This is a genomic window from Citrobacter sp. Cb028 (assembly GCF_030336705.1).
Lineage (GTDB): Bacteria > Pseudomonadota > Gammaproteobacteria > Enterobacterales > Enterobacteriaceae > Citrobacter > Citrobacter braakii.
Window position 1 is genome coordinate 115,026 of sequence record NZ_JAOWCZ010000025.1, and the last position, 57,193, is coordinate 172,218.

Here is a 57,193-nt window from a genome sequence, read left to right on the forward strand (position 1 = left end):
GGCAACACTAACCACCACCCAAACGTCACCTTCGCTGCTTGGCGGCGTGGTGATCATCGGCGGCACCATTATTGGCGCAGGGATGTTTTCTCTGCCAGTGGTCATGTCCGGGGCGTGGTTCTTCTGGTCAATGGCAGCGCTGATCTTCACCTGGTTTTGCATGCTGCACTCTGGGCTGATGATCCTGGAAGCTAACCTCAATTACCGCATTGGTTCCAGCTTTGACACCATCACGAAAGATCTGCTGGGCAAAGGCTGGAACGTTGTGAACGGCATCTCGATTGCTTTCGTTCTCTATATCCTTACCTATGCGTATATCTCGGCGAGTGGTTCGATCCTGCATCACACCTTCTCGGAGATGTCGCTGAACGTTCCGGCGCGTGCGGCGGGTCTTGGTTTTGCGCTGCTGGTGGCGTTCGTGGTGTGGTTAAGCACCAAAGCGGTTAGCCGCATGACGGCGATTGTGCTGGGCGCGAAGGTGATTACTTTTTTCCTGACCTTCGGCAGTCTGCTGGGGCATGTTACGCCTACGACGCTGTTTAACGTGGCGCAGAGCAACGCTTCGTATACGCCGTACCTGCTGATGACGTTACCGTTCTGCCTGGCCTCATTCGGCTATCACGGCAACGTCCCGAGCCTGATGAAGTATTACGGCAAAGATCCGAAGACCATCGTTAAGTGCCTGGTGTACGGCACGCTGCTGGCGCTGGTGCTGTATACCGTATGGTTGCTGGGGACGATGGGTAACATCCCGCGTCCGGAATTTATCGGTATTGCGCAGCAGGGCGGTAACATTGATGTGCTGGTACAGGCGCTGAGCGGCGTGCTGAACAGCCGCAGTCTGGATCTGCTGCTGGTGGTGTTCTCCAACTTTGCGGTGGCGAGTTCATTCCTCGGCGTCACGCTCGGTCTGTTTGACTATTTGGCGGATCTGTTTGGTTTTGATGACTCGGCAATGGGACGTTTTAAAACGGCATTGCTGACGTTTGTCCCGCCGATTGTCGGTGGCCTGCTGTGGCCGAACGGTTTCCTGTACGCCATTGGCTATGCAGGGCTTGCCGCGACCATCTGGGCCGCCATTGTTCCGGCGCTGCTGGCCCGTAAATCTCGCGAACGTTTCGGCAGCCCGAAATTCCGTGTCTGGGGCGGCAAGCCGATGATTGCGCTGATCCTGGTATTCGGTATCGGCAACGCGGTTATCCATATTCTGTCGAGCGTGAATTTGTTGCCTGTGTACCAGTAACCTTTTAGTGCCGGATGGCGGTTGCGCCTTATCCGGCCTATACGGTCTCGTAAGCCCGGTAAGCGAAGCGCCACCGGGCAAAACAACGATTACCCCACCAACTCTTCTTTCACCTGCATCGCCAGGTCAAACGAATGTAGACGTGCCTGATGATCAAAAATCTGGCCGTTAACCATAATTTCATCGGCCTGGGTTTCACGCAAAATGGCGTCGAGACCGTGTCGCACTTTCGCCTTATCACCAACCAGCGACATGCTCAGAGCCTGTTGTACGCCGTACTGCTCGGAAGCGGACCACAGCTGATGCATATTCTCTACCGGTGGCGGTAGCTGGCCGGTTTCGCCACGACGCAGTTTCACAAACGCCTGCTGCATTGAGGTGAAAAGAAATTCGGCATCGCGGTTGCTGTCGGCGGCAATGATGTTGATGCACACCATCGCATACGGCTTTGCCAGCCGTGCTGAGGGCTTGAACTGGGTGCGATACAGATGCAGCGCCTGATGCAACATATCCGGAGCAAAGTGCGAGGCGAAGGCAAATGGCAGGCCGAGCTGGGCTGCCAGCTGTGCGCTGTACAGGCTGGAGCCTAATAACCAGACCGGGATCTGCTCGCCGTAGCCGGGAACCGGGCGTACATGAGGATTTGGATCGCGGGCGTCGAACCAGTCCACCAGTTCAGCTACGTCGCGCGGGAAGTTATCGATATCACCACTCATATGGCGGCGCAACGCGCGCATGGTCGGTTGGTCGCTACCCGGCGCGCGGCCAAGCCCGAGATCGATTCGTCCCGGATACAGCGTATTCAGGGTACCGAACTGCTCGGCGATCACCAGCGGCGAATGGTTGGGCAGCATAACGCCGCCAGAACCAAGATGCAGCGTGGTGGTATTGGCCGCCAGATAGCCAATCAGCACAGAGGTCGCCGCGCTGGCGATGCCGGTCATATTGTGATGTTCTGCCAGCCAGTAGCGGTGGTAGCCGCGCTTTTCGGCCAGTCGAGCGAGATCAAGCGAGTGTGTGAAGGCCTCTTTTGCCGAAGATCCTTCAGGGATCGGCGCCAGATCCAGCACCGAGAACGGAATAGTTTTGTCAGTCATAACGGCTCACTTTGTTACCGGTTAATCTTTTAATACTGCATTAAAGATTAGCGAATGTTGTTAACAAAGTGAGCTATTAATCACGGCTGTAGTTCAAGACCTGCCAGCCGTTTCCAGTAGCCGTTGCAGTCGCTGTGGGCAGCAAGCGGCAATGGGGCAGTGCCATTTTCATTGGCGCGGAAGGCATCGAGCATGGCGAACGTGTCGCTGCCTGAAGGGGACAGACGCACAATATCAACCAGACCCTGCATCGATGTCAGCTCGTTGCCGAGGTTGTAAACATAGCCGCTCATGGTCTGGATGCCGTTGAGGACAAAGACCTGCTGATTCTCCTGCGACAGCACATCGCGCCCATTCGGGTATTTGATGCAGCAGGTTTCACACTCGTCTTTTGGACGGTCTTCAGAGCGTGCGGTAAAGCAGCGGGCAGAGTACGCCAGCGGCAGATGCCCGTAGCTCAGTACCTCAACTTCAAACTGATTGCGAATACCCAGCTCTTCACACTGGTTAAGCAGATTGACCAGCCAGTCACGGGACAGTTCTACCGGCATACACCAGCGCACCATGCCCTGCCTGAGCAGCAAACGCAGGGTTACCGCGTTGTAGCAGTTGAGCGCATGCCCGGCGACAAACGGCAGCTTACGCTCGGCACACATGTTTACCACGCCGAGATCGCTGGCTTCCAGCAGGAAGTCGCCGTTTTCGACATAGCGCTTCAGTTCTCCCAGCTCAGAGGAGGCCTGCACCAGCGCCAGCGTTGACAGCACCACCTGTTTACCGCTGCCAGCGAGCGATTTCGCCATATCGATCCAGTCGCCTACTTTGGTGGCGCGGCGTTTACTGCACACCGCTTCGCCAAGATAGATAACGTCGGCCTGGCTGGTGGCGGCCTGCTGATAAAAATCTTCCAGCGTTTCTTTCGGCCAGTACCACAGCACCGGCCCTAAGGAATATTTCATTGCTTCTCTCACTGCCATTTACGGTGATACGCGCCAAGCGTGGTCTGCGTGCCTTCGGACATTGAACCGAGCGTTTCCATCCACGCGGCCTGTGGGGCGTAGTTTTGCGGGTCGGCCATACAGCGGTCGATCGCCTGGCGCCACACTTTCGCCACCTGGCTGACGTAGGCCGGGCTACGCTGACGCCCTTCGATTTTCACCGAGGCAATATTGGCCGCCAGCAGTTCTGGCAGCAGCTCCAGCGTATTCAGGCTGGTGGGTTCTTCCAGCGCATGATAGCGCTCGCCATCAACCAGATAGCGGCCTTTACACAGCGTCGGATAACCGGCGTTTTCTCCGTCCTGATAACGGTCGATCAGCACTTCATTAAGACGGGATTCCAGCCCTTGTTGGGTCTGCTGCCAGCGAACAAAACGGGCAGGGGAGCAGGCGCCAACCGTATTAGGAGACTCGCCCGTCAGATAGGATGAAAGATAGCAGCGGCCTTCCGCCATAATGCACAGACTGCCAAAGGCGAACACTTCCAGAGGAACTGGCGTGACGCGAGCGAGCTGCTTCACCTGGTGAATAGACAGTACGCGCGGCAGTACCACGCGGGCGACATCAAAGTTGCGATGATAGAAATTAATCGCCTCTTCATTGGTTGCAGATGCCTGAACAGAGACATGACGCTCAATATGCGGGTAGCGCTCTGCGGCATACTCAAGCATGGCGAGGTCGGCGAGGATCAGCGCATCCGCACCCAGTTGCGCCGCCATATCTACGGCACGTTGCCAGCGCGCGTAACCATCCGGATGCGCAAAGGTGTTAATCGCGATGTGCAGCTTACGGCGGTGCTGATGGACAAAACTCACCGCTTCCTGCAATTTTTTCTCGGTAAAATTAAGGCCGGCGAAATGACGGGCGTTGGTATCATCTTTCAGCCCGATGTAGACCGCATCAGCGCCGTTCTCGATGGCCGCCTTAAGCGCCGGGAGGTTTCCGGCAGGGCAGAGCAGCTCCATAATTTATCCTGAACGTTGCGCCGTAAAGGGCGCAGAAATGTTAACGAAGAGGGATTTTAGTTAACCTTGCTGAGACAATTTTTGATTTGAGGCAGTTAAAGTCGTATTGGTGATACCAATAAGAGGTAACAATTTCGTAGCGAATTGTTGATTTATGCCGCTATGTCGTTTATTTGATATGGCAAAATAGCAGGATAATTGAAACAGGGAGTAAAGCTCGTGTTGGATAAACTGCGTTCACGCTTAGTACATTTTGGTCCTTCTCTGATGAGTGTACCGGTTAAACTGACGCCCTTTGCGCTGAAGCGCCAGGTTCTGGAGCAGGTCCTGAGCTGGCAGTTTAGTCAGGCGCTGGCCGATGGGGAGCTGGAGTTTCTCGACGGTCGCTGGCTGAGCATTCATGTGCGTGACATTGGCCTTAAATGGTATACCTCTGTTGAGAACGATAAACTTATCGTCAGCCAGAATGCAGAGGCGGATGTGAGTTTTAGCGCGGATGCCAGCGATCTCCTGATGATCGCGGCGCGTAAGCAGGATCCGGATACGCTGTTCTTCCAGCGTCGCCTGGTGATTGAAGGTGATACAGAATTAGGGCTGTATGTAAAAAATCTGATGGACGCCATCGAACTGGATCAGATGCCTAAAGCGTTGCGCGTCATGCTGATGCAGTTGGCGGATTTTGTTGAGGCGGGGATGAAAACGTCGCCAGAAACCAAACAGACTTCGGTAGGTGAGCCATGCTGATTCGAGTTGAAATTCCCATTGATGCCCCAGGTATTGATGCATTGCTGCGTCGTTCATTTGAGAGCGATGCGGAAGCGAAATTAGTGCACGACCTGCGTGAAGACGGTTTCATAACGCTGGGTCTGGTTGCTACCGATGACGAAGGTCAGGTAGTGGGTTACGTCGCGTTCAGCCCTGTCGATGTCCAGGGCGAAGACCTGCAATGGGTCGGCATGGCGCCACTCGCGGTGGATGAAAACTACCGTGGGCAGGGCCTGGCGCGTCAGTTGGTCTATGAAGGACTCGATTCCCTGAACGAGTTTGGTTACGCCGCGGTGGTTACGCTGGGCGATCCGGCGCTGTACAGCCGCTTTGGTTTTGAGCTGGCTGCCCATCATGACCTGCGTTGCCGCTGGCCGGGTACCGAAAGCGCGTTCCAGGTTCATCGCCTGGCGGAAGATGCGCTGGAGGGTGTGACGGGCCTTGTGGAATACCACGACTACTTCAATCGTTTTTAAGCGCCGGGGGTTTGCAGGCTGCTCAGTAGTGCCTCAAGCCCTTCGCCTTCAACAAGGCGCTCTTTCTGCCGCTTTGTAAGCTGTTTGACGCGATATTCTAAGCGCAGGGCCAGCGAACGGTCGCCGACCTGAGCCGCAAATGCCAACGTGAGTTCCCCCTTTCCGCGCAGCGCCTTCGCGCCTTTCCCTCTTTGATGCTGCTTATAGCGGCGCTGCACATCGGTGGTTATTCCGGTGTATAAGGCGTTGTCCGCAGTACGGATCAGGTACAGATACCAGGGTGTCATTGTCACCATCGACGTGATAATTTTCAGGCCTACAGTATAAAAGAGAACAGAAATGGAAACACTGACTGCGGTGACCCGCTGGCTGGCAAAGCAGCACGTCGTGACCTGGTGTGTACATCATGACGGTGAATTATGGTGCGCCAATGCGTTTTACCTGTTTGATGCGCAGAAGATGGTGTTCTATGTGCTGACCGAAGAAAAAACGCGCCATGCGCAGATGTCCGGGCCGCGCGCGCCGATTGCCGGCACGGTAAATGGTCAGCCCAAAACGGTCGCCCTGATTCGTGGCGTACAGTTTAAAGGGGAAATCCGGCGTCTTGAAGGGCAGGAGGGTGAAGCCGCGCGTAACGCCTACAACCGCCGTTTCCCGGTCGCGAGAAGGCTGCCAGCGCCCGTGTGGGAGATTCGACTGGATGAAGTCAAATTCACGGACAACACGCTGGGCTTTGGCAAAAAAATGCACTGGCAACGTGATCTATAGTTAATAGAGTGATTAAAGAGTCAGGGGAAGATTAGCGATGAGTCAGGTATTAATAACAGGCGCAACGGGGCTGGTAGGCGGAAATTTGCTGCGTATGCTGCTCAATGAACCCCGGGTCAATGCCATCACGGCGCCGACGCGTCGACCGCTGGCTGATACGGCTGGCGTCTATAATCCCTATGATCCGCAGCTAACCGATGCGCTGGCGCAGGTCACCGATCCGGTAGATATTGTCTTTTGTTGTCTGGGAACCACCCGGCGTGAAGCGGGTAGCAAAGAAGCGTTTATCCATGCTGACTATACGCTGGTGGTGGACACGGCCCTGACGGGGCGTCGATTGGGCGCTCAGCATATGCTGGTGGTCAGTTCGATGGGTGCCAATGCCAATTCACCGTTTTTTTATAACCGGGTGAAAGGGGAAATGGAGCAGGCGCTGATCGCGCAAAATTGGCCGCGGCTGACGATTGTTCGGCCTTCAATGTTACTCGGAGAACGGGATAAACAGCGGGCGAATGAGAGGTTTTTAGCGCCGTTATTTCGGCTGCTGCCGGGGAACTGGAAGTCGATTGAGGCGCGTGATGTAGCCCGGGCTATGCTGGCGGAGGCACTGGCGCCTGGACATGAGGGCGTTTCGATCCTGACCTCTTCCGAACTGCGCGAAAGAGCCAAATAAAATGCCGGAGAGGACGCTCTGGCGTCGCCATCCGGCATTTGTAGCTTGTCTTACTTAATAAACGTAAAAGCCGTAGTGACGCGTTTCACGCCGCTTACCCGGCTGGCGATGTCTGCCGCAGCCTTCGCTTCACGTTCAGTTACCAGACCCAACAGGAACACTTCCCCGTTTTCGGTGGTGACTTTCACGTTAGAGGATTTCACCTGATCGCTGGTCAGCAACTGGGAACGTACTTTAGTGGTTATCCAGGTATCGTTAGACGCATCGCCCAGGCCGATTGGCTGACCCTGACGGATCTCGTTAAAGACCTCAGTGGTACCTTCTACGCCCATCGCAATCTGTTTTGCCCGCGCAGACAGTTCGCTATTTGGCGACTGACCGACCAGCAGCACTTTACCCTGATACGCGCTCACGTTGATACGCGCCTCTTTCTTGATCTGGGCATCTTTCGACAACGCGGTATTGACGCGTAATTCCAGGGTTCCGTCATCTACCTGGGTGCCTACACTGCGAGGATCCGTCGCGGCTTTGGTGCCGACAGCAGCAGTTCCGACAACGGCGGCAGCGACACAGCCTTGCAGTAGCAGGGCAGCGATAATCACAGCAAGCGGCGAAAATGCCTTCATGTGTACTCCTTAATCATCCTGGTGAGGGAAAAGCGTGTTATCGATGAGATCGCAAAGGCAGTTGACCGTCAGCATATGCATTTCCTGAACGCGGGCGCTGTGGTGTGAAGGGATACGGATTTCAACATCCTGCGGCCCCAGTAACCCGGCCAGCTCCCCTCCGTCATACCCGGTCAGTGCGACAATTGTCATGTCGCGTGTCACGGCGGCTTCAACGGCTTTTACGATATCGCGGCTATTACCACGCGTAGAGATTGCCAGTAGAACATCACCTGCATGTCCCAGCGCACGGACTTGTTTTGCATAAACTTCGTCGTGCAGGCGATCGTTGGCAATCGCAGTTAAGACCACATTATCAGTATTTAGTGCAATCGCAGGTAAACTTGGGCGCTCTGTTTCAAAACGATTGATCATGCTGGCAGCAAAATGCTGTGCGTTGGCAGCGGACGTCCCATTACCACAACAGAGAATTTTGTTGCCATTGAGCAGGGACTGAACCAGCGTCATGGCTGCACGGGAGATCGCATCCGGAAGTGCTTCAGCCGCAGCTATCTGAGTTTGAATGCTTTCTGTAAAGCAGACTTTAATTCTATCTAACACGCTAATCCTTAAGAACCAGGCTCTGAATCTTCAACTATGAGCGGTCGTTGAACGCGTCCTTAAACCACTCAACATCATTTCCGGTGAAGGCTAACACATCGAACCGGCAATCCACAGTATCAAAACTTCCATTGTGGCGCGCAAGCCACAAGCGGGCAGTCTGTAATAATTTGTGTTGTTTGCTCCGGGTCACACTCGCCGCTGCACCGCCAAACTGGGCTGAGCGCCGATAGCGAACCTCAACAAATACGGTGGTGTTGCCTTCACGCATTATCAGGTCGATTTCGCCGCCACGCTCATGCACGTTGGCGGCGATAAAATGCAGTCCCTTGCTCTGCAGCCAGTCACGCGCGGTGGATTCCCACGCGTCACCGGTCTGTTTACTCGTTAACTGGCGGGGACGACTTGTCCTTGCTGGTATTTGAGCCATGATAACTTCCTGTTAATCACACAATCCTGCGTTGCGGTTAAGGCTCCGGTGTTGCCGTTAATTTCGAAACCCTGCACCTGACGCATCTGCGAGAAGTGGTTGGCAAGCGACCAGGCATCGACGCCCATCGCGTACATACGTGCCAGCGAGTAGTCGTTACGAACCGCGCCCAGCGCCTGCTGCATGAGAGGGGCGTTAGCGCCTGCTAGCATCGGAATTTCGCTGTACTGCAAGCCTTCCATCTCCAGACGGAAATCCGGGCCGGCAGTTCCCTGCGCGCTACGGGAGCTGGCGTACAGCGTGGCACCGCTCTGGCTACCGTTGCGCATGGCGATCATCGGCTTTATAAATGCAATTTCTTCCGGCGTTGCCAGAATATATACGGCATCAACACGACCGCTGCCGCCGGTGATTTGCGCATCGGTAGGTGCTGCCGGAATGGTCAGACCGCCAATCGTCACGCCAGGCTGCGCGGGTACAGAAGAGGCGACCGGGCTGCCCGTCAGGGAGATCCCCGAGCCGCCGTTGACGCCCATTTTCAGCTCAGTGGTGGAGCCGAACTTCTGCTGCAGCACCACGCCGCCACCCAGTTTTTGCCACTCCTGTGCAAAGGCGTTGGCAACGCGATCGCCTAACGAACTCCGCGGGATCAACAACAGCGGCGTCTGTTTTCCTTGATCGCGAATGTGGCGTGCTGCGTCGCGCGCTTCATCTTCTGGCGACAGAGCGAAGTAGCAGACGTTCGGCAGGTTTTTCACCGACTCCGGCTGATTAAGCGCCAGGACGTTTAATGGCGTGTTGCTTTTCATCAGCTCTTCAACATTGTTCTTCAACAGTGGGCCAACCACGATGCTGGCGCCATCCTGCTGAACCTGAGTCAGGATCTGATTCAGCGGTTGTGATGACGTGTCGTAGATTTTCAGCTCCGCGGACGGATTCGCTGGTGCGCTGGCGGTTGTTGGCTGCGCAGGCGCTGTTGGTTGTGGAGCTGTAGCTTCTGGCTGTGCTGGCGTCTCGTTGGTCAGATCGCTTACTGACGCCTGAGCCGGACTGGCAACACCGTCAGTCGTTTGCGGCTGTTCCGTGGTCGTCGCAGCCGCTGTATCCGCAGCAGGCGCGGTAACAGCAGGGGCCGCTACGGGTTGAGTACCCATATTTTTCGCAGCTTCAAAGCCTTGCTGAATAGTACGGCCAAATACAGCGGCCTGACCGTTCAGCGGCAGCAGCAGAGCAATTTTGCTGGTGGAAGCGGGTTTAAAGCTCTGCACGTTAACCAACTGCGTTGGCAACAGTTTTGCACCCGGGTTTTGTGGATAACGTTTCTGCCAGTCAGCAATACCGGCTTTCATCATGTCTGGATCGTTACGGTTATCGAACCAGACGCGCTGGAGATCTAACCAGCCTTGCAGCACGTTTTCATCCGCATTGATGACCAGCGTCTGCGCTTGCTCCTGGGTCATGGATGACAGCGCCTGCCAGGTGGCATCCATGTTTTTCTGCTTAGCGTTCGCGGCCAGCAGCGGTTCCTGGGCGATCAGGGCGCGCAGTAAAGTCAGCGATGGACGACCCTGGTTGACGTCGATTTGCGCCTGCCAGTATCTCGCCTGCTGGTTTTGATCAAAATCGGCGGGGGTTAGCTTATCCAGCAGGGCCTGTGCGCCAGCGACATCTTTCTGCGCGAGCTTAATTTCGACAGCCAGCAGTGACTGCTCACGACGCTGGGTATCGCTTAGCTTCTGTGGTAGCTGGTTGAACAGCTCGAAAGCCTGCTGGCTCTTGCCTTCTTTCAGCAGTGCACGAATGGCGAGTAATTGCCAGTTGGTCTTGCTATCATCTGAGCTTTGCTGCATTTGTTGCAGATAAAAGCCGGAATCAGCCTGCGCAGTGCCCTGCATATGGGCTGCACTCTGGTCTGGCGCCTGGGTGCCACAGCCTGCGAAAATCAGTGCAGCCAGAATGACTGGTAGCGCGCGTGCGGCTTTCAAACGAGAAAATGTTGAGGGTACCATACTGTATCCAGTGATATTTTTTTACTCAATGCTCAATATTAAATCGGCAATACGGACGACACAATGAAACAACACGAATCGGCGGATAATTCTCAAGGCCAACTCTTTATTGTACCTACTCCTATAGGAAATTTGGCTGATATTACCCAACGAGCGCTCGAAGTTTTACAAGCCGTTGATTTGATTGCCGCTGAAGACACTCGTCATACAGGACTCTTGTTACAACACTTCGCGATTAACGCGCGTTTGTTCGCTTTACATGATCACAACGAGCAGCAAAAGGCCGAAACGCTGGTGGCGAAGCTTAAAGAAGGGCAAAACATTGCGCTGGTTTCCGATGCTGGAACGCCGCTGATTAACGATCCTGGCTACCATCTGGTACGGACCTGTCGCGAAGCAGGGATCCGCGTTGTTCCCCTGCCAGGCCCTTGCGCGGCGATTGCTGCCCTGAGCGCTGCAGGTCTGCCTTCAGACCGCTTTTGCTATGAAGGTTTTCTGCCTGCCAAATCGAAAGGGCGTCGTGATGCGATGAAAGCCATTGAGGCTGAACCGCGTACGCTTATTTTTTATGAATCCACCCACCGTTTGCTGGATAGCCTGGAAGATATGGTTGCCGTCTGGGGCGAATCCCGCTACGTGGTGTTGGCGCGTGAGTTGACCAAAACCTGGGAAACCATTCACGGTGCGCCGGTCGGCGAACTGCTGGCGTGGGTCAAGGAAGATGAAAACCGTCGTAAAGGCGAAATGGTGCTGATTGTCGAAGGACACAAAGCGCAAGAAGACGACCTTCCGGCTGATGCGCTGCGTACGTTGGCCTTATTGCAGGCAGAACTGCCGCTGAAAAAGGCCGCCGCACTGGCCGCTGAGATCCACGGCGTGAAGAAGAATGCGCTGTATAAGTACGCGCTGGAACAGCAGGGGGAGTAACAGTGAGCACCTACCAACCACCTTTCGTCATCACTCCATTGATCCTCAATCAAGTCATTGAAATTGGGGAGTTGATGGGGAATTGGGCGGCGATGGCTGGTAGGGCATCTCCTCTTTTGCGCAAAGAGAATCGTATTCGCACTATTCAGGCCTCTTTAGCGATTGAGCATAATTCGTTGACTACGGAACAAGTCACCGCTCTGATGGAGGGGAAACGTATTCTGGCTCCGGCTAAAGATATACAGGAAGTCAGAAATGCGATTCTGGCCTATGAAAAAATGTCAGAGTGGAAAAGTGAAAGACTCTCCGATCTTTTACAGGCACATCAAATCCTGATGATGGGGCTTGTCGATAACCCGGGTCAATTGCGATCCGGCAATGTCGGTGTTTACAGGGAGAAACAGCTTATCCATATGGCCCCACCGGCGTCACAAGTTCTTCGATTGATGAATGACCTACTGGGCTGGTTAAAAACGACAGAACTCCACCCACTGATTGCTGGTGCTATTTTCCATTATGAATTTGAATTCATTCATCCTTTTGCCGACGGCAATGGACGGATGGGCCGGTTGTGGCAGACATTAATCCTCCGTGAGTGGCGATCGGAATTGGCGTGGTTACCAGTAGAGACACTGATCCACTACCAACAGGATCGCTACTACCAGGTGTTAGGGCAGTGCGATCGGCAAAGTAGCTGCACGCCATTTATAGAATTTATCCTTGAAAACATCATCTCTGCTTTGCAAGAGGGATTGGGGAAATCATCAGCCCTGTCGGAAGAAATGTCGGAAGAAATGTCGGAAGAAATGTCGCCTGATTTACTGGATATTGAAAAACGCATACTACAAATCTTGTCGAATCAGCCAGGCAGATCCGCCAAAAGTATCGCTGATGAGTGTGAAATCTCAGCCCGAACTGTAGAACGCTATCTGAAAGCGTTGCAGCTAAAAGGCAAACTGCAACGCGTTGGCGCGACGAAAGGGGGGCTATGGAGGGTAATTTAAACGACCAGCAGTTCAACCCCTGTTTTGGCCAGCGCTGATTTATCCTGTTTGCTGATACTGTCGTCGGTTATTACGCAGTTAATCTTCTCCATTGGAAGTACCTGATTAAAACCTCGTCGGTTAAATTTTGTTGCATCCAGTACGGCAATAACCTTATGTGCCGCAGCAGCCATCACGCTACTAATCGAATAGCCTTCGTTGAATGTCGTTATACCATTAGTGGCATCAATCCCGTCGGCGCCAACGAACATCAGGTCTGCGCTTATCCCTTGAAGGGAACGTTCAGCGATAGTGCCATGCATTGAATGAGTTTTGTGACGCACCGTGCCGCCGCAGACGACCAGCGTAATGTCTTTGTTTTCCGATAACGTAAACGCAGCGGGCAGGCTATTGGTAATAACTGTGATATTACTTTTTCGGTTTAGCGCCTCAGCGATCAGTAAGGTCGTGCTTCCGCTATCCAGAATCACGGTCATTCCTTCCTCGACCATTGCCGTTGCAGCCTGAGCGATCCGCTTTTTGGGATCGCTGGCAAGCTGATACCGGTCTTCTAATAATACTTCCTGATTGTCACCTTCAGCCAGATGGCTTCCTGGTTTTGCCGCACCGCCATGAAAACGGGTGACCAGACCCTTCTCTTCTAATAACCGCAGGTCGGCGCGAATGGTTACTTCAGAAATACCAAAGGTATTCGAAAGATCCATTACCAGTACGCTACCTTGCGTATTAATCAGGTCGACAATTTTATTCCTTCTCTCAAATGAGTTCATATTGATTTGCCTGATAATTTGACTGCCACTAGTTTAATCGAAGGATTGCGAAAGGTGAACGCTAAATTTCGAAAGTAAATGTGAGCCAGCGCAGGTTGCTGGCTCGTTGGGTCAGGAGAGTTTGAGCAGAATTTTCCCCTGCATCGGCGCGCCATTGAGTGACTTGACTGCGCTGGCAAAGCTGTCGGCATCACCACTGTGGGCAATTAACGGCTCAAGCTGTAAGCGTTTCTCCGTGAGTAAACGGGCAGCGGTTTCCCACTCTTCTCCAGGCCATGGGCTGGAATAGTTCATCCAACTGCCAAGGATGGTTAACTCTTTACGCAATATTTGCCCAAAAACACCTGAAGCTAGCGCCAGATCGTGATGCAGCGTACCGACTAATGCCAGTTGAGCGCGAGGTCCGGCAATTTCGATCGACAGAGTAACAGTTTGTGGGGTTCCCGCAGTCTCCAGGATGAGTTGGTCAAATTGAATGTTCTCCAGACCGGAGTGGATCTCGGTCGCACTCATCTCCCGACTGTTAAACACATAGGTTGCACCCAGTTCTTTTGCTAACGCCAGCTTCTGCGGGTTGATATCAATCGCCGTGATGCTTTTTGCGCCGAGTTCGCGAGCACATTGCATTGCCAGTAAACCGATAGTACCTGCACCAACGATGATCACGTTTTTGCCTTCGCATCCCTGAGCGAGGTGAAAAGCATGCAGGCCAACGGTAATGGGCTCAATGAATGCGCCATCATCAATCGGCATTTCTGAAGGTAGGCGGAACAGGTTGGCGCGTTTTACCACCACATATTCTGCATTGCCGCCTTCGCTGCGCGATCCGACAAACTGATATTGCTTACACAATGAGAAATATCCACGCTCGCACTGAGGACAGTGGAAGCAGGGGAGCAGCGGTACGCAGGCAACGGCATCTCCGGGTTGTAGATCGGTTACGCCCGCGCCGTAAGACTCAACATAGCCACTGAACTCATGCCCAAGTGTGATTGGATAATAGTGAGCGCCATGATTGAAGACTCGGGGAATATCTGAGCCGCAAAGCCCTGAACTGACCACCTTGACCAGTACATCTTCATCAGTTTGCAGTTGTGGTATGGGACGTTCTTCAACGCGTACGTCGCCCTCAGCGTGAATAACCACTGATTTCATAAGTGTCTCCAGAAAAGTGAAGGGGAGCAAATGCTCCCCAGAAATTAAGATGCGGTCTGGCTTTCTGTTATGGCTGCCGCTTTTTCAGCCGCCACGAAATTACGCGCCCGACGCCAGGTCAGCAGTACACCCAACAGGTAAATAGCACCGATAATGATGAAACCCACCACGTTCTGCCAGGTGAAGAGCTGGATTAGCAGCCAGGTGATTGGGGAACCGCCCTGGTCCATTGAAGCCACCATGCCACCAGCTTTCAATGCGCCCGCATTGGCGGCTAGCTGGGTATGTAAACCAATGGTTTGCGTGGCTATCCACAGGGTGATACCCATGATGATGACGCCGGAGATCAGCGTGCGGAAAAGGTTTCCCTGATGAACGGCTACCGCCATGGCGACAAAGAAACCAATGGTCGCGAGATCGCCGAATGGCAGAACCTGGTTTCCTGGTACCAGAACGGCAATCAGAATGGTCAGCGGGATAAAGATAAGACTGGCGGAAACCACCGACGTATGGCCGAGCAGTAGCGCAGGATCCAGGCCAATCAAGAACTCCTGGCCACCAAATTTTGCCTGCAGGCGCTTGCGAGCATGCTTTGCAATGGGAGTGAGTCCATCCATAATCGGTTTAATGACGCGCGGCATGAGCAACATAACGGCAGCTGTTTTCACCGCCAGTTGGAGCACTGCTTTAACGTCATACCCTGCCAGCATGCCGATCACTAACCCCATCACAAAACCGACGGTCACGGGCTCGCCGAAGGGGCCGAAGCGTTTTTGTACATCATCCGCACTGAAATGAATGCGGTTCAGACCTGGGATTTTTTCAATGATCGTATCAACCAGGACCGCTATCGGGCCCAGATATGCCGAGGAACCATGTGGAATGGCGATGCCTTCCAGGCCAAAAAAGTCGCGCGTGTCTTTGGCAAACCAGTCGCCCAGTTTGTAGACGAAGGCGGCATGAACAACCACACCGAGGATGCCCAACCAGTATGAACCGGTCGCCAGATGCAACATGGCGCCGGTAAACGTCATATGCCAGATATTCCAGATGTCGACATTCACCACGCGGGTCATGCGGGTAACCAGCATCAGGATATTCACCCCAATGGCGACAGGAATCGCAATTAACGCAATTTGCGAAGCCCAGGTCATCGGTGATGAACCAGGCCAGCCGACATCGATGACGTGCAGGTTGATTTGAAACTGTTCTGCCATTGCTTTTGCGGCAGGTCCAATAGAGTCCAGCATCAGGCCGATTACCAGACCGATGCCGACAAACCCAATCCCGATATGCAGACCAGATTTAAAACAATCCCCGAGCTTCATTCCCAGCAATTTTGAGAAGATGATGATCACTAACGGCAGCATAACCGTTGGACCTAAATCGAGGATATAACGCATTATTTCGCTAAACATGGCGTTACCCCACGAGGATGGTCAGGATTTTTTGCTGCAATGCTTCGATACCCACGCCTGAGACAAAAGGCATGCCGTGAACCACCGGGATATCGCCAAATGTACGGTCAACGCGAGCCGTGGTACAAATGAGGTCTGCGCCGTCCATATAGGTTTCGATTTCTGTTACACGACACTGAACCAGGTCGAGTTGTATATTGTTGGTTTCACAGAGTTCTTTAATTTCTTCCGCAGCCATTGTTGAAGTTGCTACAGCACCGCCACAGGCCACAATTACTTTACGTTTCATAGGGTATTCCTTTTATTATCAGTTTGTTATCAAATCTGAGCGCAGAGCTCAGACTCAAGGATTTTTTCCCGAAAGAGCATTGCCAGTTCTGCATCGGGCGCATTCAGTAATGCTTCAATGGTGTTCGGGTTTTGTAGCTCACTAAACAGACGACGCAGGAGCTTCAGTTGTGCCGTCGGGTTCTCAACGATTAAGGCGATAATTAAAGAGACGGCGATCTCTTCATCATCATCCGCTTGTTGAAAGTTGACCGGTGTATCCGGGCGAATCAGATAGATAGCAGGAGATTTAGCATGAACAGCTTCACAATGTGGAATCGCAACGGCATGACGTTCCAGCGCTATTCCAGTTGGAAAGGTTGCTTCACGCTCAATCAGGGCCTGCGGGTAACTTTCGTGCACGACCCCTTTGGCCAGCATCTCCTCCCCAATATGTGTCAGCGCATGCTGACACGAGCTAAAGTTGATTCCTGTTCGGACAAAAAGTTGGCTCATATATTCTCCTGATTTCAGGCAAGTGCTGGTGCGCAACCAAAGCGATAGGCGCGCAGAACGTCCTGAATTTTGTCGATAATCAGATTGTGTGGCGTCGCGGTTAACGTTCCTTCAGACAGACGCTCAAATTGCACGGGCATAAATTGGCTAATTAGCCCCAGTGGTAAAGCGACGTCATTAAGATTGGTTATTAATTTCTCTACGCTTTGACGAATGCGGGGATGCGGCCAGTAGTAACGAATACGGTCGGAGAGACTGAAGTGAATATCAACCATCGCCTGACTCCAGGTTGGGCGATAGTATTTTTTCCAGTAGTCCGGTTCATTCAACATAACTTCGTCAATCACTTCCAATACCCGGCTTCTTTGCTCCGGAGATACCAGTTCATTTTCCATTTGCGCAAGGGCAAAAATAGCTTCACGCAGAGCGAAGGTGAGTGCTGGACCTACTTTCAAAATCGCATAGTGATCGCGTACCAGCGCACGGTATGCCTGGCGGGTTTGATAATCGGTAGAATGCGCTTCGTAGACCATTGGGGTCTCTTTGATCCAGGCGGAAAGCGCTTTTGCAGCCTGTGGCTGATAGTGAATAATTTGAGTGTGATCGAATTCGACGCCGGGCTGGACCACAATGGCGATTACGCGCGTTAACGCTTCTTCAAGCCCTAATGCACTGAAGGCAACCTGATGGGTTTCCAGTGTCCGGGCGGCATCTTCTTCACGTGTGACATGAACGCTACCGATGGTGGTGGCTTCTCCTCCTGGTACGGGAACTTCTGTGCCAATCACGTAAGTCAGTTGGCGTTTCTGTTCTTCGGTTGCTGTTGATTCTGCTGCCTGGCAAAGTATGGCTGCTCGCTGAGCAACAACCATCGGGTCTAGCGGTGTCGGATCGTCAGCGCAGGACATTGAAGCATCAAGATGGATTTTGCTGAATCCTGCGGCGACGTAAGCTTTAATCAAGGCTACGGATTTCTCCATCGCTTCTGCCGCTACTTCATTTTGCCAGCAGTTAGGGCCGAGGTGATCGCCCCCCAGGATCAGTCTTTCTCGAGGGAAGCCAATTTCTTGTGCGATGCCATAGACAAAATCACGGAAATCGGCGGGTTTCATCCCGGTATAGCCACCAAACTGATTAACCTGATTAGACGTTGCTTCGATCAGAACTTTACTGTCCGTATTGAGATCAAAGCGTAATGCGGATTCAATGACCAACGGATGTGCTGAACAAACAGAACAAATACCTAAATGTTCACCTGCTTTATGACGAGAGATTATTTCTTTCACTTCTATCTCCGATATCTTTTGTTTATCTTCATAATATTTTTGGATTGAAGGCAAAGGGTAAAAGCAGCTTTCGTGATCCAGCTTTAAAACAGACCTTTGCCAGAATTCATACAATTCATATTAATCAATTGCTTATAGCTTTCCTTCACAACCGCAGTCGGCAATGACTTTACGTACCACTTCTTTCATGGCGGCTTTTGCTGGCATCATGTAATGCCGTGGGTCATTCGCATTGGTATGTGTACTCAGATAGGTTTTGAGTGCGCCAGAAAAGGCGATTTTGAGTTCGGTAGCGACGTTGACTTTGCAGATCCCTAAAGAGATGGCGCGCTTAATATCATGTGCTGGCAGGCCGGATGCGCCATGTAGAACCAGTGGAATATCAACGGACTGACGAATTTCTGTTAGCCGTTCAAAATCCAGTTTAGGTTCAGTGCTATACAGACCATGAGCCGTGCCAATCGCGACCGCCAGTGAGTCGATACCGGTTTTTTCCACGAACTCCCGAGCCTGTTCTGGGTGGGTATAAAGCGCATCTTTTCCGTCCACGATTAGGTCATCTTCTTGTCCACCCAACCGTCCCAGCTCAGCTTCAACGCTAACGTCATAGCGATGGCAGTAATCTGTTACGTGTTTAACTAACGCAATGTTGTCGACAAACGGCAGATGGGAACCATCGATCATGACGGAGCGAATACCTGTAGCGACTTTCTCTTCAATATCGGTGGCGCTTTCATGGTGATCGAGATGGATGGCGAGAGGATGGTTCCAGCATCTTGCCAGTTCACTGGCGATTGCAACGATATTACCGACACCGGCATAGCTAAAAGTGCCAGGCGTGCCGGCGACGATCAACGGAGAGCGTAGTTCGGCTGCTGTTTCCACGACAACCTGTAAGGTCTCCAGGTTGTGAATGTTAAACGCCGGTACGGCATAGCCTTCTCGCTGTGCCTTCTTCAGCATCATTTTGCTTGAGATGATAAACATACTTCCTCCGAAGTCTTTCGATTGCTTTCTTCGAAATAAAGTATAGGGTTTCGTAACGTTTTTTTGTGATTTCGATCTGATAAATGAAAGTTTCGAAAGAAAAGGGAGGATTGCGAAAGTATATGGCGAAAAAAAAAGCATGCCCGAAGACATGCTCATGAAGAAAAAACGTGGATAATCAGGTCACTGGCGCCGGGTTAAACACCGCCAGCTGGTTATGCAGTCCCCATTGATCCGAGAAGGTTTTCTTACGCCCGCTGGCGACGTCGAGAATAAACTCGAACAGTTTCAGACCCACGTCTTCAATGGTTTCTTCCCCGGTGGCGATGGTGCCTGCGTTGATGTCCATCAGGTCAAACCAACGGTTGGCCAGCTCGGTACGGGTCGCCATTTTTATCACCGGCACGGCCATCAGGCCGTACGGCGTACCGCGACCGGTGGTGAACACCTGCACGGTGATCCCGGAAGCGACCTGCTGCGTACCGCAGACAAAATCACTGGCGGGTGTAGCCGCGTAAATCAGGCCGCGTTTGGTTGGGCGTTGACCCGGCGACAAGACTTCGACAATCGCGCTCTTGCCAGACTTGGCAATAGAACCCAGCGCTTTTTCCACCACGTTTGCCAGACCGCCTTTCTTGTTGCCTGGAGAAGGGTTGGCGCTGCGATCCGTTTTGCCCATATCAAGGTAGTTATCGTACCAGGCCATCTCTTCAAGCAGGCGTTTACCTACTTCTTCGTTAATCGCACGTGGGGTCAGAAGATGGATGGCATCGCGCACTTCGGTAACCTCAGAGAACATTACGGTGGCGCCGCAGCGTACTAACAGGTCGGAGGCATAACCGACCGCCGGGTTGGCCGTCACGCCTGAAAACGCATCGCTGCCGCCGCACTGCATGCCGACCACCAGTTCTGACGCCGGGCAGGTTTCACGCTGGCGTTGATTGAGTTTTGCCAGATGGCGTTCGGCCACCTGCAAAATATCGGCAACCATCGATTGAAAGCCAACGTGTTTTTCATCCTGCAGGCTGACGATGCTGGCGCTGTCGACCGGAATACTTTTCACATCGTGCGTGCCTTCCAGCAGGCGCTCTGGCTGCAGTTTTTCGCAGCCGAGGCCAATGACCATCACTTCACCGCCAAAGTTCGGGTTTAGCGCAATATTGTGAATGGTACGAATCGGCACGATGGCGGCTGGGGCATTAATCGCCACGCCGCAGCCGTACAGATGATTGAGTCCGACCACGCCGTCAACGTTCGGGTATTTGGGCAGCAGATTGCGCTCAATGATTTTCACCACATAATCCACCACGCCCGCCACGCAGTGCACACTGGTGGAAATACCGAGCAGATTCTTGGTGCCGACACTACCGTCCGCATTGCGATAACCTTCGAAGGTGTAACCCTCAAGAGGCGGCAGCGGCTCTGGCACTTTGGTTGCCAGCGGCAGCGTCTCCAGCGGCGGGGCCTTGGGTAGCTCAACCATTGATTCATCAATCCAACTGCCGCGTGGGATATCGCGAACGGCATAGCCTATCACTTCGCCATAACGCACGATTTCGCCGCGAACAGGAATATCCAGGAGCGCCACTTTATGTCCCTGGGGAATATGTTCAATGAGTTCCAGTCCGTCTGGAAAACGCGTCCCAGCTTTCAGACCATTGTCATTGACAATTATCGCCACATTATCTGTTTCGTGAACTTTAATATAAAACGCCGTTGGCGATTCTTGTCTGATTTCGATGTCGGCCATTGTCCAGTATTCTCCAACAAGGTGGTGATAATAGTGTGGATATTTATATTTTGAATCTAATTATAAGTAATAAAGATTCGGTATCGTGAAATAAGAATGTCAGGAGTTTATCGCCAAGAATGTGATGATGATCACTTAAACTCAGCAAGGCCGCCCCACCAGGGGTAGCAATACGTAAATGTGTGCATTAGCGCCCATGTATGTGTGCATATGCCCAAAACATTATTTTAATAACGCATGTTTAATGAGCGCTTGCACAATGATTAACGTTGCGCTGCTGATTATACTAAATCACGGTTTCATAGCGTCTGATAAATTATTATGCGTTCTTATTATCAGTAATTTATCACCAGGAATATCTACCCAATAATAATAAAAATTTAATGTACCCGAGGTAATTAGAATGATTCTGGATACAGTTGTCGAGAAAAAGAAAGGTACGCACACCCGTTACTTAATATTGCTGATAATATTTATCGTTACAGCCGTTAACTATGCGGACCGTGCAACGCTGTCAATTGCCGGCACGGAAGTGGCGAAAGAGTTACAGCTCAGTGCCATCTCAATGGGGTACATTTTCTCCGCTTTCGGCTGGGCTTACCTGTTAATGCAAATCCCCGGCGGCTGGCTGCTGGATAAGTTCGGTTCAAAGAAAGTCTATACCTACAGCCTGTTCTTCTGGTCGCTGTTTACCTTCCTGCAGGGCTTTGTCGACATGTTCCCGCTGGCCTGGGCGGGTATTTCAATGTTCATCATGCGCTTTATGCTGGGCTTCTCGGAAGCGCCGTCCTTCCCGGCGAATGCCCGTATCGTGGCGGCCTGGTTCCCGACGAAAGAGCGCGGTACGGCGTCCGCAATTTTTAACTCCGCACAGTATTTCTCTCTGGCGCTGTTTTCGCCGCTGCTGGGCTGGCTGACCTTCGCCTGGGGCTGGGAACACGTCTTTACCGTGATGGGCGTGATTGGTTTTGTGCTCACCGGACTGTGGGTAAAGTTTATTCATAACCCAACCGATCACCCGCGTATGTCGCAAGAAGAGCTGAAGTTTATCTCTGAAAACGGCGCGGTCGTGGATATGGACCATAAAAAGCCGGGTGATGTGAAGTCAGGCGGTCCTAAATTGCATTATATCAAGCAGTTGCTCACTAACCGTATGATGCTCGGCGTGTTCTTCGGACAGTATTTTATCAACACAATTACCTGGTTTTTCCTCACCTGGTTCCCGATTTACCTGGTACAGGAAAAAGGCATGTCGATCCTGAAAGTGGGCCTGGTGGCTTCGATCCCTGCGCTGTGCGGATTTGCCGGTGGCGTACTCGGCGGCGTGTTCTCTGATTATCTGATTAAACGTGGCTTCAGCATCACTCTGGCACGTAAGCTGCCGATTGTGCTCGGAATGCTGCTCGCCTCGACCATTATTCTGTGTAACTACACCGATAACACCACCCTGGTGGTGGCGCTGATGGCGCTGGCGTTCTTCGGTAAAGGCTTCGGGGCGCTGGGGTGGCCGGTGATTTCCGATACTGCGCCGAAAGAGATTGTCGGTCTGTGCGGTGGGGTATTTAACGTATTTGGCAATGTGGCTTCCATCGTCACCCCGCTGGTGATTGGGTATCTGGTGAGCGAGCTGCACTCATTTAATGCTGCGCTGATGTTTGTAGGGTGCTCGGCGCTGATGGCAATGGTTTGCTACCTGTTTATTGTCGGTGACATTAAACGTATGGAATTGCAGAAATAAACAAAGGTGTAAGCGATGAATAACACGATTTTTCCGAATAAGTTTAAAGCGGCTCTCGCGGCGCAACAGATTCAGATTGGCTGCTGGTCTGCATTAGCCAGCCCAATCAGTACCGAAGTTTTAGGCCTGGCGGGTTTTGACTGGCTGGTGCTGGACGGGGAACACGCGCCGAACGACATATCGACGTTTATCCCGCAATTGATGGCGCTGAAAGGCAGCGCCAGCGCGCCGGTAGTGCGCGTACCGACCAACGAGCCGGTAATTATCAAACGCCTGCTGGATATCGGATTTTACAATTTCCTGATCCCGTTCGTGGAGACGGAAGAAGAGGCGGTGAACGCCGTGGCGTCGACCCGCTATCCGCCGGAAGGTATTCGCGGCGTGTCCGTATCCCATCGCGCCAATATGTTTGGCACCGTACCGGACTACTTTGCGCAGTCGAATAAGAACATCACCATCATCGTGCAGATCGAAAGTCAGCAGGGCGTCGATAACGTTGACGCAATCGCGGCGACAGAAGGCGTCGACGGGGTCTTCGTCGGCCCAAGCGATCTGGCTGCGGCGTTAGGCCACCTCGGCAATGCGTCACACCCTGATGTGCAGAAAGCTATCCAGCACATTTTTGCCCGCGCGAAAGCACACGGCAAACCAAGCGGCATTCTGGCCCCGGTAGAGGCGGATGCGCGTCGTTATCTGGAGTGGGGCGCGACGTTCGTTGCCGTTGGCAGCGATCTTGGCGTGTTCCGTTCAGCCACGCAAAAATTGGCTGATTCTTTTAAGAAATAACCCCCCTCGACAGTAGAGAGAGATAAAGACATGACAATGAAAGTTGGTTTTATTGGCCTCGGTATTATGGGTAAACCAATGAGTAAAAACCTCCTCAAGGCAGGTTACTCGCTGGTGGTTGCTGACCGTAACCCGGAATCCATTGCGGAAGTGATTGCCGCAGGCGCAGAAACCGCCGCCACGGCGAAAGATATTGCCGAGCAGTGCGATGTGATCATCACCATGCTGCCGAATTCTCCGCATGTGAAAGAAGTGGCGCTGGGAGAGGGCGGCATTATTGAAGGGGCGAAACCGGGGACAGTGCTGATCGACATGAGCTCCATCGCGCCGTTAGCCAGCCGTGAAATCAGCGACGCGCTGAAAGCGAAAGGCGTGGATATGCTGGACGCGCCGGTAAGCGGCGGTGAACCGAAAGCTATCGACGGTACTCTGTCGGTGATGGTTGGCGGTGATAAAGCGATTTTTGACAAATATTATGATCTGATGAAAGCGATGGCAGGTTCCGTGGTACATACCGGTGATATCGGTGCAGGTAACGTCACCAAGCTGGCGAATCAGGTGATTGTGGCGCTGAACATTGCGGCGATGTCGGAAGCGCTGACGCTGGCGACCAAAGCGGGCGTAAACCCGGATCTGGTGTATCAGGCGATCCGTGGTGGGCTGGCGGGAAGCACCGTACTGGATGCGAAAGCGCCGATGGTTATGGACAGAAACTTTAAGCCGGGTTTCCGTATCGACCTGCATATTAAAGATCTGGCGAACGCGCTGGATACCTCTCATGGCGTTGGCGCTCAGTTACCGCTGACTGCTGCAGTCATGGAGATGATGCAGGCGCTACGTGCTGATGGGCTGGGCACCGCCGATCATAGCGCACTCGCATGCTACTACGAAAAACTGGCGAAAGTGGAAGTCACTCGCTAACAAGAAGGGCGCGGATGCGCGCCCTGTATTTCTTGCCTTGCGCGGCACTGTCAGGCTACATAACTATGAAAATCGTAATTGCCCCAGACTCTTATAAAGAAAGCCTTTCTGCCACCGAGGTAGCTCAGGCAATAGAAAAAGGATTTCGGGAAATTTTCCCCGATGCGCAATATGTTTCTGTCCCGGTTGCCGATGGCGGTGAAGGAACGGTCGAAGCCATGATTGCCGCTACGCAGGGGAGTGAACATTCAGCGTGGGTGACAGGGCCGCTGGGCGAAAAAGTGAATGCCTGCTGGGGCATGTCTGGAGATGGTAAAACCGCGTTTATCGAAATGGCGGCAGCCAGCGGTCTGGCGTTAGTTCCTCCTGAAAAGCGTAACCCGTTAGTCACCACGTCGCGCGGCACCGGGGAGTTGATTTTGCAGGCGCTGGATAGCGGTGCGCAGAGCATCATTATTGGTATTGGTGGCAGTGCGACCAACGACGGCGGCGCGGGTATGGTGCAGGCGCTGGGGGCGAAACTCTGCGACGCCAACGGGACAGAGATTGGCAACGGTGGTGGAAGCCTGGAGAGTCTGAACACCATCGATATATCGGGCCTGGATCCGCGCTTAAAAACCTGCTCAATTCGCGTGGCCTGCGATGTGACTAATCCACTCACCGGTGATACTGGCGCTTCGCGCATTTTTGGCCCGCAGAAAGGGGCGACGGAAGAACGCATTATCGAACTGGACCGCAATCTGTCTCACTATGCCGACATCATTAAAAAATCGCTGCGGGTTGATGTGAAAGACGTTCCTGGCTCTGGTGCGGCTGGCGGAATGGGCGCCGCATTAATGGCTTTTTTAGGTGCGGAGCTGCGCAGTGGTATTGAGATTGTGACCCAGGCGCTCAATCTGGAAGAGCATATTCATGACTGTACGCTGGTGGTGACCGGAGAAGGGCGGATTGACAGCCAGAGCATTCACGGCAAAGTGCCGGTGGGTGTGGCGAATGTCGCGAAGAAGTACCACAAGCCGGTAATTGGTATTGGCGGCAGCCTGACGCGCGATGTGGAGGTGGTGCATCAATATGGTATCGATGCGGTGTTTAGCGTATTAACCACCATCAGCACGCTGGAAGAGGCCTTTCGTGGGGCATTTGATAATATTTATCGCGCTTCAAGAAACATCGCCGCCACGTTGGCGATAGGAATGCGCAGTGCGGGGTGACAATGCCCCGCAAACCCTCTATACTGCGCGCCGAAGCTGACCAGACAGTCGCCGCTTCGTCGTCGTCCTCTTCGGGGGAGACGGGCGGAGGGGAGGAAAGTCCGGGCTCCATAGGGCAGGGTGCCAGGTAACGCCTGGGGGGGAAACCCACGACCAGTGCAACAGAGAGCAAACCGCCGATGGCCCACGCAAGTGGGATCAGGTAAGGGTGAAAGGGTGCGGTAAGAGCGCACCGCGCGGCTGGTAACAGTCCGTGGCACGGTAAACTCCACCCGGAGCAAGGCCAAATAGGGGTTCACAAGGTACGGCCCGTACTGAACCCGGGTAGGCTGCTTGAGCCAGTGAGCGATTGCTGGCCTAGATGAATGACTGTCCACGACAGAACCCGGCTTATCGGTCAGCTTCACCTCCTTATAAAACCCCGCTTCGGCGGGGTTTTTGCTTTGTAGGCAGACTGTCCACGACGCTATACTCAAAAGAACGCGGCTTATCGGTCAGCTTCACCTCTTTATAAAAAACCCGCTTCGGCGAGGTTTTTTGCTTTATAGGCAGACTGTCCACGACGCTATGCTCAAAAGAACTCGGCTTATCGGTCAACTTCACTCTTTATAAAAACCCCGCTTCGGCGAGGTTTTTTGCTTTATAGACTGGATAAGACGTTTACACTGCCATCCGGCAGACGTTTTTCCTGTCGTGTTGTAGTTGGTTCACCACGAATCAGGCCTTTATTTCCCATTCATCTCATCGTTATTTGACCTTTATTTGCGCGCTGAACTTCTTTTATCTAAGGGAATGTCTTGCGGGATATTTCCTTTTTTGTGATGACTAGCACAAAACGCTGCGCGATACGTTTTTATCGAGAATAATCGAACGCAATCGATCACCATCACAAAATTACTGGCTGATAAATCGTACAAAACTACTGTTAATGCAATGTTGCATTTGATGGTTCTTTGTATGTTTTGGTTTAAATATTAATAAATGCAATGTTTCTTTACAAACAAATAAGGCTAAAAAACGTGATGCATAACGTTATTTGACCACTATAAACGATAAAATATAATTATATTTGATAAGTTGCTTATTAAATTTAAGCACTGTTTTGCCTGGTAATTACTCTGTAATTGATTGAAATATAGCCTTTCGTGGTTTTAAGAAATAGCAGGAGAAATGGTGTTGTTATAGCCATAAAAAATCGTTATCCCCCCATCTTTTTTTGATTAAAGTCAGGATAAAGTGAGATCGATATTTCATATCTATATGATTATTAAGTGATTTAAATTTAAATAATAGTCTTACAAAATGTAAGTCAAGGGGATTTGTGAGTGGTAGCACATATCCTCGTTCGCTTAATTTGGTACACTTCCTGCCGTCAACAAAGTAATTAGCGCAGGTCGATATGAATACTATTACACTCCCTAAAACACAGCACTTAGTGGTCTTTCAGGAAGTCATTAGAAGCGGTTCTATCGGCTCAGCTGCAAAAGAATTAGGTTTAACTCAACCGGCTGTCAGCAAAATCATTAATGATGTAGAAGCTTATTTCGGTATTGAGTTAGTCGTACGCAAAAATACTGGTGTGACATTAACTCAGGCAGGTCAGGTTATGCTCTCATGGTCTGAATCTATTACCCGTGAAATGAAGAACATGGTTGATGAGATGAACAGCATGACGAGCAATGCGGTCGTTGATGTGTCGTTTGGCTTTCCTTCACTGATTGCCTTCACCATCATGTCCGGCATGATTAAAAAATTCAAAGAAGTGTTCCCGAAAGCGCAGGTTTCCATGTATGAAGCTCAGCTCTCCTCGTTCTTACCTGCGATTCGTGACGGGCGTCTGGACTTCGCGATTGGTACGCTGAGTGATGAGATGAAACTGCACGATCTGCATGTTGAGCCGCTCTTTGAGTCAGACTTCATCCTGGTTGCCAGCAAGTCCCGAACATGCACCGGCATCACCTCGCTGAGCGCGTTGAAAAACGAACAGTGGGTGTTGCCACAAACGAATATGGGGTACTACAGTGAACTTCTAACCACGTTACAAAATAATGGCATCAGCAGTGAAAACATCGTTAAAACAGACTCCGTCGTTACGATTTATAATCTTGTTCTCAATGCTGATTTCTTAACAGTAATTCCCTGCGATATGACCACACCGTTTGGCTCAAACCAGTTTATTACTATCCCGGTAGAAGAAACCTTACCCGTCGCGCGTTATGCCGCCGTATGGTCGAAAAATTATCGAATTAAAAAAGCAGCATCTATTTTGGTGGAATTAGCCAAAGAGTATTCATCATATAATTGTCGGAGACGAAGGCAATTAATTGAAATTGATTAAAGATTGAATTTTTTTTAACACGAAATCAACGCCATCTGTCTATATCTGACAATGGTCATGGCTATCTATTTACTTTAATACCCTAGTAAGAGGTTCTAATGCACATTACATACGATCTCCCAGTTGCAATTGAAGATATCCTCGAAGCGAAAAAAAGACTGGCGGGGAAAATTTATAAAACGGGAATGCCTCGCTCTAACTATTTTAGTGAACGTTGCAAAGGGGAAATTTTCCTCAAGTTTGAAAATATGCAGCGTACCGGTTCATTTAAAATCCGTGGCGCGTTTAACAAGCTCAGTTCATTAACCGAAGCTGAAAGATGTAAGGGCGTGGTGGCTTGCTCTGCAGGTAACCATGCGCAAGGGGTTTCTCTCTCCTGCGCCATGCTCGGAATCGACGGCAAAGTGGTCATGCCGAAAGGCGCGCCGAAGTCTAAAGTTGCTGCAACCTGCGATTATTCCGCAGAGGTTGTGCTGCACGGCGACAACTTCAACGACACCATCGCTAAGGTTAGCGAGATTGTGGAAACTGAAGGCCGTATCTTTATTCCGCCATATGATGACCCGAAAGTGATTGCTGGTCAGGGCACTATTGGTCTGGAAATTCTGGAAGATCTGTACGATGTCGATAACGTGATTGTGCCAATTGGCGGTGGCGGACTGATTGCTGGTATTGCGGTGGCAATTAAATCTATTAACCCGACTATTAAAATTATTGGCGTACAGTCTGAAAATGTTCATGGCATGGCGGCTTCTTTCCACGCTGGAGAAATAACCACGCACCGAACGACCGGCACCCTGGCGGATGGTTGTGACGTTTCCCGCCCGGGTACTTTAACGTATGAAATTGTTCGTGAGTTGGTGGATGACATTGTCCTGGTCAGCGAAGATGAAATTCGCAACAGCATGGTAGCATTAATTCAGCGAAATAAAGTTGTGACTGAAGGTGCCGGCGCGCTGGCTTGCGCAGCATTATTAAGCGGGAAATTAGATAGCTATATCCAGAACAGAAAAACAGTCAGCATTATTTCTGGCGGTAATATCGACCTTTCTCGTGTATCTCAAATTACTGGTTTAGTTGACGCTTAATATACTTCGTTGAGGATAGGATATGAGTACTACTGATAGCATTGTATCCAGCCAGACAAAACAGTCGTCCTGGCGCAAATCGGACACCACCTGGACACTGGGTTTATTTGGTACAGCCATCGGCGCCGGGGTGCTGTTCTTCCCTATCCGCGCAGGTTTTGGCGGACTGATCCCCATTCTGATAATGCTGGTGTTAGCATACCCCATCGCCTTCTATTGCCACCGTGCGCTGGCACGCCTGTGTCTTTCCGGTTCTAACCCTTCCGGTAACATCACAGAAACGGTTGAAGAGCACTTTGGTAAAACGGGCGGCGTGGTTATCACGTTCCTCTACTTCTTTGCGATTTGTCCGCTGCTGTGGATTTATGGCGTCACCATTACCAACACCTTTATGACCTTTTGGGAAAACCAGTTGCAGATGCCAGCGTTAAACCGTGGCTTCGTGGCACTGTTCCTGCTGCTGTTGATGGCATTCGTCATCTGGTTTGGTAAGGATCTGATGGTTAAAGTGATGAGCTACCTGGTATGGCCGTTTATTGCCAGCCTGGTGCTGATCTCTCTGTCTCTGATTCCTTACTGGAACTCTGCGGTTATCGATCAGGTTGATCTCAGCAATATCGCTCTGACTGGCCATGACGGCATCCTGGTTACCGTGTGGCTGGGTATTTCCATCATGGTGTTCTCTTTCAACTTCTCACCTATCGTTTCTTCCTTCGTGGTCTCTAAACGTGAAGAGTATGAGAAAGATTACGGTCGCGAATTTACCGAGCAGAAATGTTCAAAAATCATCTCCCGCGCCAGTATGCTGATGGTTGCCGTGGTGATGTTCTTTGCCTTTAGCTGCCTGTTCACGCTCTCTCCGGCAAACATGGCGGATGCGAAAGCGCAGAACATTCCAGTACTGTCTTACCTGGCGAACCACTTCGCTTCACTGTCCGGTTCGAAGTCCACCTTCGCGACCGTTCTGGAGTACGGCGCTTCAATCATCGCACTGGTTGCTATCTTCAAATCTTTCTTCGGCCACTACCTGGGCACGCTGGAAGGTCTGAACGGTCTGGTACTGAAGTTTGGTTACAAAGGCGATAAAACTAAGGTTTCTGCTGGCAAACTTAATACCATCAGCATGATCTTCATCATGGGCTCCACCTGGGTTGTGGCTTACGCCAACCCGAACATCCTGGACCTGATTGAAGCAATGGGCGCGCCGATTATTGCCTCTCTGCTCTGCCTGCTGCCGATGTATGCCATCCGTAAAGCGCCGTCACTGGCGAAATACCGTGGCCGTCTGGATAACGTGTTTGTTACCGTGATTGGTCTGCTGACTATCCTGAACATTGTCTACAAACTGTTTTAATCCTTAAGCTCAGGATGAGCGGAGTAGTGAAATGAATGAGTTTCCGGTAGTACTGGTTATTAACTGTGGTTCGTCTTCCATTAAATTCTCAGTGCTGGATGCAGCGAACTGTGAAGTTTTAATGGCGGGAATCGCGGACGGTATTAACTCTGAAAATGCGTTCATAGCAATTAATGGAGGAGAGCCAGCTAAGCTGGCTCACCACAGCTACGAAGACGCATTAAAAGCAATCGCCGTTGAACTGGAAAAACGTAATTTAATGGACAGCGTGGCCTTAATTGGCCACCGCATTGCCCACGGTGGAAATATCTTTACCGAATCAGCAATTATTACTGACGACGTTATCGATAATATTCGCCGGGTATCGCCTTTAGCACCGTTACATAATTATGCGAACCTCAGTGGGATTGAATCCGCACAGCACCTTTTCCCAGGCGTGCAGCAGGTTGCGGTATTTGATACCAGCTTCCACCAGACGATGGCCCCAGAGGCCTATCTTTACGGTCTACCGTGGAAATATTTTGAGGAGTTAGGCGTTCGTCGTTATGGCTTCCACGGCACGTCGCACCGCTATGTATCTCAGCGAGCGCATGAGCTTCTTGAGCTGCAGAGTGATGACTCCGGTCTGGTTGTGGCTCACCTGGGGAACGGCGCGTCAATCTGCGCGGTGCGTAACGGGCAGAGCGTTGATACCTCAATGGGCATGACGCCGTTGGAAGGGCTGATGATGGGCACACGCAGCGGTGACGTCGATTTCGGCGCCATGGCGTGGATTGCCAGCGAAACCAACCAGACGCTGAGCGACCTTGAGCGCGTTGTGAATAAAGAGTCCGGTTTACTGGGTATTTCCGGTTTGTCCTCTGACTTACGTACGTTAGAAAAAGCCTGGCACGAGGGACATGAGCGTGCGCAGTTGGCGATTAAAACGTTTGTGCATCGTATCGCGCGCCATATCGCCGGACATGCCGCTTCGCTGCATCGTCTTGATGGGATTATTTTCACCGGTGGAATAGGTGAGAACTCGGTATTAATTCGTCGTCTGGTTATTGAACATCTCGCCGTTTTAGGGGTGAATATCGACAGCGAGATGAATAGCCTGCCAAATTCCCATGGCGAAAGAATTATCTCTAATAAAGATGCTCGTGTTATTTGTGCGGTTATTCCCACAAATGAAGAGAAAATGATTGCGCGTGATGCCATTGCGTTAGGCAAAATTAATATACCAGTAGAATTTGCATAATTAATTTTCAGCAGAGAGATTATTTTTCATGAAGGTAAATATCGATACCAGCGATATGCTGTATGCCGAAGCCTGGAATGGCTTTAAAGGTACGGACTGGAAAGAAGAAATTAATGTCCGTGATTTTATTCAGCACAACTATACGCCTTATGAAGGGGATGAATCTTTCCTCGCCGAAGCAACGCCAGCGACCACTGCATTGTGGGAAAAAGTCATGGCGGGCATCCGTATTGAAAACTCGACGCACGCCCCGGTTGATTTCGATACCAATATTGCCACCACGATAACCGCACATGATGCGGGTTATATTGAACAAGAACTGGAAAAAATCGTCGGTCTGCAAACGGATAAGCCGCTCAAGCGCGCTCTGCATCCGTTTGGCGGCATCAACATGATCAAAAGCTCTTTTGATGCTTATGGTCGTGAGATGGATGCTGATTTTGAATACCAGTTTACTGAACTGCGTAAAACCCATAACCAGGGCGTATTCGACGCCTACTCTCCGGATATGCTGCGCTGCCGTAAATCCGGCGTGCTGACCGGTCTGCCGGATGGCTATGGCCGTGGTCGTATCATCGGCGACTATCGCCGCGTCGCGCTGTACGGTATCCGCTACCTGGTACGTGAGCGTGAACTGCAGTTTGCCGATCTCCAGTCGAACCTGGAGTGGGGCCAGAATCTTGAAGCCACGATTCGCCTGCGCGAAGAGCTGTCTGAGCACCGTCGCGCCCTGCTGCAGATGCAGGAAATGGCAGCGAAGTACGGCTGCGATATCTCCCGCCCGGCGCGTAATGCGCAGGAAGCGGTGCAGTGGGTTTACTTTGCTTACCTGGCTGCGGTGAAATCTCAGAACGGCGGCGCAATGTCGTTGGGCCGTACCGCATCGTTCCTCGACATCTACATTGAGCGCGATTTCAAAGCGGGAATTTTAAACGAGCAGCAGGCGCAGGAGCTGATCGACCACTTCATTATGAAGATCCGTATGGTGCGCTTCCTGCGTACGCCGGAATTCGACACCCTGTTCTCAGGCGACCCTATCTGGGCGACTGAAGTTATCGGCGGCATGGGGCTGGATGGCCGCACGCTGGTAACGAAAAACTCGTTCCGCTACCTGCATACGCTGCACACTATGGGGCCGGCGCCTGAGCCGAACCTGACGGTGCTGTGGTCTGAAGCGCTGCCGATTGCCTTCAAAAAGTACGCCGCCCAAGTGTCTATCATCACCTCGTCTTTGCAGTATGAAAACGACGATTTGATGCGTGCCGACTTTGACAGCGATGACTATGCCATTGCCTGCTGCGTAAGCCCGATGGTTATCGGCAAACAAATGCAGTTCTTCGGTGCGCGTGCCAACCTCGCCAAAACGTTGCTGTACGCAATCAACGGCGGCGTGGATGAGAAGCTGAAAATTCAGGTTGGGCCGAAAACGGCACCGCTGATGGATGACGTGCTGGATTACGATACGGTGATGGAGAGCCTGGACCACTTTATGGACTGGCTGGCCGTGCAGTACATCAGCGCGCTGAACATCATCCACTATATGCACGACAAGTACAGCTATGAAGCTTCGCTGATGGCGCTGCACGATCGTGATGTCTATCGCACGATGGCTTGTGGTATGGCGGGTCTGTCCGTGGCGGCGGATTCTCTGTCGGCTATCAAATACGCCCGCGTGAAACCGATTCGTGATGAAAACGGTCTGGCTGTCGATTTCGAAATCGAAGGCGACTATCCGCAATACGGCAACAACGACGAGCGAGTAGACAGCATTGCCTGCGACCTGGTTGAACGTTTCATGAAGAAAATTAAGGTGTTGCCAACCTACCGTAACGCAGTGCCGACGCAGTCCATCCTGACCATCACCTCCAACGTGGTGTACGGACAGAAAACCGGTAACACACCGGACGGACGTCGCGCAGGTACGCCGTTTGCACCAGGGGCTAACCCGATGCACGGTCGCGATCGTAAAGGCGCGGTTGCGTCGTTAACCTCGGTGGCCAAACTGCCGTTTACCTATGCCAAAGACGGCATCTCGTACACCTTCTCCATTGTGCCGGCTGCACTGGGCAAAGAAGATGGGGTGCGTAAAACCAACCTGGTTGGTCTGCTGGATGGTTACTTCCACCATGAAGCGCATGTGGAAGGTGGGCAGCATCTGAACGTTAACGTTATGAACCGTGAAATGTTGATGGATGCTATTGAGCACCCGGAAAACTATCCAAACCTGACGATCCGCGTGTCTGGCTATGCGGTGCGCTTCAACGCGTTGACCCGTGAACAGCAGCAGGATGTTATTTCACGTACTTTCACCCAGGCGCTCTGACGCCGGAGGGATTATGAGAAAAGTTATTGCAACCGAATGTGCGCCAGGGGCGATTGGGCCTTACGTACAGGGCGTGGATCTGGGCAGCATGGTGTTGACGTCAGGTCAAATCCCGGTGTGTCCACAGACCGGTGAAGTGGCAGAAAACGTGGCCGATCAGGCACGTCAAAGCCTGGAAAACGTGAAAGCGATCGTCGAGTCCGCAGGTTTGAAAGTGAGCGATATCGTGAAGACTACCGTTTTCGTATCCGACCTGAACGACTTCGCCACCATTAACCAGGTGTACCAGCAGTTCTTTGATGAGCATCAGGCTATCTACCCCACGCGCAGTTGCGTACAGGTCGCCCGCTTACCAAAGGATGTGAAGCTGGAGATTGAAGCCATCGCCGTACGTGGCGACACGCTGTAATCCCTTGCGGGGCGATCTCAGGAGCGCCCCAATCCTTAATGAGTGTGAAACCTGGTCTTCACTGAACGGCAATCCGAGGGTGTGGATATGATTAGCGCATTCGATATTTTCAAGATTGGCATTGGACCTTCCAGCTCCCATACCGTGGGGCCAATGAACGCAGGTAAAAGCTTTATCGATCTGTTGGTCAGCAGCGGAGAACTCCCCAGAACCACACATATTGTGGTCGATCTTTACGGATCGCTTTCCCTGACCGGGAAAGGTCATGCGACAGATGTCGCGATCATGATGGGGCTGGCCGGTAACAGTCCGCAAAACGTTAATATAGACTCAATCGCTGGTTTTACTCAGGAAGTGGCCCGTACCGGACGTTTGCCGGTTGCTGAGGGCACGCATGTTGTCGATTTCTCTCCAGATGAAAATATTCTCTTTCATACCGAAACGCTGCCGCGCCATGAAAATGGCATGCGTATCACCGCGTGGAACGGCACCGAGAGGCTATTAAGCAAAACCTATTACTCCGTCGGCGGTGGTTTTATCATTGAAGAGGAGCAATTTGGGCAGGTGCATGATGTTGAAGCACACGTGCCCTACAATTTTCATTCCGCCAGCGAACTGCTGAAACTGTGCGAGCGCAATGGGCTGTCTGTTTCCGGCTTGATGATGCAAAACGAGCTGGCGATGCGCAGCAAAGAGGAAATCGATGCTGGCTTTGCCGCCATTTGGGACGTCATGCACGCCGGGATTGAGCGCGGCATGAACACCGAAGGCGTCCTGCCGGGGCCGCTTAACGTTCCGCGTCGCGCCGTGGCGTTACGCCGGTTGCTGGTTTCCAGCGATAATCTGTCCAGCGACCCGATGAACGTTATTGACTGGATCAACATGTTCGCGCTGGCCGTGAGCGAAGAAAACGCCGCCGGGTGCCGGGTTGTGACGGCGCCGACCAACGGTGCATGTGGGATTATTCCCGCCGTATTGGCCTATTACGACAAGTTCCGCCGTCCGGTGAATGCGAACTCCATTGCCCGCTATTTGCTGGCCGCGGGGGCGATAGGCGCGCTGTATAAGATGAACGCCTCTATTTCTGGTGCTGAGGTGGGCTGCCAGGGTGAGATTGGCGTAGCCTGTTCAATGGCGGCTGCCGGTCTGACGGAACTGCTGGGCGGTAGCCCGTCTCAGGTCTGTATCGCAGCAGAAATCGCCATGGAGCATAACCTGGGGCTGACCTGCGATCCGGTAGCCGGACAGGTGCAAATACCGTGCATTGAACGTAATGCGATCAACGCAGTAAAAGCCGTCAACGCCGCGCGCATGGCGCTACGTCGAACGTCAGAACCACGCGTTTCGCTCGATAAAGTGATCGAGACCATGTATGAAACGGGCAAAGATATGAACGACAAATACCGTGAAACCTCACGCGGTGGGCTGGCAATTAAAGTGGTTTGTACCTGAGGTGAAAAACCGTGCCTGGTAAGCGCAGCGCTATCCGGCAATAAATTAATCAATATGGCATGATAAAAAAGGTGCACGTTAGTGCGCCTTTTTTGTTGTGATCTGCTTCAAATATAGAAATTCAATTCTTTATATGGAAATAAAAGAGAAAATATTTCTTAACTTTTAGAAATTACAGGGGTTTGTTTGTGAAGTTTTTCTCTGATCCTGCGCGTATGATTTCCTCATTACTCCAATAGCTCACCTGCACCGTAGTACTGCGTATCGCATTGAGGCAGTACGAAAAAAATATAAAAACCTCTACCTACACATTGAGCGGAAAATTATGGAAACGGCAACGAATAACAGCGTAATACTCGACGCATCTGCTCCGGCACGTCGGGCGGGAATGACCGAAAGTGAATGGCGCGAAGCCATTAAATTCGACAGCATGGACACCGGCTGGGTCATTATGAGTATCGGTATGGCAATTGGTGCGGGGATTGTTTTTCTTCCCGTCCAGGTGGGTTTGATGGGGCTGTGGGTGTTTTTGCTCTCCTCTATCATCGGTTACCCAGCCATGTATCTGTTCCAGCGTCTGTTTATTAATACGCTGGCTGAGTCCCCAGAGTGTAAAGACTACCCGAGCGTAATCAGCGGCTATCTGGGTAAGAACTGGGGCATCCTGTTAGGTGCGTTGTATTTTGTGATGCTGGTTATCTGGATGTTCGTCTATTCCACCGCCATCACCAACGATAGCGCCTCCTACCTGCATACTTTTGGTGTTACTGAAGGGTTACTGTCCGACAGCCCGTTCTATGGCCTGGTGCTGATTTGCATCCTGGTGGCTATCTCGTCCCGCGGGGAAAAACTGCTGTTTAAAATCTCCACCGGTATGGTACTGACCAAGCTGCTGGTGGTGGCGGCGCTTGGCGTGTCGATGGTTGGGATGTGGCATTTATATAACGTAGGTTCACTGCCGCCGATGGCACTGTTGATCAAAAACGCGATTATCACGCTGCCGTTTACCCTGACCTCGATTCTGTTTATTCAGACCTTAAGCCCGATGGTTATCTCCTATCGTTCTCGCAATAAATCCATTGAAGTGGCACGCCATAAAGCCCTGCGAGCCATGAATATTGCGTTCGGTATTCTGTTTGTGACCGTCTTTTTCTACGCCGTTTCCTTCACGCTGGCGATGGGCCATGACGAAGCGGTTAAAGCTTATGAGCAGAACATTTCCGCTCTGGCGATTGCCGCGCAGTTTATCAGCGGCGCGGGTGCTGGCTGGGTGAAAATCGTCAGCGTTATTCTGAACATCTTTGCCGTAATGACCGCTTTCTTCGGCGTTTACTTAGGGTTCCGTGAAGCCACTCAAGGGATCGTGATGAACGTGCTGCGCCGCAAAATGCCAGCCGAGAAAATCAATGAGACCCTGGTTCAGCGCGGCATTATGGTTTTCGCTATCCTGCTGGCGTGGGGAGCCATTGTGCTCAATGCGCCGGTACTGAGCTTCACTTCTATTTGTAGCCCTATCTTCGGCATGGTGGGATGTCTGATCCCGGCCTGGTTGGTCTACAAAGTTCCTGCACTGCACAAATACAAAGGCGCCTCCCTGTATCTGATTATTGTCACGGGCCTGCTGCTGTGCGTTTCTCCGTTCCTGGCATTTTCCTGAGATATCTGAGCAAAGGTTGTTGTTATGTTTGAGACTACATTGAATCCATTATGGGATAGTTTTATCCGCGCGGTGCAGGAAGAAGTTAAGCCTGCGCTGGGCTGCACGGAACCTATCTCTCTGGCTCTGGCGGCAGCGGTCGCCTCCTCTGAGCTGGACGGCGCGGTTGAACGCATTGATGCGTGGGTCTCACCGAACCTGATGAAAAACGGCATGGGCGTTACCGTGCCGGGTACCGGAATGGTTGGGCTGCCTGTCGCGGCGGCACTGGGTGCGCTGGGGGGAAATGCCCACGCCGGTTTAGAGGTACTGAAAGACGCCTCGCCTCAAGCGATTGCCGATGCGAAAGCGATGCTTACCGCCGGGAAGGTCGCGGTGATGCTGCAGGAGCCATGCGAGGACATTCTCTTCTCCCGTGCGAAGGTTTATAGCGCTGAGGGATGGGCGTGCGTGACGATTGTTGGTGGTCATACCAACATTGTGCACATTGAGACCAATAAGGGCGTGGTGTTCACGACAGAACAGAACGCTCAGGAAGAGGAGCAAGAGTCACCGTTGGCGGTATTGTCTCACACATCGCTGGAAGAGATTCTGGCGTTCGTGAACGCGGTACCGTTTGAGTCAATCCGCTTTATTCTCGATGCGGCGAAACTGAACGGTGCGCTGTCCCAGGAAGGGCTGCGCGGTAACTGGGGCTTGCACATCGGAACCACGCTTGAGAAGCAGTGCGCGCGTGGCCTGCTGGCGAACGATCTCTCCACCTCTATTCTGATCCGCACCAGTGCAGCATCGGATGCGCGAATGGGGGGAGCGACGCTTCCGGCAATGAGCAACTCGGGCTCTGGTAATCAGGGGATTACCGCGACCGTTCCGGTAATGGTGGTGGCTGAGCACTTTGGTGCGGATGAAGAAAAACTGGCGCGTGCGCTGATGTTGTCTCACCTGAGCGCTATCTACATCCATCATCAGCTTCCGCGTTTGTCTGCATTGTGTGCGGCAACCACGGCGGCGATGGGCGCCGCGGCGGGGATGGCGTGGATCGTTGATGGTCGCTACAACACCATCGCGATGGCAATCAGCAGCATGATTGGCGACGTGAGCGGAATGATTTGCGATGGCGCCTCAAACAGCTGCGCGATGAAAGTTTCAACCAGCGCATCTGCGGCGTGGAAAGCGGTGCTGATGGCGCTGGATGACACCGCTGTGACCGGCAATGAAGGGATTGTGGCGCACAACGTGGAGCAATCTATCACGAACCTGTGTGCGCTGGCGTGTCGCTCGATGCAGGAAACCGACAAGCAGATCATTGAGATCATGGCCAGTAAGGCACATTAATCTGCAGGCCGGGTAAGGTGGAATCGCCCCCGGCATAACTCTAAGCCGCCTTTTCAGGCGGCTTCTTCGTCTTCCAGCCGTAGCTCGGCATCCGCCACAATCGCTTCCAGCTCTGTCAGCATTTCTTCATAGCCGAAGGTCACAGTATCCTGTTTTTTCGGCTCAACCTGCGGCTGGCGTTTTTTTGATGATTTCTTGCTCAATAGTCGTACTCCATTGTTTTCCCTGACTATACGGGCAAATCTATCAGCAAAGCGCGCAGCGCGGTATCGGCGACTAGCGTTATGTTAGTTTCATCACGAATAAATGCGCCATCGCCGCAGGTGAGCGCTTCCTTTTCGGCGCCAGATGTCACCGCATGGAATCTGCCGTGGATCGACTGTAAGTAAGCCCGCGGCCCATGTAACTGAAAACTCAGCGATTCACCTTGTTGCAGTTCAACGTGGTGCACCCATACCTGTTGACGCAGATGCAGGCTGCCTTGTTCACCATCCGGCGAGGCGAGCAACTGATGCTTACCGGCACTCAGCGTGGCTTTCTGTACGCAGGCGTTTTCGCGCTGCGGGCAGGCATCCAGCCAGAGCTGCATTCGGGTTAACGGTTTATCTTTGCTGATATTGTGTTCGCTGTAGCTAATTCCCGGCTGTGTGGCGAGCAGTAAAACTTCTCCTGCCTTGGCCTGGATATGGTTGCCTTCACTGTCGCGGTACTCCGCTTCCCCTTCGAGGATCAGATTGACGATATCTACCTTCGGATAGGTACGTGCCTGGAAAGAGGCTCCCGGTGCCAGAACTTCCTGGTTCAGAACACGCAGCGAGGCATAACCCAGCAGTTTAGGATCAAAATAGTGTCCAAAGGAGAAGGTATAACGGGCCTGCAGCCAGCCGTAGTCTGCTTGCCCGCATTGTTTGGCTGTACGGGTAGTAATCATAGTTCTTGACCTCTCTTTACTTCCTTTTATGTTAAATGGCTAGACGCTGCATTGTTAGCCAGATATTCTGCCCGGTATGTTCAAATTTCCTGAATGAGAACGAGATGGCCAAAGAAAGGGCTTTAACGCTTGAGGCGTTACGCGTCATGGACGCAATAGACCGGCGTGGCAGCTTTGCCGCCGCAGCGGACGAACTGGGGCGCGTTCCTTCCGCGCTCAGCTATACCATGCAGAAGCTGGAGGAAGAGCTGGACGTCGTGCTGTTCGACCGTTCAGGTCATCGCACAAAATTCACCAACGTCGGGCGTATGCTGCTGGAACGTGGGCGTGTACTGTTGGAAGCTGCGGATAAGCTGACCACCGATGCCGAAGCGCTGGCTCGCGGTTGGGAAACGCATCTGACCATCGTCACCGAAGCGCTGGTGCCGACGGCGGCGTTTTTCCCGCTGATCGACAGACTTGCCGGGAAGGCCAATACCCAGCTTTCCGTTATTACCGAAGTTCTGGCCGGGGCGTGGGAGCGTCTGGAGCAGGGGCGGGCGGATATCGTGATTGCGCCGGATATGCATTTTCGCTCATCTTCGGAAATCAACTCGCGCAAGCTGTACTCGCTGATGAACGTATATGTGGCGGCCCCGGATCATCCAATTCATCAGGAACCGGAACCGTTATCGGAAGTCACCCGCGTGAAGTACCGTGGAATCGCGGTGGCGGACACGGCCCGCGAACGTCCGGTGCTGACGGTTCAACTGCTGGATAAACAGCCGCGTCTGACGGTGAGTTCGATAGAAGATAAACGCCAGGCGCTGTTGGCCGGCCTTGGCGTGGCGACGATGCCATACCCGCTGGTGGAAGAGGACATTGCGGCGGGTCGGTTGCGTGTGGTTAGCCCGGAATCGACAAGCGAAATTGATATTATTATGGCCTGGCGTCGAGACAGCATGGGCGAAGCGAAATCCTGGTGTTTGCGGGAAATTCCCAAGCTGTTTGCGGGTAAATAGCAGGGCTGTTACGCCGGATGCGGTGCAAATGCACCTTATCCGGCCGACAAGATGGTGTATTACATCAGGACAGTTGTTTCGGGTCAGCGCCGAAGCGGTTGCTCCCCTGAGTCCCATTTTGACAGTTGAAAATGATGATTACCAACCAGCCTACGATCGGGATCAGCAGCACCAGTAGCCACCAGGCCGAGCGGTCGGTGTCATGTAAACGCCGGAACTGCACCGCCCACCACGGGATAAAGACCAGAACCCCATAAATCGTCGTTAATATGCCTTCCCCTCCGGCGCGTTCCCAGCCAAGCATTCTGTCCAGAATGCCCAGCACGAACGTAAAGATGATGTTGACCAGCACAAACATCCAGTATTCTTTACGACGCGCGCGGCCCCCCAAAACCAAAGTAGTTCTTTAATACGTTTAAATACCAATCCATTTTTGCCTCGTTCTGTATTCAATTACTTGTTTTTAAAGCAATCAAAATAAGAATAGCCGTGAATGAAATACTGGTAAACATTTGCTGTATTAATTATTTGGCCCCCAAAGGGGACCCGTGTAAATCAGGCAAAACGGTCATCACGCCCGTGGGGTTCGTTGAGGTCCTGCCACGGTCCGACAGAAATAATGCCGGTCGGGTTAATGGTTTTGTGGCTACGGAAGTAGTGATTGCGGATGTGATCGAAATTAACGGTCTCCGCAATGCCTGGCATCTGGTAGATATCGCGCAGGAAACCGTACAGGTTCAGATAGTCGCTAATCCGGTGTTTGTCGCACTTGAAGTGCGTCACATACACAGGATCAAAGCGCACCAGCGTGGTCCACAGGCGAATATCGGCCTCTGTTAACTGGTCCCCGGTCAGGTAGCGATGTTGCCCAAGGATCTGCTCCAGTCGCGCCAGAGATTGAAAGACTTTTTCTACGGCGTCGTCGTAGGCTTCCTGACTGGTGGCAAATCCGGCTTTATACACGCCGTTATTGACGTTGTCATAAATCCAGCCGTTGAGCTCGTCGATTTTAGTTTGCAGAGCGGGTGGATAGTAATCCCCGGCTTTCGCGCCCAGCGCATCAAACGCAGTGTTAAACATACGGATGATATCTGCAGATTCGTTGCTGACAATGGTGTGGTTCTTTTTGTCCCACAGCACCGGAACGGTCACCCGACCGCTGTAGTGCGGATCGGCGTGTAAATAGAGTTGATAAAGAAATTCGTGCTGATACAGGGTATCGCCGGTTGCCGCCGGGAAGTTATCGTCAAAGGTCCAGCCGTTTTCCAGCATCAGCGGATGCACAACGGAAACGGAAATAAACGGTTCCAGCCCTTTGAGTTTACGCAAGATCAGCGTGCGATGCGCCCACGGACAGGCCAGAGAAACGTAGAGATGATAGCGGTCTTTTTCGGCGGCGAAACCCCCTTCACCCGTTGGACCCGGTGCGCCATCCGCGGTGAGCCAGTTACGGAAAGCTGATGCAGAGCGTTGAAATTTTCCCCCGGTTGATTTGGTGTCATACCAGGTGTCATGCCATACGCCGTCAATGAGTTGTCCCATGTTTTCGCCTCCTCAGATAGCAAAAGCGAGGAGATGTCTCCTCGCTTTTTGATGCGTTTAGTATAGCTCGCTTACCATTTTTTATTCAGTACACGGTCGATGCTGAATGCGCCCGGACCGGTGATAGCCAGCAGCAGGAAGCCGCCTGCGATGGTCAGGTTTTTCATAAACATCAGAGAGTTCACACCTTCCGCAAAGTTGCTGTGGAAGAGGAACGCCGTCAGCAGCGTGAAGCCCGCGGTGAACAGCGCAGTAGTACGAGTCAGGAAACCAAACAGGATGGCCAGACCGCCGCCAAACTCAAGCAGGATAACCAGCGGTAACATAAATCCAGGGACGCCCATGGCTTCCATGTACTGTTGGGTACCCGCATATCCGGTGATTTTTCCCCAACCTGCGGTAATAAACAGGATTGGCATCAGAATGCGCGCTACCAGTACACCAACATCTTCTAATTTCTTCATCATACTCTCCAGGAAACCACTCAGGCGGCTTATTGTGTTTTTTTGTGCAACGACGTCGCAGAGTGCGTCGTTGCTGTCGATGGAGAGAATCATAAACGCGGCTAATGACAATTGTTAGCAAGGAAAACTGTCAGAAATTTTCAAAAAATTTGAGGTTAGGGGGGAGAGGTGATTAGCCGCGCAGTTGCTGTTGTCTGATGGTCGATTTAACCAGACGCCAGATGCTCCACACGCTAAAGCCGCGTTTAGCCCAGCGTACCAGCAGATTCGGGTTACGAATGGTGCGAACCGCCATAATACTGCTTCCGACCAACACCCAGCCACGCAGGTTCAGCAGCGTCTTCCAGCCACGATCGTAAACTTCGGTGGCTTCCAGCCAGTCGCGGCGAGTGGCAGACAGATCCAGCCTTTGCTGCTGGATCTGTCCAAGCAGTTGCGCCTTACGTTGTTGACGTTCGACTTTACTGCTCATTATGCATCATCCTCCAGGGCCTGCCTGTCGTTAGCGAGTTCATTGCGCGTATGGCGTAGCAGCGTTGTTTTACGCGCTTTACTCAGCGTCCATAGCCCGCCGATAAGCGCTAAAAGCAACAGCACAACGGTGGTGGCAATCATGGCGTTAAGGCGATACTGCGGGTCTATGGCCCAAATGATAAGCACCATCAGGCTCATCAGACCAAACGCCGCGAACAGCATGGTCAGCCCAAGCATCAGCAGGATCTGGATGAGATTGGCTTTTTCCTCTTCCAGCTCAACGACGGCCAGCCGCAGCCGCGTCTCTACGATCTCAACGAGAATCGTCAGGATCCGCTGTCCAATACCCAGTACGCCTTTGCCTGGACCTTGTGCGTGTTGAGAGTCTGCCATTATTAACGGCGCGACAGCAGTACACCAAGTACCACACCGACTGCAGCGCCAATGCCGACGCCTGTCCATGGGTTTTCGCGTACGTAGTTATCGGCTTTTGCCGCGGCCTCACGGGTCTGTTTAGCAATCACATCGCTGGTTTCGCTCAGACGATGGCGGCTCTCGCGTAACGCATGTTCGGCTTTACTGCGAATTTTACTCATCTCTTCCTTCGACTTATCGCCAGAGGAGCTAAGTACTTCTTCAAGCGTATCCGCAAGAGATTTCAGCTCAGCGCGCAGGTTTTCCGTAGCATTATCTTTCGACATAGTTTTCTCCAGTTGAGTGGCTAGTTACCGTACTTAGTAATCGCGTGTCTCGAGTTCTTTCAGCTCTTGCTGAGCTTTAGCAAGCTTATGTTCGCGCTTGGCTATCTTCTCCGCATCGCCTTTTTGCTTCGCCTCGGCCAAATCACGTTGACGCTCGGCTATCTCATTTTTCTGCTCGGCGATTTTTTTCTGATGGTCGGCGCGCAGTTTGCTGTCAGTACAATTTGCCCGAACTTCGCTCAGCGCTTTGTTCAGACCATTGATGCGGTTTTGATTGTTGTGCTTTTCGGCATAGCTTATCTCCCGCTGAATATCCTGTTCTTTTTCCTGACAGAGGGTGGAGGCGTAACTGCCGGCACTGAGAGCGAAAAGACTAATTGCTAAAGCGATGCGGTATTTCATTCTTGAACCTTCCATTGTGATTCGACCTTGTGGCTTTGGCCGATGCTCCAGAATAATAAAGCAATGGGTCATAAACCCAGTTTATTAATCATAGGCGCTAAATGATGAAATCACCAAAGTGAGTGATCTAATTCAGATTCCTGGAGATTAACCAAAACGGTGCGGGGTATCACGTAAGCGGGATAACCACTGTACCGCCTGATTATCATCATCCTGCTGAGCAATAACGAAACCGTGCGGTAACGTTCGGTCCAGCACGACCTTTGCGGCTGCGCTTTGCGCGCTGGAATCAAAGGTGATCAGCAGCGCGTCATTTTGCGGAGTAATGCTTTTAAAGCGAATGCCGTTGGCGTCCAGGTGATGCCAGATAGAGAAGCCATCAGGCATGGTGGCTCCCTGGTTTACAGCACGAATGGCAAGCGTTGACTCCTGCTGGCGGATGACCGACCAGGTCAGGAGCAGCGCGCCGATAAACAGCATAAAAGTAGTCGTCCAGGCCAGTCGTCGGAGTGTTATGCATGATTTCAGCATAATTTACCCTCGGTTCCCGTATTTCTTTTTCCAAAGCACAACCAGGGAACCTGCCAGACCAAACACCAGTAACACCACGGGAAGCAGCATCAGACAAGACATCAGCTGATCTTCATATTTGAGAAACACTGGCGTTTTGCCCAGCAGATAGCCAAGCGTTGTGAGAATCAGAACCCAAAGCAGTCCGCTCATCCAGTTAAAGAACTGAAAGCGCGCATTGTTCAGACCGGACAATCCTGCGATGGTCGGCAGTAATGTTCTGACAAACGCGATAAAGCGACCGACCAACAGGGCAGACAAGCCATGCTTATGGAACAGATGATGTGCGCGCTGATGGTAGTGCGCGGGTAGATGAGACAGCCAGTTTTGAACGGTGCGGGTATTTCCCAGCCATCTCCCCTGGATATAGCTGAGCCAGCAACCCAGGCTGGCCGCGGTGGTGAGCAGCAGTACCGTTTGCGGAAAACCCATCGCGCCTTTAGCGATAAGTACGCCGACCAGTACCAGTAGACTGTCGCCAGGTAAAAAGGCTGCTGGCAGCAGTCCATTTTCCAGAAACAAAATGGTAAACAGTACGAAATAGAGCATGCCAATCATGGAGGGATTGGCCAGCGTTTCAAAATCCTGAGCCCATAAAGCATTCAATAATTGAGTCAGTAGTTCCATTCAATATTCCTGGAGAATCGGTTGTCGTCATGCCGGTATTCTGGAGTTTGTAACGCCGCAATTTTATTGGTGTTTTTTACATGGATCGCGGTCTGACACAAATTCACGGCCTGAACTATTCCCTGTAAAGTTGTGAAGTAAGCAAGCTCTCAAACACAAAAATTCAAATAACAACTAATTGTAACAAAGGTCAACGTAGTCCGTTATAGAAATTACGGGTGTTGTCCTGTGATTTTGCTTATCGCAATGGAGGGAGGCGAGAGGATTTACACAGGCTGACACTTTATACCTAATGCTTACCAAGCGTCAGAAACAGGCGCTTTGTCGCGCCTGCATCGTTAAGATTGTTTATTTTGCGCCGTTAGCTGCCGTATCGAGATGAATGACGGGATTATCGGTAAAAAGATAACGGTCTGCGTTGAATTCAAAATCATCGCTGGTTTCGTTAAACAGCATCTGCTTTGTGTTCTCAAGATGCTGCCACATCGCCAGTTTGGCGGCGTGTGGATCTTTGCGAATCAGCGCCCGCAGGATCTGGTCATGGTCGTCGCACCAGTTATCTACCGTACGCAGGTCGATGTGGTCGTGCAGCTTCTTCCAGTAGGGGTTGTGAATACGCTGAGTCCACATTTTTTCAACAATCGCGGCCAGGGCAGAGTTCTGTGTTGCCAGCGCGACCTGCACATGGAACAGGAGATCCCACTCGGAGTCACGAAAGCTTTTTTCGTTACGCGACTTCTCCTGAATTTCCATCAGTTTCATGATGTCCTGTTTGGTCACCTGGGTGGCGGCAAACTCAGCAATATTGCTTTCTATGAGCTGGCGAGCCTGGAGCAGCTCAAACGGACCGTAGCTGGCGAACTCCAGACTTTCATCTGGCGCGACATAGTGTTTGGGTTGGTTTGAAATGACGTGGATCCCCGATCCTTTACGCACTTCAACGTAGCCCTCAACCTCGAGCATGATAATCGCTTCACGAACCACGGTGCGGCTGACATTTTTTTCATCGGCGATAAAGCGCTCGGCGGGGAGTTTGTCACCCACCAGGTAGACACCCTGCTCAATGCGTTCTTTCAGATCAGCGGCAAGTTGTTGGTACAAACGTCGTGGTTCGGTGATTTCCATATGCGCTCCAGGCATGATACGGCAGACTCTATTTGTTATACCACTTTTGCGATTACGGCTCCACTCGCGGCGATAAAAAAGCCGCCAGATGACTGGCGGCTTAGCATTACATAACCTTGTTAAATCGTGTCTGGTTAACTTTGCGCAGCGGGATCGCCAGTTTGCGAAGCTGACTCTACCTCGCTGGCCGATTTGTTCTGCAATACCGTCCAGATGACTAACGCGCCGAGCAGGTCGAATACCGCCAGTACGGCGAACAGCGGGCTGAAGCCGATGGTGTCAGCCAGCGCGCCAACGACCAGCGCAAACAGCGTACTTGCAAGCCATGCGGACATACCGGTCAGACCGTTCGCGGTTGCCACTTCATTACGACCAAATACGTCAGAAGAGAGCGTGATCAGCGCACCGGACAGCGCCTGGTGAGCAAAGCCGCCGACGCACAGCAGGGCGATAGCAATGTACGGGCTGGTGAACAGACCGATCATCCCTGGGCCAATCATCAGCAATGCGCCCATGGTGACGACCATTTTACGGGAAACGATCAGGTTAACGCCGAACCAGCGCTGGAACAGCGGCGGTAAGTAACCCCCTACGATACAACCCAGGTCAGCAAACAGCATCGGCATCCAGGCAAACATCGCAATCTCTTTCAGGTTAAAGCCGTAGACTTTAAACATGAACAGCGGGATCCAGGCGTTGAAGGTACCCCAGGCCGGCTCTGCCAGGAAACGCGGCAGCGCGATGCCCCAGAACTGGCGGTTACGCAGGATCTGACCGAGAGACATTTTCTTGGCGGTGCTGTTTTTATGCTGTGATTCCTGACCATTCAGAATGTAATCACGTTCTTCATCAGACAGTTTTTTCTGGTCGCGTGGGTGTTTGTAAAATACTAACCAGCACATGGCCCAGATAAAGCTCAGGGCACCGGAAATAATGAATGCCATCTGCCAGCTGTGCATGACGATAGCCCAGACGACCAGCGGCGGAGCAATCATCGCGCCGATAGAGGAACCGACGTTAAAGTAACCCACGGCGATTGAACGTTCTTTTGCCGGGAACCATTCAGAACTGGCTTTCAGACCCGCAGGGATCATCGCAGCTTCAGCGGCACCGACTGCGCCTCGCGCCAGCGCCAGTCCACCCCAGCTACCAGCCAGTGCGGTCGCGCCACAGAAGACGGCCCACAGAACGGCGAACATCGCGTAACCAATTTTTGTGCCGAGCACATCGAGCACATAGCCGGCAACGGGTTGCATTACGGTGTAAGCAGCAGAATACGCTGCGATGATATAGGAATACTGTTGGGTGGAGATGTGTAACTCTTCCATCAGAGTTGGCGCAGCTGCCGCCACAGTGTTACGTGTCAGGTAACCCAGCACGGTGCCAAGCGTCACCAGTGCGATCATGTACCAACGTAACCCTTTAATTTTACGCATGTAAAACCTCATCGTTTTGTTATGTCCGCGAACGAGCGGTCATCTTCCAGTTCAGGGAGGAGGATGTTCTTTTACGAGGGGGTAACCGAAAAAAAGCCGGTACTCCCCGAACTCTGCCATGTCAATATTTGTGCTAATTCGGTTTCCGTACCGGTTAATCCGATGGTGATACATCGGTAATTTGCATTCCGTCGGCTTATGTATCGCGACGGCAAAAAGATAACTTGTCATACAGCTTTAAAAGGTGAGTGCCATCACAAAAGTGTGAATCTTCGTGTGGTCATTATTTCGATTCAGCAAAGCCAGTGCTGGTGCGGCTTGGCGCGCGGTTTACCTCTTTGAGAGTAATTTTTTTGTAGCCATTTGTTGATCTAACTCACGAAAATATCTTCAGTGTATGGAAATTGGTGTGATAACTTTGTCAACATCAAAACATAAGCAATCTGACGCACTCGCTGAGAGGAAGACGATAATGACCCCGTTTATGACTGAAGATTTCCTGTTGGACACCGAATTTTCCCGCCGTCTGTATCATGATTACGCCAAAGACCAGCCAATCTTCGACTACCACTGCCATTTGCCACCGCAACAAATCGCGGAAAACTACCGTTTTAATAACCTGTATGACATCTGGCTGAAGGGTGACCACTACAAGTGGCGTGCGATGCGTACTAACGGCGTCGCTGAGCGCCTGTGTACCGGCGATGCGTCCGATCGCGAGAAGTTTGACGCCTGGGCCGCCACGGTTCCGCACACAATCGGTAACCCGCTGTACCATTGGACCCACCTCGAATTACGTCGCCCGTTTGGTATTACAGATAAGCTGTTGTCTCCGGCAACGGCTGACGAAATCTGGAACCAGTGCAATGAACTGCTGGCGCAGGACAAATTCTCCGCGCGCGGCATCATGCAGCAGATGAATGTGAAAATGGTCGGTACTACCGATGACCCAATCGACTCTCTGGAGCATCACGCGGCCGTTGCTAAAGACGCAAGCTTTGATGTGAAAGTGCTGCCGAGCTGGCGTCCGGATAAAGCCTTTAACATTGAGCAGGCGACCTTTAATGACTATATGGCGAAGCTCGGTGAGGTGTCTGACACGGATATCCGCCGCTTCAGCGACCTGCAAGCTGCGCTGACCAAACGTCTGGATCACTTTGCGGCTCACGGCTGTAAAGTCTCTGACCACGCGCTGGACGTGGTGCTGTTTGCTGAATCTAACGAATCTGAACTGGATAGCATTCTGGCACGCCGCCTGGCGGGTGAAACGCTGAGCGAGCATGAAGTTGCCCAGTTTAAAACCGCGGTGCTGGTGTTCCTCGGTGCGGAATACGCGCGTCGTGAATGGGTACAGCAGTACCATATCGGCGCGCTGCGTAATAACAACCTGCGTCAGTTCAAACTGTTGGGTGCGGATGTCGGCTTCGACTCCATCAACGATCGCCCGATGGCCGAAGAGCTGTCCAAACTGCTGAGCAAGCAGAACGAACAGAACCTGCTGCCGAAAACCATTCTCTACTGCCTGAACCCGCGCGATAACGAAGTGCTGGGCACCATGATCGGCAACTTCCAGGGCGAAGGTATGCCGGGCAAGATGCAGTTCGGTTCCGGCTGGTGGTTCAACGATCAGAAAGACGGTATGGAACGTCAGATGACGCAACTGGCCCAGCTCGGTCTGCTGAGCCGTTTCGTCGGCATGCTGACCGATAGCCGTAGCTTCCTGTCATACACGCGCCATGAATACTTCCGTCGCATCCTGTGCCAGATGATTGGCCGTTGGGTTGCTGCAGGTGAAGCGCCGGCAGATATCCAGCTGTTGGGGGAAATGGTCAGAAATATTTGCTTCAACAATGCGCGTGATTATTTCGCCATTGAACTGAACTAAGGCCTGGGTGAAGGTATGCAATACATCAAGATCCATACGCTGGATAACGTCGCGGTAGCGCTCGCTGATTTGGCTGAAGGAACCGAAGTCACCGTTGATGGGCAAGCGGTAATCCTGCGCCAAGCGGTTTCTCGTGGCCATAAATTCGCTTTATGCGATATTGCGCAAGGCGAAAACGTCATTAAATACGGTTTGCCAATCGGTCATACGTTGGTGGACGTGGCGGCGGGTGAGCATATTCATGCTCACAACACGCGCACGAATCTGAGCGACCTGGACACGTATAGCTACCACCCTGATTTTCAGGCAGAGCTTGTTCAACCCGCTGATCGCGATGTACAGATCTACCGTCGTGCCAACGGCGAGGTCGGCGTGCGCAACGAACTGTGGATCCTGCCGACGGTCGGCTGCGTCAACGCCATGGCGCGTCAGATGCAGACCCGCTTTCTGAAAGAGACCAACGACGCCGAGGGTATCGACGGCGTGCATCTTTTCAGTCACACCTACGGCTGTTCACAGTTGGGTGACGACCACATCAACACCCGTACCATGCTGCAAAATATGGTGCGCCACCCGAATGCGGGAGCGGTGCTGGTGGTCGGCCTGGGCTGTGAAAACAACCAGGTTGATGCCTTCCGCGAAACTTTAGGCGAGTACGATCCTGAGCGTGTTCACTTTATGGTCTGCCAACATCAGGAAGACGAAGTGGAAGCGGGGATTGAACATCTCCATCAGTTGTACAACGTGATGCGTAACGATAAGCGTGAGCCGGGTAAGCTGGGCGAGCTGAAGTTTGGTCTGGAATGCGGCGGCTCTGACGGCCTGTCCGGTATTACCGCCAACCCAATGCTGGGGCGTTTTTCCGACTACGTGATTGCCAACGGCGGCACCACCGTGCTGACTGAAGTACCGGAAATGTTCGGTGCCGAGCAGCTGCTGATGGACCACTGCCGTGACGAAGAAACCTTTGGCAAGCTGGTGACCATGGTCAATGACTTTAAGCAGTACTTCATTGCTCACGACCAGCCGATTTACGAGAATCCATCGCCGGGCAACAAAGCGGGCGGGATCACCACGCTGGAAGATAAATCTCTGGGCTGCACGCAAAAAGCGGGCTCCAGCCAGGTGGTGGACGTACTGCGCTACGGCGAACGCCTGAAGACACACGGCCTGAACTTACTGAGCGCGCCGGGTAACGATGCGGTTGCTACCAGTGCCCTCGCGGGCGCGGGCTGTCATATGGTGCTGTTCAGCACCGGCCGCGGTACGCCGTACGGCGGTTTTGTGCCGACGGTGAAAATTGCGACCAACAGCGAGCTGGCGGCCAAGAAAAAACACTGGATCGATTTTGACGCCGGACAGCTGATCCATGGTAAAGCGATGCCTCAGCTACTGAGCGAGTTTGTCGATACGATCGTTGAGTTCGCCAATGGCAAGCAAACCTGCAACGAGCGCAACGATTTCCGGGAACTGGCTATCTTTAAAAGCGGCGTAACATTGTAATTACCCTTCATCTTTCGCGTGACAGCCGCGTTGGCTGCGTCCATTCACCCCGGTCACTTACTCCAGTAAGCTCCCGGGGATGTCTGAACTTACCGCCTTGCGGTAGCACGAAATCTTTTGGGTAATCGAAATGGAGTGGATTTTAAAAACGGCGTTTCATAATATGGGGCGCCGTTTGTATTTGCGTTTCCTCACAAGGATCTCCCATGACCGCGTATTGGCTGGCCCAGGGCGTAGGTGTCATCGCCTTTTTGATCGGCATTACCACCTTTTTCAATCGAGATGAGCGCCGGTTCCGGCTGCAACTTGCCGTCTACAGCGCCACCATTGGCGTGCATTTTTTTCTGATGGGCGCCTGGCCTGCGGGAATGAGTGCAGAGCTAAACACCATCCGCACACTCGTCTCGATGCATACCCGCAAACTATGGGTAATGACCGTTTTTATTATCCTCACCCTGGTTCTCGGGCTGGCGAAATTACAGCATGCGATGGAGCTGTTGCCGATTATTGGCACGCTGGCCAGCACCTGGGCGCTGTTTCGCTGCCAGGGGCTGACCGTGCGCTGCGTAATGTGGTGCGCAACCGCCTGTTGGGTTATCCATAATTTCTGGTTGGGATCGATTGGTGGGACGATGATCGAAGGTAGTTTTCTGGTGATGAACGGCCTGAACATTATTCGCTTCCGGCGGATGCAAAAACGCGGAATTGATCCATTCAAAATTGAAAAAAGCGTACAAGAAGAGAACCCCTCCGTCCGGTGACGGAGGGGCAGAGATTAGCCGCGCAGGGCGTTATTTGCCAGACGTTCGTCTTCAGCCTGGCAGGCCGCAGCGGTAAACAGGACGTCTGTAGAAGAGTTCAGCGCCGTTTCACAGGAATCCTGCAATACGCCGATGATAAAGCCAACGGCAACGACCTGCATGGCGATGTCATTCGGGATACCGAACATATTACATGCCAGTGGGATCAGCAGCAGAGAACCTCCCGCCACGCCCGATGCGCCGCAGGCACACAGCGAAGCCACCACGCTCAGTAACAGCGCCGTCGGTAAATCGACCGGAATACCCAACGTATTTACCGCCGCCAGCGTCAACACGGTAATGGTGATCGCCGCGCCAGCCATGTTGATGGTGGCTCCCAGCGGGATAGAAACCGAATAGGTATCACGATCCAGGTTCAGCTTCTCACACAGCGCCATATTCACCGGAATGTTTGCCGCGGAGCTACGGGTAAAGAAGGCGTACACGCCGCTTTCACGCAGACAGGCCAGCACTAACGGATATGGGTTGCGGCGAATTTTCCAGAATACCAGCAGCGGGTTGACCACCAACGCCACCAGCAGCATGCAGCCTACCAGCACGGTCAGCAGCTGCGCGTAGCCCCAAAGCGTGGCGAAACCGGTGGTTGCCAGCGTGGAGGAGACCAGGCCGAAGATACCGATCGGCGCGAAACGAATCACCAGCTTCACCATAAAGGTAACAGCGTTGGACATATCGTTGACCAGATTTTTGGTCGTTTCATTACCGTGACGCAGCGCAAAGCCCAGACCGACGGCCCAAACCAGGATGCCGATGTAGTTGGCGTTAAGCAGTGCATCAATTGGGTTAGAAACCATGCTCATTAGCAGGCCACGCATCACTTCAATAATGCCGGACGGCGGTACGATATCGCTGGCGCTGCTGGAAAGATGCAGTGTCGATGGGAAGGCGAAGCTGAAGACAACGGCCGCTAACGCTGCGGAAAATGTTCCGAGCAGGTAGAGGAACAGGATTGGGCGGATATTGGTTTTTTGCCCGTGCTGGTGGTTGGCGATAGAAGCCATTACCAGCATCAGAACCAGAATTGGCGCGACGGCTTTTAACGCGCCGACGAACAGAGTACCCAGTAAACCAACGGCTTCTGCCGCAGGTTTTGACACCAGTGCCAGTAAAATCCCCAGAACCAAACCGATCAAAATTTGTTTAACCAGGCTCCCTTGCGCCAAGCGCGAGAATAGCCCCGATGAACGTTGCGTAGTCATGTAGTAATCCTTTCATTGTGTTGTTGCCCTGCCTTTGTGCGTTCTGTAGACGCATCTTTCAGGATGAGGCAAATGTTTGCATGGCTGAGTATAAGGAAAGAACAGGGTTCTGGAAGCGAAATATCCTGGATTTCGCGTTGAGATCATATTTTATAACTTTGAGTTAACATTATTTTGACATGATAAACAAAAAGCCCGACGCACGCAGTGTGCTGTCGGGCTTTTCAGCTAGCAGATGAAACTTACTGTATTTGCTGCTTTTTATCGTGCTGGTGGTTGACCCAGGCGTTTACAATCAGCGTCACAAACAGAATGCCAAATACCACGCCTAACGAGATAGCGATCGGGATATGGTAGAAATCGACGATCAGCATCTTAATACCGATAAACACCAGAATGACCGACAAACCGTACTTCAGCATGGAGAAACGCTCTGCCACGCCCGCCAGCAGGAAGTACATTGCGCGCAGACCCAAAATAGCAAACAGGTTTGAGGTCAACACGATGAACGGGTCGGTAGTGACGGCAAAGATAGCCGGAATACTGTCGACGGCAAAAATGACGTCGCTCAGCTCAACCAGAATCAACACCAGCATCAGCGGCGTAACAAACAGCAGGCCGTTTTTACGCACGAAGAATTTTTCATCTTCGATGGTATCGGTCATGCGCAAATGACCGCGCAGCCAGCGTACTAACGGTCTGTCGCCAATACCGGAAGCATCTTCTTTCGCCAGCGCCATCTTCACGCCGGTAAACAGCAGGAATGCACCGAACACGTACAACAGCCACTCAAATTGGGTGATAAGCCAACTGCCGGCGAAGATCATGATCGTACGCAGAACAATGGCTCCCAGCACGCCATACACCAGTACCCGACGCTGCAACGCAGGCGGTACGGAGAAGTAGCTGAACAGCATCAACCAGACAAAGACGTTATCTACTGCCAGCGATTTTTCGATCAAATAGCCGGTAAGGAACGCCAGCGCCTGTGGGTCGGCAACGGCGCGGCCCTGGGTTTGTGCCAGGTACCACCAGAAGACGGCGTTAAACAGTAACGACAGCGTTACCCAAACGATTGACCAGGCCGCAGCCTGCTTCATCGACATCGTATGCGCGCCACGACGACCCTGCAACAGCAGGTCGATGGCCAGCATAATTACCACCACGACAGCGAAGCCACCCCATAACAACGGTGTGCCGACAGTATTCATTGTATTTCCCCATGCATAAAAAAAACGGCCAACGCCGAATGACGTTAGCCGCTGCTTTTTATGCATAGACCTTGCCATTCGGCAAGGTCTCACTTACAACAACAAAGGAATACGATGGCGTATTCCTTTGTTATCGCCCGGCGACCGGATGTGGTTTTTCACACATCGTAATGACGATCAACCGACAACGAAGTTACTCCCCTTTGCGGGTTACAAAATATTACAGGCCATGCATTCAGTCAATGACCTGCAACATTCGTTTTACATACCTTTACGCAGTCAGCGATGTTACCGCTTCATCTGCCGGGAAAATCACGCCGGTCTGGCGGCGAATCTCTGTTTGCAGTTTGGCGGTGATACGGCTGACGGCCAGTGCGGGGTGATCCACTTCGCCGGATTCAACCAAATGAGCAAAAGCCTCTGCCTCATACAGCATAGTATTGATGTGCTGAGGCGTCGTCAGATCCTGGGTTTTCCCCCCGCGAGGAACGAAGCACACTTTCTGACACTCGGAAATATGCTCGATCACCAGCGATCCCTGCTCACCCTGAATTTCACTGGCTAACACCGAGTCGCTTACTTTTGAGTGCTGGAGTGTGACGCTGAAATCACCGTAATTCATCACCACCACGCCGTGGGCATCTACGCCGCTTTCCAGCAGACTGGCGCTGGCCTGAACGCTTTGCGGCTCACCCCACAGCGCAACCGCTGAGGCCAGGCAGTAAAAACCGATATCCATAATCGAGCCATTTGAGAACGCCGGATTAAACGTGTTCGGATTTTCACCGTCCAGATAGCGCTGGTAACGCGAGGAGTACTGGCAGTAATTAATAAACGCTTTCCTGATTCTTCCGACTTTGGGTAGAGATTGCTGCAACAGCAGGAAGTTAGGCAAGCTGGCGGTCTTAAACGCTTCAAACAGCACGACCTGATTTTCGCGCGCGCAGGCGATAGCGGCTTCGGCTTGCGCCAGGTTTGAGGCCAGCGGCTTTTCGCAAATAACATGCTTTTTGTGCCGCAAAAACAGCTCGGTCTGCGGGAAGTGCAGGGAGTTTGGACTGGCGATGTAGACGGCGTCGATCGCCTCGCTTTGCGCCATCGCTTCCAGTGAGGTAAACAGATGCTCGACGGGGTAATCGTTGGCGAAGGTCTGCGCCTGTTCAAGGCTACGGGAATAGACCGCGGTTAACTTATATTTGCCGGTTTCATGGGCGGCATCGACAAACTGGCGGGTGATCCAGTTTGTGCCAATTACTGCGAAACGTATCATAATGGCCTTCAGGCTGCGAAAAGGGATCCTTTCGTCAATTTAGCATGCCCTGAAGACAAAGCCAGTGCGCAACTACGCAGTTTGCTTTAACGATTGTTGCGTTAACCACAGGCGGGTATCGAACTCCAGTTGATGATACTGAGGCTCCATATGACAGCACAGCTGGTAAAACGCTTTGTCGTGCTCTTTTTCTTTCAGATGCGCCAGTTCATGAACGACGATCATGCGTAAAAAAGGTTCAGGGGCATTGCGAAACACGGTGGCAACGCGGATCTCCGCTTTGGCTTTTAGCTTACCGCCCTGCACGCGAGATACGGCGGTATGCAGCCCCAGCGCATTCTTCAGAACGTGTATCTTGCTGTCATACATGACTTTATTCAGCGGCGGGGCATTACGCAGGAACTGATTTTTCAGGTCCTGAGTATATTGCCAGAGCGCTTTGTCGGTCGCGAAATCATGCGTCCCCGGATAGCGCTTCTCCAGCACTGCGCCCAGACGCTGTTCAGCAATCAGCGTTCTCACCTGAGAAAGCAAATGTTCCGGGTAGCCCTGGAGATAAGTTAGTTGGTTCATCTTTGCCCATGCCAATCATAAAAAGTGTATACTCACGCACCCTTTTCAGGGATACGCCGAAATTTTACCATTCAGGAGGGCCGATGAGCCACATAGACAACGGTTTCCGTTCGCTGTCACTTAAACGTTTCCCGGAAACGGATGACGTTAACCCGCTGCTGGCGTGGGAAGCGGCAGATGAATATCTGCTGCAACAGCTGGACGATACCGAGATTAGCGGCCCGGTGCTAATCCTGAATGATACCTTTGGCGCGCTGGGCTGTGCGCTGGCGCAACATTCGCCGTACAGCATTGGCGACTCCTATCTCAGCGAGCTTGCCACACGCGAGAACCTGCGTCATAACGATATTGCCGAGTCGAGCGTCAAGTTCCTCGACAGTACGGCTGACTACCCGCAGGCGCCGGGCGTGGTGCTGATTAAGCTGCCAAAAACCATGGCGCTGCTGGAGCAGCAACTGCGCGCGCTGCGCGAAGTGGTAACGCCGCAAACGCGTATCATCGCCGGGGCAAAAGCGCGTGATGTGCATACTTCGACGCTGGAGCTGTTTGAAAAAGTTTTGGGTCCAACCACCACCACGCTGGCGTGGAAAAAAGCCCGTTTAATCAACTGTACGTTCAGCAAACCTGAGCTGGCCGCTGCCTCGCAAACGCTAAGCTGGAAGCTGGAAGGTACCGAATGGACTATCCATAACCACGCCAACGTCTTCTCCCGTACCGGACTGGATATCGGCGCGCGCTTTTTTATCGAGCATCTGCCGGAAAACCTCGAAGGGGAGATTGTTGACCTCGGCTGTGGTAACGGCGTCATCGGTATGACGCTGCTGGCGAAGAACCCGGAAGCCAGCGTGGTATTTGTTGATGAATCGCCGATGGCGG

56 protein-coding genes, 1 other RNA gene and 2 pseudogenes (2 of these 59 only partly in view) are annotated in these 57,193 nt (G+C 52.3%); 26 read left to right on the forward strand and 33 right to left on the reverse strand.

What is annotated here, in order from left to right:
- On the forward strand, positions 1–1,243 hold the 3' portion of the coding sequence (gene mtr / locus OGV75_RS02770; RefSeq protein ID WP_016154664.1) for a tryptophan permease. It extends 2 nt beyond the left edge of the window; 1,243 of the gene's 1,245 nt are visible here — the last part of the coding sequence; only part of the start codon is in view: it crosses the left edge, with 1 base visible at position 1; it ends in the stop codon at positions 1,241–1,243.
- A gap of 89 nt (positions 1,244–1,332) precedes the next feature.
- On the opposite strand, the gene OGV75_RS02775 is transcribed toward mtr, so the two are convergent.
- The 3 genes from OGV75_RS02775 to ubiU form a co-directional block, all read right to left on the reverse strand.
- A complete protein-coding gene (locus OGV75_RS02775) occupies positions 1,333–2,340 on the reverse strand; it encodes a luciferase-like monooxygenase (RefSeq protein ID WP_016154663.1) in 1,008 nt (335 codons plus the stop codon).
- Between the two features lie 80 nt (positions 2,341–2,420).
- Positions 2,421–3,299, reverse strand: coding sequence for a U32 family peptidase (locus OGV75_RS02780; RefSeq protein WP_019077776.1), 879 nt, complete (start codon positions 3,297–3,299; stop codon positions 2,421–2,423).
- 8 nt (positions 3,300–3,307) lie between these two features.
- On the reverse strand, positions 3,308–4,303 hold the full coding sequence (gene ubiU / locus OGV75_RS02785; RefSeq protein WP_016154661.1) for a ubiquinone anaerobic biosynthesis protein UbiU: 996 nt from the start codon (positions 4,301–4,303) through the stop codon (positions 3,308–3,310).
- Positions 4,304–4,522: 219 nt separating this feature from the next.
- Between ubiU and ubiT the strand changes: the two genes are divergently transcribed.
- Positions 4,523–5,047, forward strand: a complete 525-nt coding sequence (gene ubiT, locus OGV75_RS02790) for a ubiquinone anaerobic biosynthesis accessory factor UbiT (RefSeq protein WP_016154660.1) — start codon at positions 4,523–4,525, stop codon at positions 5,045–5,047.
- Positions 5,041–5,544: a GNAT family N-acetyltransferase gene (locus OGV75_RS02795; RefSeq protein ID WP_016154659.1), complete on the forward strand. Its 504-nt coding sequence runs from the start codon at positions 5,041–5,043 to the stop codon at positions 5,542–5,544. Before ubiT ends, OGV75_RS02795 begins: the two co-directional genes overlap by 7 nt.
- Here OGV75_RS02795 and OGV75_RS02800 read toward each other — a convergent pair.
- Positions 5,531–5,840 (reverse strand): annotated as a pseudogene (locus OGV75_RS02800) (GIY-YIG nuclease family protein). The gene OGV75_RS02795 and the pseudogene OGV75_RS02800 sit on opposite strands and share 14 nt — an antisense overlap.
- Before the next feature lie 43 nt (positions 5,841–5,883).
- On the opposite strand from OGV75_RS02800, the gene OGV75_RS02805 reads away from it, so the two are divergent.
- On the forward strand, positions 5,884–6,312 hold the full coding sequence (locus OGV75_RS02805) for a YhbP family protein (RefSeq protein WP_137367091.1): 429 nt from the start codon (positions 5,884–5,886) through the stop codon (positions 6,310–6,312).
- Between the two features lie 37 nt (positions 6,313–6,349).
- Positions 6,350–6,985, forward strand: coding sequence for an NAD(P)H-binding protein (locus tag OGV75_RS02810; protein WP_016154656.1), 636 nt, complete (start codon positions 6,350–6,352; stop codon positions 6,983–6,985).
- Between the two features lie 50 nt (positions 6,986–7,035).
- Here the strand turns inward: OGV75_RS02810 and dolP are convergent, their stop codons facing one another.
- The 4 genes from dolP to OGV75_RS02830 are packed head-to-tail and all read right to left on the reverse strand — an operon-like array spanning position 7,036 to position 10,650.
- Positions 7,036–7,611, reverse strand: a complete 576-nt coding sequence (gene dolP, locus OGV75_RS02815) for a division/outer membrane stress-associated lipid-binding lipoprotein (protein ID WP_003024954.1) — start codon at positions 7,609–7,611, stop codon at positions 7,036–7,038.
- Between the two features lie 9 nt (positions 7,612–7,620).
- Positions 7,621–8,211, reverse strand: a complete 591-nt coding sequence (gene diaA / locus OGV75_RS02820; RefSeq protein WP_003024948.1) for a DnaA initiator-associating protein DiaA — start codon at positions 8,209–8,211, stop codon at positions 7,621–7,623.
- Positions 8,212–8,245: 34 nt separating this feature from the next.
- On the reverse strand, positions 8,246–8,641 hold the full coding sequence (locus OGV75_RS02825; RefSeq protein WP_019077774.1) for a YraN family protein: 396 nt from the start codon (positions 8,639–8,641) through the stop codon (positions 8,246–8,248).
- Positions 8,599–10,650 (reverse strand): penicillin-binding protein activator, encoded by a 2,052-nt coding sequence (locus tag OGV75_RS02830; protein WP_286480327.1) that lies wholly within the window; start codon positions 10,648–10,650, stop codon positions 8,599–8,601. Before OGV75_RS02830 ends, OGV75_RS02825 begins: the two co-directional genes overlap by 43 nt.
- A 63-nt stretch (positions 10,651–10,713) precedes the next feature.
- Between OGV75_RS02830 and rsmI the strand changes: the two genes are divergently transcribed.
- Both rsmI and OGV75_RS02840 read left to right on the forward strand, forming a co-directional pair.
- Entirely contained in the window at positions 10,714–11,577 is an 864-nt protein-coding gene (rsmI, locus tag OGV75_RS02835) for a 16S rRNA (cytidine(1402)-2'-O)-methyltransferase (RefSeq protein ID WP_016154652.1), read from the forward strand.
- A 2-nt stretch (positions 11,578–11,579) separates the two neighbouring features.
- Positions 11,580–12,581: a Fic family protein gene (locus tag OGV75_RS02840; RefSeq protein ID WP_200084093.1), complete on the forward strand. Its 1,002-nt coding sequence runs from the start codon at positions 11,580–11,582 to the stop codon at positions 12,579–12,581.
- Here OGV75_RS02840 and OGV75_RS02845 read toward each other — a convergent pair.
- From OGV75_RS02845 to garD, 8 genes are all read right to left on the reverse strand, one after another.
- A complete protein-coding gene (locus OGV75_RS02845) occupies positions 12,578–13,351 on the reverse strand; it encodes a DeoR/GlpR family DNA-binding transcription regulator (RefSeq protein WP_003828620.1) in 774 nt (257 codons plus the stop codon). The genes OGV75_RS02840 and OGV75_RS02845 overlap by 4 nt on opposite strands.
- A 111-nt stretch (positions 13,352–13,462) precedes the next feature.
- Entirely contained in the window at positions 13,463–14,506 is a 1,044-nt protein-coding gene (gene gatD / locus OGV75_RS02850) for a galactitol-1-phosphate 5-dehydrogenase (RefSeq protein ID WP_016154649.1), read from the reverse strand.
- A gap of 44 nt (positions 14,507–14,550) precedes the next feature.
- Positions 14,551–15,924, reverse strand: a complete 1,374-nt coding sequence (locus OGV75_RS02855; protein WP_016154648.1) for a galactitol-specific PTS transporter subunit IIC — start codon at positions 15,922–15,924, stop codon at positions 14,551–14,553.
- Positions 15,925–15,928: 4 nt separating this feature from the next.
- Positions 15,929–16,213 carry a PTS galactitol transporter subunit IIB gene (gene gatB, locus OGV75_RS02860; protein ID WP_200101013.1) on the reverse strand — a complete coding sequence of 95 codons (285 nt, stop codon included), beginning with the start codon at positions 16,211–16,213 and terminating at the stop codon, positions 15,929–15,931.
- 29 nt (positions 16,214–16,242) lie between these two features.
- On the reverse strand, positions 16,243–16,707 hold the full coding sequence (gene gatA / locus OGV75_RS02865; RefSeq protein ID WP_019077770.1) for a PTS galactitol transporter subunit IIA: 465 nt from the start codon (positions 16,705–16,707) through the stop codon (positions 16,243–16,245).
- A gap of 14 nt (positions 16,708–16,721) precedes the next feature.
- On the reverse strand, positions 16,722–17,993 hold the full coding sequence (gatZ, locus tag OGV75_RS02870) for a tagatose-bisphosphate aldolase subunit GatZ (RefSeq protein WP_016154646.1): 1,272 nt from the start codon (positions 17,991–17,993) through the stop codon (positions 16,722–16,724).
- 132 nt (positions 17,994–18,125) lie between these two features.
- Positions 18,126–18,980, reverse strand: coding sequence for a tagatose bisphosphate family class II aldolase (locus OGV75_RS02875; RefSeq protein ID WP_103284275.1), 855 nt, complete (start codon positions 18,978–18,980; stop codon positions 18,126–18,128).
- A gap of 178 nt (positions 18,981–19,158) precedes the next feature.
- Positions 19,159–20,730 carry a galactarate dehydratase gene (gene garD / locus OGV75_RS02880; protein WP_181547281.1) on the reverse strand — a complete coding sequence of 524 codons (1,572 nt, stop codon included), beginning with the start codon at positions 20,728–20,730 and terminating at the stop codon, positions 19,159–19,161.
- Between the two features lie 403 nt (positions 20,731–21,133).
- On the opposite strand from garD, the gene garP reads away from it, so the two are divergent.
- From garP to OGV75_RS02950, 14 genes are all read left to right on the forward strand, one after another.
- Positions 21,134–22,468: a galactarate/glucarate/glycerate transporter GarP gene (gene garP, locus OGV75_RS02885; RefSeq protein ID WP_003024898.1), complete on the forward strand. Its 1,335-nt coding sequence runs from the start codon at positions 21,134–21,136 to the stop codon at positions 22,466–22,468.
- Positions 22,469–22,483: 15 nt separating this feature from the next.
- The gene (gene garL, locus OGV75_RS02890; RefSeq protein ID WP_005131731.1) at positions 22,484–23,254 is read left to right on the forward strand and encodes a 2-dehydro-3-deoxyglucarate aldolase; all 771 of its coding nucleotides are present in this window, start codon (positions 22,484–22,486) and stop codon (positions 23,252–23,254) included.
- A gap of 30 nt (positions 23,255–23,284) precedes the next feature.
- Entirely contained in the window at positions 23,285–24,175 is an 891-nt protein-coding gene (garR, locus tag OGV75_RS02895; RefSeq protein ID WP_016154635.1) for a 2-hydroxy-3-oxopropionate reductase, read from the forward strand.
- A 65-nt stretch (positions 24,176–24,240) separates the two neighbouring features.
- Positions 24,241–25,386: a glycerate 2-kinase gene (gene garK, locus OGV75_RS02900; protein ID WP_032931837.1), complete on the forward strand. Its 1,146-nt coding sequence runs from the start codon at positions 24,241–24,243 to the stop codon at positions 25,384–25,386.
- Positions 25,387–25,418: 32 nt separating this feature from the next.
- An RNA gene (gene rnpB, locus OGV75_RS02905) (RNase P RNA component class A) lies at positions 25,419–25,795 on the forward strand.
- A gap of 990 nt (positions 25,796–26,785) precedes the next feature.
- Entirely contained in the window at positions 26,786–27,724 is a 939-nt protein-coding gene (tdcA, locus tag OGV75_RS02910; protein ID WP_003828596.1) for a transcriptional regulator TdcA, read from the forward strand.
- Positions 27,725–27,822: 98 nt separating this feature from the next.
- Complete coding sequence (gene tdcB, locus OGV75_RS02915; RefSeq protein WP_003828594.1) at positions 27,823–28,812, forward strand: bifunctional threonine ammonia-lyase/L-serine ammonia-lyase TdcB; 990 nt, start codon at positions 27,823–27,825, stop codon at positions 28,810–28,812.
- Between the two features lie 22 nt (positions 28,813–28,834).
- Positions 28,835–30,166 carry a threonine/serine transporter TdcC gene (gene tdcC, locus OGV75_RS02920; protein WP_016154633.1) on the forward strand — a complete coding sequence of 444 codons (1,332 nt, stop codon included), beginning with the start codon at positions 28,835–28,837 and terminating at the stop codon, positions 30,164–30,166.
- 31 nt (positions 30,167–30,197) lie between these two features.
- Positions 30,198–31,406 (forward strand): propionate kinase, encoded by a 1,209-nt coding sequence (tdcD, locus tag OGV75_RS02925; protein WP_016154632.1) that lies wholly within the window; start codon positions 30,198–30,200, stop codon positions 31,404–31,406.
- Positions 31,407–31,434: 28 nt separating this feature from the next.
- Positions 31,435–33,729: a formate C-acetyltransferase gene (gene pflB, locus OGV75_RS02930; RefSeq protein ID WP_016154631.1), complete on the forward strand. Its 2,295-nt coding sequence runs from the start codon at positions 31,435–31,437 to the stop codon at positions 33,727–33,729.
- 13 nt (positions 33,730–33,742) lie between these two features.
- On the forward strand, positions 33,743–34,138 hold the full coding sequence (locus tag OGV75_RS02935) for an enamine/imine deaminase (protein ID WP_016157544.1): 396 nt from the start codon (positions 33,743–33,745) through the stop codon (positions 34,136–34,138).
- A gap of 87 nt (positions 34,139–34,225) precedes the next feature.
- Positions 34,226–35,590, forward strand: coding sequence for an L-serine ammonia-lyase (gene tdcG, locus OGV75_RS02940; RefSeq protein ID WP_019077758.1), 1,365 nt, complete (start codon positions 34,226–34,228; stop codon positions 35,588–35,590).
- Positions 35,591–35,915: 325 nt separating this feature from the next.
- Entirely contained in the window at positions 35,916–37,247 is a 1,332-nt protein-coding gene (locus tag OGV75_RS02945) for an SLC5/6 family protein (RefSeq protein WP_016157542.1), read from the forward strand.
- Between the two features lie 24 nt (positions 37,248–37,271).
- Positions 37,272–38,582: an L-cysteine desulfidase family protein gene (locus OGV75_RS02950; protein WP_016154627.1), complete on the forward strand. Its 1,311-nt coding sequence runs from the start codon at positions 37,272–37,274 to the stop codon at positions 38,580–38,582.
- A 53-nt stretch (positions 38,583–38,635) separates the two neighbouring features.
- Here the strand turns inward: OGV75_RS02950 and OGV75_RS02955 are convergent, their stop codons facing one another.
- Positions 38,636–38,785 carry a protein YhaL gene (locus OGV75_RS02955; protein WP_016157540.1) on the reverse strand — a complete coding sequence of 50 codons (150 nt, stop codon included), beginning with the start codon at positions 38,783–38,785 and terminating at the stop codon, positions 38,636–38,638.
- A 26-nt stretch (positions 38,786–38,811) separates the two neighbouring features.
- Positions 38,812–39,513 (reverse strand): pirin family protein, encoded by a 702-nt coding sequence (locus tag OGV75_RS02960; RefSeq protein ID WP_046274733.1) that lies wholly within the window; start codon positions 39,511–39,513, stop codon positions 38,812–38,814.
- A gap of 104 nt (positions 39,514–39,617) precedes the next feature.
- Here OGV75_RS02960 and yhaJ point away from each other — a divergent pair, with 104 nt between their 5' ends.
- Entirely contained in the window at positions 39,618–40,514 is an 897-nt protein-coding gene (gene yhaJ / locus OGV75_RS02965) for a DNA-binding transcriptional regulator YhaJ (protein ID WP_016154624.1), read from the forward strand.
- A 64-nt stretch (positions 40,515–40,578) separates the two neighbouring features.
- Here the strand turns inward: yhaJ and OGV75_RS02970 are convergent.
- The 11 genes and pseudogenes from OGV75_RS02970 to OGV75_RS03020 form a co-directional block, all read right to left on the reverse strand.
- Positions 40,579–40,945 (reverse strand): annotated as a pseudogene (locus OGV75_RS02970) (DUF805 domain-containing protein).
- Positions 40,946–41,069: 124 nt separating this feature from the next.
- Positions 41,070–42,056: a glutathionyl-hydroquinone reductase YqjG gene (gene yqjG, locus OGV75_RS02975; RefSeq protein ID WP_016154622.1), complete on the reverse strand. Its 987-nt coding sequence runs from the start codon at positions 42,054–42,056 to the stop codon at positions 41,070–41,072.
- 71 nt (positions 42,057–42,127) lie between these two features.
- Positions 42,128–42,520 (reverse strand): DoxX family protein, encoded by a 393-nt coding sequence (locus OGV75_RS02980; RefSeq protein ID WP_003024847.1) that lies wholly within the window; start codon positions 42,518–42,520, stop codon positions 42,128–42,130.
- Positions 42,521–42,692: 172 nt separating this feature from the next.
- Positions 42,693–42,992 carry a YqjK-like family protein gene (locus tag OGV75_RS02985; RefSeq protein WP_003024845.1) on the reverse strand — a complete coding sequence of 100 codons (300 nt, stop codon included), beginning with the start codon at positions 42,990–42,992 and terminating at the stop codon, positions 42,693–42,695.
- Complete coding sequence (locus OGV75_RS02990) at positions 42,992–43,387, reverse strand: phage holin family protein (protein ID WP_016157537.1); 396 nt, start codon at positions 43,385–43,387, stop codon at positions 42,992–42,994. The genes OGV75_RS02985 and OGV75_RS02990 overlap by 1 nt, the downstream gene beginning before the upstream one ends.
- 2 nt (positions 43,388–43,389) lie before the next feature.
- Positions 43,390–43,695 (reverse strand): ElaB/YgaM/YqjD family protein, encoded by a 306-nt coding sequence (locus OGV75_RS02995; protein WP_003024832.1) that lies wholly within the window; start codon positions 43,693–43,695, stop codon positions 43,390–43,392.
- Between the two features lie 33 nt (positions 43,696–43,728).
- Positions 43,729–44,097: a DUF1090 domain-containing protein gene (locus OGV75_RS03000; RefSeq protein WP_286480328.1), complete on the reverse strand. Its 369-nt coding sequence runs from the start codon at positions 44,095–44,097 to the stop codon at positions 43,729–43,731.
- A 147-nt stretch (positions 44,098–44,244) separates the two neighbouring features.
- A complete protein-coding gene (gene mzrA, locus OGV75_RS03005) occupies positions 44,245–44,613 on the reverse strand; it encodes an EnvZ/OmpR regulon moderator MzrA (protein ID WP_029139667.1) in 369 nt (122 codons plus the stop codon).
- Positions 44,614–44,631: 18 nt separating this feature from the next.
- Positions 44,632–45,294 carry a DedA family general envelope maintenance protein YqjA gene (yqjA, locus tag OGV75_RS03010; RefSeq protein WP_003024820.1) on the reverse strand — a complete coding sequence of 221 codons (663 nt, stop codon included), beginning with the start codon at positions 45,292–45,294 and terminating at the stop codon, positions 44,632–44,634.
- A gap of 348 nt (positions 45,295–45,642) precedes the next feature.
- Positions 45,643–46,419 carry a transcriptional regulator ExuR gene (gene exuR / locus OGV75_RS03015; protein ID WP_016157536.1) on the reverse strand — a complete coding sequence of 259 codons (777 nt, stop codon included), beginning with the start codon at positions 46,417–46,419 and terminating at the stop codon, positions 45,643–45,645.
- 134 nt (positions 46,420–46,553) lie between these two features.
- Positions 46,554–47,855 (reverse strand): MFS transporter, encoded by a 1,302-nt coding sequence (locus tag OGV75_RS03020; protein WP_016154616.1) that lies wholly within the window; start codon positions 47,853–47,855, stop codon positions 46,554–46,556.
- A 472-nt stretch (positions 47,856–48,327) separates the two neighbouring features.
- Between OGV75_RS03020 and uxaC the strand changes: the two genes are divergently transcribed.
- The 3 genes from uxaC (at position 48,328) to OGV75_RS03035 (ending at position 52,004) form a co-directional block, all read left to right on the forward strand.
- Positions 48,328–49,740 carry a glucuronate isomerase gene (gene uxaC, locus OGV75_RS03025; protein ID WP_286480329.1) on the forward strand — a complete coding sequence of 471 codons (1,413 nt, stop codon included), beginning with the start codon at positions 48,328–48,330 and terminating at the stop codon, positions 49,738–49,740.
- 15 nt (positions 49,741–49,755) lie between these two features.
- The gene (locus OGV75_RS03030) at positions 49,756–51,243 is read left to right on the forward strand and encodes a UxaA family hydrolase (protein WP_016154614.1); all 1,488 of its coding nucleotides are present in this window, start codon (positions 49,756–49,758) and stop codon (positions 51,241–51,243) included.
- Positions 51,244–51,449: 206 nt separating this feature from the next.
- Complete coding sequence (locus tag OGV75_RS03035; RefSeq protein WP_016154613.1) at positions 51,450–52,004, forward strand: YgjV family protein; 555 nt, start codon at positions 51,450–51,452, stop codon at positions 52,002–52,004.
- A 14-nt stretch (positions 52,005–52,018) separates the two neighbouring features.
- Here OGV75_RS03035 and sstT read toward each other — a convergent pair whose 3' ends face one another.
- The 4 genes from sstT to OGV75_RS03055 all read right to left on the reverse strand — a co-directional run bounded on the left by sstT (position 52,019) and on the right by OGV75_RS03055 (position 56,317).
- Complete coding sequence (gene sstT, locus OGV75_RS03040) at positions 52,019–53,263, reverse strand: serine/threonine transporter SstT (protein WP_049283300.1); 1,245 nt, start codon at positions 53,261–53,263, stop codon at positions 52,019–52,021.
- Between the two features lie 242 nt (positions 53,264–53,505).
- A complete protein-coding gene (locus tag OGV75_RS03045) occupies positions 53,506–54,474 on the reverse strand; it encodes a TerC family protein (protein WP_016154611.1) in 969 nt (322 codons plus the stop codon).
- 271 nt (positions 54,475–54,745) lie between these two features.
- Entirely contained in the window at positions 54,746–55,744 is a 999-nt protein-coding gene (locus OGV75_RS03050; protein ID WP_016154610.1) for a Gfo/Idh/MocA family protein, read from the reverse strand.
- Positions 55,745–55,816: 72 nt separating this feature from the next.
- Positions 55,817–56,317 (reverse strand): M48 metallopeptidase family protein, encoded by a 501-nt coding sequence (locus OGV75_RS03055; RefSeq protein ID WP_016154609.1) that lies wholly within the window; start codon positions 56,315–56,317, stop codon positions 55,817–55,819.
- Between the two features lie 83 nt (positions 56,318–56,400).
- On the opposite strand from OGV75_RS03055, the gene rlmG reads away from it, so the two are divergent.
- A protein-coding gene (rlmG, locus tag OGV75_RS03060) for a 23S rRNA (guanine(1835)-N(2))-methyltransferase RlmG (protein ID WP_016157532.1) crosses the window boundary here: on the forward strand, positions 56,401–57,193 show its 5' portion. The gene runs 344 nt beyond the window's last position; the window shows 793 of its 1,137 coding nt (coding positions 1–793); the start codon lies at positions 56,401–56,403; its stop codon lies off the right edge, out of view.

Bases quoted from the DNA above. Each gene is read 5' to 3' on its own strand.
- OGV75_RS02775 (WP_016154663.1), bottom strand. From the start codon at position 2,340: ATGACTGACAAAACTATTCCGTTCTCGGTGCTGGATCTGGCGCCGATC.
- OGV75_RS02780 (WP_019077776.1), bottom strand. From the start codon at position 3,299: ATGAAATATTCCTTAGGGCCGGTGCTGTGGTACTGGCCGAAAGAAACG.
- ubiU (WP_016154661.1), bottom strand. From the start codon at position 4,303: ATGGAGCTGCTCTGCCCTGCCGGAAACCTCCCGGCGCTTAAGGCGGCC.
- OGV75_RS02795 (WP_016154659.1), top strand. From the start codon at position 5,041: ATGCTGATTCGAGTTGAAATTCCCATTGATGCCCCAGGTATTGATGCA.
- OGV75_RS02805 (WP_137367091.1), top strand. From the start codon at position 5,884: ATGGAAACACTGACTGCGGTGACCCGCTGGCTGGCAAAGCAGCACGTC.
- OGV75_RS02810 (WP_016154656.1), top strand. From the start codon at position 6,350: ATGAGTCAGGTATTAATAACAGGCGCAACGGGGCTGGTAGGCGGAAAT.
- dolP (WP_003024954.1), bottom strand. From the start codon at position 7,611: ATGAAGGCATTTTCGCCGCTTGCTGTGATTATCGCTGCCCTGCTACTG.
- OGV75_RS02825 (WP_019077774.1), bottom strand. From the start codon at position 8,641: ATGGCTCAAATACCAGCAAGGACAAGTCGTCCCCGCCAGTTAACGAGT.
- OGV75_RS02830 (WP_286480327.1), bottom strand. From the start codon at position 10,650: ATGGTACCCTCAACATTTTCTCGTTTGAAAGCCGCACGCGCGCTACCA.
- rsmI (WP_016154652.1), top strand. From the start codon at position 10,714: ATGAAACAACACGAATCGGCGGATAATTCTCAAGGCCAACTCTTTATT.
- OGV75_RS02845 (WP_003828620.1), bottom strand. From the start codon at position 13,351: ATGAACTCATTTGAGAGAAGGAATAAAATTGTCGACCTGATTAATACG.
- gatD (WP_016154649.1), bottom strand. From the start codon at position 14,506: ATGAAATCAGTGGTTATTCACGCTGAGGGCGACGTACGCGTTGAAGAA.
- OGV75_RS02855 (WP_016154648.1), bottom strand. From the start codon at position 15,924: ATGTTTAGCGAAATAATGCGTTATATCCTCGATTTAGGTCCAACGGTT.
- gatB (WP_200101013.1), bottom strand. From the start codon at position 16,213: ATGAAACGTAAAGTAATTGTGGCCTGTGGCGGTGCTGTAGCAACTTCA.
- gatA (WP_019077770.1), bottom strand. From the start codon at position 16,707: ATGAGCCAACTTTTTGTCCGAACAGGAATCAACTTTAGCTCGTGTCAG.
- OGV75_RS02875 (WP_103284275.1), bottom strand. From the start codon at position 18,980: ATGTTTATCATCTCAAGCAAAATGATGCTGAAGAAGGCACAGCGAGAA.
- garD (WP_181547281.1), bottom strand. From the start codon at position 20,730: ATGGCCGACATCGAAATCAGACAAGAATCGCCAACGGCGTTTTATATT.
- garP (WP_003024898.1), top strand. From the start codon at position 21,134: ATGATTCTGGATACAGTTGTCGAGAAAAAGAAAGGTACGCACACCCGT.
- garL (WP_005131731.1), top strand. From the start codon at position 22,484: ATGAATAACACGATTTTTCCGAATAAGTTTAAAGCGGCTCTCGCGGCG.
- garR (WP_016154635.1), top strand. From the start codon at position 23,285: ATGACAATGAAAGTTGGTTTTATTGGCCTCGGTATTATGGGTAAACCA.
- garK (WP_032931837.1), top strand. From the start codon at position 24,241: ATGAAAATCGTAATTGCCCCAGACTCTTATAAAGAAAGCCTTTCTGCC.
- tdcA (WP_003828596.1), top strand. From the start codon at position 26,786: ATGAATACTATTACACTCCCTAAAACACAGCACTTAGTGGTCTTTCAG.
- tdcB (WP_003828594.1), top strand. From the start codon at position 27,823: ATGCACATTACATACGATCTCCCAGTTGCAATTGAAGATATCCTCGAA.
- tdcC (WP_016154633.1), top strand. From the start codon at position 28,835: ATGAGTACTACTGATAGCATTGTATCCAGCCAGACAAAACAGTCGTCC.
- tdcD (WP_016154632.1), top strand. From the start codon at position 30,198: ATGAATGAGTTTCCGGTAGTACTGGTTATTAACTGTGGTTCGTCTTCC.
- pflB (WP_016154631.1), top strand. From the start codon at position 31,435: ATGAAGGTAAATATCGATACCAGCGATATGCTGTATGCCGAAGCCTGG.
- OGV75_RS02935 (WP_016157544.1), top strand. From the start codon at position 33,743: ATGAGAAAAGTTATTGCAACCGAATGTGCGCCAGGGGCGATTGGGCCT.
- tdcG (WP_019077758.1), top strand. From the start codon at position 34,226: ATGATTAGCGCATTCGATATTTTCAAGATTGGCATTGGACCTTCCAGC.
- OGV75_RS02945 (WP_016157542.1), top strand. From the start codon at position 35,916: ATGGAAACGGCAACGAATAACAGCGTAATACTCGACGCATCTGCTCCG.
- OGV75_RS02950 (WP_016154627.1), top strand. From the start codon at position 37,272: ATGTTTGAGACTACATTGAATCCATTATGGGATAGTTTTATCCGCGCG.
- OGV75_RS02960 (WP_046274733.1), bottom strand. From the start codon at position 39,513: ATGATTACTACCCGTACAGCCAAACAATGCGGGCAAGCAGACTACGGC.
- yhaJ (WP_016154624.1), top strand. From the start codon at position 39,618: ATGGCCAAAGAAAGGGCTTTAACGCTTGAGGCGTTACGCGTCATGGAC.
- yqjG (WP_016154622.1), bottom strand. From the start codon at position 42,056: ATGGGACAACTCATTGACGGCGTATGGCATGACACCTGGTATGACACC.
- OGV75_RS02980 (WP_003024847.1), bottom strand. From the start codon at position 42,520: ATGAAGAAATTAGAAGATGTTGGTGTACTGGTAGCGCGCATTCTGATG.
- OGV75_RS02985 (WP_003024845.1), bottom strand. From the start codon at position 42,992: ATGAGCAGTAAAGTCGAACGTCAACAACGTAAGGCGCAACTGCTTGGA.
- OGV75_RS02990 (WP_016157537.1), bottom strand. From the start codon at position 43,387: ATGGCAGACTCTCAACACGCACAAGGTCCAGGCAAAGGCGTACTGGGT.
- OGV75_RS02995 (WP_003024832.1), bottom strand. From the start codon at position 43,695: ATGTCGAAAGATAATGCTACGGAAAACCTGCGCGCTGAGCTGAAATCT.
- OGV75_RS03000 (WP_286480328.1), bottom strand. From the start codon at position 44,097: ATGAAATACCGCATCGCTTTAGCAATTAGTCTTTTCGCTCTCAGTGCC.
- yqjA (WP_003024820.1), bottom strand. From the start codon at position 45,294: ATGGAACTACTGACTCAATTATTGAATGCTTTATGGGCTCAGGATTTT.
- exuR (WP_016157536.1), bottom strand. From the start codon at position 46,419: ATGGAAATCACCGAACCACGACGTTTGTACCAACAACTTGCCGCTGAT.
- OGV75_RS03020 (WP_016154616.1), bottom strand. From the start codon at position 47,855: ATGCGTAAAATTAAAGGGTTACGTTGGTACATGATCGCACTGGTGACG.
- uxaC (WP_286480329.1), top strand. From the start codon at position 48,328: ATGACCCCGTTTATGACTGAAGATTTCCTGTTGGACACCGAATTTTCC.
- OGV75_RS03030 (WP_016154614.1), top strand. From the start codon at position 49,756: ATGCAATACATCAAGATCCATACGCTGGATAACGTCGCGGTAGCGCTC.
- OGV75_RS03035 (WP_016154613.1), top strand. From the start codon at position 51,450: ATGACCGCGTATTGGCTGGCCCAGGGCGTAGGTGTCATCGCCTTTTTG.
- sstT (WP_049283300.1), bottom strand. From the start codon at position 53,263: ATGACTACGCAACGTTCATCGGGGCTATTCTCGCGCTTGGCGCAAGGG.
- OGV75_RS03045 (WP_016154611.1), bottom strand. From the start codon at position 54,474: ATGAATACTGTCGGCACACCGTTGTTATGGGGTGGCTTCGCTGTCGTG.
- OGV75_RS03050 (WP_016154610.1), bottom strand. From the start codon at position 55,744: ATGATACGTTTCGCAGTAATTGGCACAAACTGGATCACCCGCCAGTTT.
- OGV75_RS03055 (WP_016154609.1), bottom strand. From the start codon at position 56,317: ATGAACCAACTAACTTATCTCCAGGGCTACCCGGAACATTTGCTTTCT.